At 52.4% G+C, this 57,671-nt stretch carries 52 protein-coding genes and 5 tRNA genes (2 of these 57 running past the window's edge); 39 read left to right on the forward strand and 18 right to left on the reverse strand.

The genetic code is table 11. The features are described 5' to 3' along the window. The 6 genes from COO92_RS02840 to COO92_RS02865 form a co-directional block, all read left to right on the forward strand. Positions 1-842 carry the 3' portion of a TAXI family TRAP transporter solute-binding subunit gene (locus COO92_RS02840; RefSeq protein ID WP_101299701.1) on the forward strand. The gene continues 136 nt to the left of window position 1, outside the view, so the window shows 842 of its 978 coding nt (coding positions 137-978); the start codon falls outside the window, past its left edge; it ends in the stop codon at positions 840-842. Between the two features lie 463 nt (positions 843-1,305). Beyond that, positions 1,306-3,909, forward strand: coding sequence for a TRAP transporter permease (locus tag COO92_RS02845; protein ID WP_101299703.1), 2,604 nt, complete (start codon positions 1,306-1,308; stop codon positions 3,907-3,909). Positions 3,910-3,923: 14 nt separating this feature from the next. Next, a complete protein-coding gene (locus COO92_RS02850; protein WP_101299705.1) occupies positions 3,924-4,352 on the forward strand; it encodes a universal stress protein in 429 nt (142 codons plus the stop codon). A 50-nt stretch (positions 4,353-4,402) separates the two neighbouring features. Further along, entirely contained in the window at positions 4,403-4,882 is a 480-nt protein-coding gene (locus COO92_RS22015; protein WP_165792263.1) for a hypothetical protein, read from the forward strand. Positions 4,883-5,108: 226 nt separating this feature from the next. Then, entirely contained in the window at positions 5,109-5,981 is an 873-nt protein-coding gene (locus tag COO92_RS02860; RefSeq protein WP_101299707.1) for a formylglycine-generating enzyme family protein, read from the forward strand. Between the two features lie 254 nt (positions 5,982-6,235). Then, positions 6,236-6,976, forward strand: a complete 741-nt coding sequence (locus tag COO92_RS02865; RefSeq protein WP_101299709.1) for a DUF6969 family protein — start codon at positions 6,236-6,238, stop codon at positions 6,974-6,976. Between the two features lie 93 nt (positions 6,977-7,069). Here COO92_RS02865 and COO92_RS02870 read toward each other — a convergent pair whose 3' ends face one another. Next, positions 7,070-7,468 carry a c-type cytochrome gene (locus COO92_RS02870; protein ID WP_101299711.1) on the reverse strand — a complete coding sequence of 133 codons (399 nt, stop codon included), beginning with the start codon at positions 7,466-7,468 and terminating at the stop codon, positions 7,070-7,072. Positions 7,469-7,917: 449 nt separating this feature from the next. Here COO92_RS02870 and spbR point away from each other — a divergent pair, with 449 nt between their 5' ends. Next, a complete protein-coding gene (spbR, locus tag COO92_RS02875) occupies positions 7,918-9,054 on the forward strand; it encodes a SpbR family protein (protein WP_101299712.1) in 1,137 nt (378 codons plus the stop codon). Between the two features lie 193 nt (positions 9,055-9,247). Here spbR and COO92_RS02880 read toward each other — a convergent pair whose 3' ends face one another. The 3 genes from COO92_RS02880 to COO92_RS02890 form a co-directional block, all read right to left on the reverse strand. Beyond that, complete coding sequence (locus tag COO92_RS02880) at positions 9,248-10,639, reverse strand: TRAP transporter large permease (protein WP_101299714.1); 1,392 nt, start codon at positions 10,637-10,639, stop codon at positions 9,248-9,250. Between the two features lie 20 nt (positions 10,640-10,659). Then, positions 10,660-11,244: a TRAP transporter small permease subunit gene (locus COO92_RS02885; protein ID WP_101299716.1), complete on the reverse strand. Its 585-nt coding sequence runs from the start codon at positions 11,242-11,244 to the stop codon at positions 10,660-10,662. 109 nt (positions 11,245-11,353) lie between these two features. Next, positions 11,354-12,415: a TRAP transporter substrate-binding protein gene (locus COO92_RS02890; protein ID WP_101299718.1), complete on the reverse strand. Its 1,062-nt coding sequence runs from the start codon at positions 12,413-12,415 to the stop codon at positions 11,354-11,356. Between the two features lie 27 nt (positions 12,416-12,442). Between COO92_RS02890 and COO92_RS21955 the strand changes: the two genes are divergently transcribed. Beyond that, entirely contained in the window at positions 12,443-12,928 is a 486-nt protein-coding gene (locus COO92_RS21955; RefSeq protein WP_133125037.1) for a hypothetical protein, read from the forward strand. 37 nt (positions 12,929-12,965) lie between these two features. Here the strand turns inward: COO92_RS21955 and COO92_RS02895 are convergent. The 3 genes from COO92_RS02895 to COO92_RS02905 form a co-directional block, all read right to left on the reverse strand. Beyond that, positions 12,966-13,042, reverse strand: a tRNA-Pro gene (locus COO92_RS02895). Positions 13,043-13,244: 202 nt separating this feature from the next. Further along, positions 13,245-13,321 (reverse strand) — tRNA-Pro (locus tag COO92_RS02900). 111 nt (positions 13,322-13,432) lie between these two features. Beyond that, the gene (locus COO92_RS02905; RefSeq protein ID WP_165792264.1) at positions 13,433-14,443 is read right to left on the reverse strand and encodes a polyprenyl synthetase family protein; all 1,011 of its coding nucleotides are present in this window, start codon (positions 14,441-14,443) and stop codon (positions 13,433-13,435) included. A 283-nt stretch (positions 14,444-14,726) separates the two neighbouring features. On the opposite strand from COO92_RS02905, the gene COO92_RS02910 reads away from it, so the two are divergent. The 6 genes from COO92_RS02910 to ppdK all read left to right on the forward strand — a co-directional run bounded on the left by COO92_RS02910 (position 14,727) and on the right by ppdK (position 22,172). After that, a complete protein-coding gene (locus COO92_RS02910; RefSeq protein ID WP_022732978.1) occupies positions 14,727-14,984 on the forward strand; it encodes a putative signal transducing protein in 258 nt (85 codons plus the stop codon). 97 nt (positions 14,985-15,081) lie between these two features. Then, complete coding sequence (locus COO92_RS02915; protein ID WP_101299720.1) at positions 15,082-15,867, forward strand: tRNA1(Val) (adenine(37)-N6)-methyltransferase; 786 nt, start codon at positions 15,082-15,084, stop codon at positions 15,865-15,867. A gap of 73 nt (positions 15,868-15,940) precedes the next feature. Beyond that, on the forward strand, positions 15,941-16,159 hold the full coding sequence (locus COO92_RS02920) for a hypothetical protein (RefSeq protein WP_022732981.1): 219 nt from the start codon (positions 15,941-15,943) through the stop codon (positions 16,157-16,159). Between the two features lie 305 nt (positions 16,160-16,464). Then, positions 16,465-17,355: a glycine--tRNA ligase subunit alpha gene (locus COO92_RS02925; RefSeq protein WP_022732982.1), complete on the forward strand. Its 891-nt coding sequence runs from the start codon at positions 16,465-16,467 to the stop codon at positions 17,353-17,355. Positions 17,356-17,358: 3 nt separating this feature from the next. Next, on the forward strand, positions 17,359-19,422 hold the full coding sequence (gene glyS, locus COO92_RS02930; RefSeq protein WP_101299722.1) for a glycine--tRNA ligase subunit beta: 2,064 nt from the start codon (positions 17,359-17,361) through the stop codon (positions 19,420-19,422). Positions 19,423-19,499: 77 nt separating this feature from the next. After that, a complete protein-coding gene (ppdK, locus tag COO92_RS02935; protein WP_101299724.1) occupies positions 19,500-22,172 on the forward strand; it encodes a pyruvate, phosphate dikinase in 2,673 nt (890 codons plus the stop codon). 73 nt (positions 22,173-22,245) lie between these two features. Here ppdK and ygfZ read toward each other — a convergent pair whose 3' ends face one another. Then, entirely contained in the window at positions 22,246-23,160 is a 915-nt protein-coding gene (ygfZ, locus tag COO92_RS02940; RefSeq protein WP_101299726.1) for a CAF17-like 4Fe-4S cluster assembly/insertion protein YgfZ, read from the reverse strand. A gap of 147 nt (positions 23,161-23,307) precedes the next feature. Between ygfZ and COO92_RS02945 the strand changes: the two genes are divergently transcribed. From COO92_RS02945 to COO92_RS02980, 8 genes are all read left to right on the forward strand, one after another. After that, the gene (locus COO92_RS02945) at positions 23,308-24,348 is read left to right on the forward strand and encodes a glycosyltransferase family protein (protein WP_101299728.1); all 1,041 of its coding nucleotides are present in this window, start codon (positions 23,308-23,310) and stop codon (positions 24,346-24,348) included. 120 nt (positions 24,349-24,468) lie between these two features. Continuing rightward, a complete protein-coding gene (locus COO92_RS02950; RefSeq protein ID WP_240626292.1) occupies positions 24,469-25,320 on the forward strand; it encodes a glycosyltransferase family 9 protein in 852 nt (283 codons plus the stop codon). Further along, the gene (locus tag COO92_RS02955) at positions 25,317-26,081 is read left to right on the forward strand and encodes a glycosyltransferase family 2 protein (RefSeq protein ID WP_101299732.1); all 765 of its coding nucleotides are present in this window, start codon (positions 25,317-25,319) and stop codon (positions 26,079-26,081) included. The genes COO92_RS02950 and COO92_RS02955 overlap by 4 nt, the downstream gene beginning before the upstream one ends. Before the next feature lie 113 nt (positions 26,082-26,194). Beyond that, positions 26,195-27,214, forward strand: coding sequence for a glycosyltransferase (locus tag COO92_RS02960; RefSeq protein ID WP_240626317.1), 1,020 nt, complete (start codon positions 26,195-26,197; stop codon positions 27,212-27,214). Then, positions 27,214-28,983, forward strand: a complete 1,770-nt coding sequence (asnB, locus tag COO92_RS02965; RefSeq protein WP_101299735.1) for an asparagine synthase (glutamine-hydrolyzing) — start codon at positions 27,214-27,216, stop codon at positions 28,981-28,983. The genes COO92_RS02960 and asnB overlap by 1 nt, the downstream gene beginning before the upstream one ends. A 152-nt stretch (positions 28,984-29,135) precedes the next feature. Beyond that, a complete protein-coding gene (locus tag COO92_RS02970) occupies positions 29,136-29,516 on the forward strand; it encodes a YkvA family protein (RefSeq protein ID WP_240626293.1) in 381 nt (126 codons plus the stop codon). Between the two features lie 95 nt (positions 29,517-29,611). Then, positions 29,612-30,610, forward strand: coding sequence for an acrylyl-CoA reductase (NADPH) (gene acuI, locus COO92_RS02975; protein ID WP_101299737.1), 999 nt, complete (start codon positions 29,612-29,614; stop codon positions 30,608-30,610). Between the two features lie 84 nt (positions 30,611-30,694). Next, positions 30,695-32,659, forward strand: coding sequence for a hybrid sensor histidine kinase/response regulator (locus tag COO92_RS02980; RefSeq protein WP_101300049.1), 1,965 nt, complete (start codon positions 30,695-30,697; stop codon positions 32,657-32,659). A gap of 103 nt (positions 32,660-32,762) precedes the next feature. Here COO92_RS02980 and COO92_RS02985 read toward each other — a convergent pair whose 3' ends face one another. Next, on the reverse strand, positions 32,763-33,416 hold the full coding sequence (locus tag COO92_RS02985; RefSeq protein ID WP_101299739.1) for a response regulator: 654 nt from the start codon (positions 33,414-33,416) through the stop codon (positions 32,763-32,765). Positions 33,417-33,703: 287 nt separating this feature from the next. Further along, entirely contained in the window at positions 33,704-34,447 is a 744-nt protein-coding gene (locus COO92_RS02990; RefSeq protein ID WP_101299740.1) for a putative metalloprotease CJM1_0395 family protein, read from the reverse strand. A 211-nt stretch (positions 34,448-34,658) separates the two neighbouring features. Here COO92_RS02990 and COO92_RS02995 point away from each other — a divergent pair, with 211 nt between their 5' ends. From COO92_RS02995 to COO92_RS03005, 3 genes are all read left to right on the forward strand, one after another. After that, entirely contained in the window at positions 34,659-35,690 is a 1,032-nt protein-coding gene (locus COO92_RS02995) for an NAD-dependent epimerase (RefSeq protein ID WP_101299742.1), read from the forward strand. 6 nt (positions 35,691-35,696) lie between these two features. Beyond that, entirely contained in the window at positions 35,697-36,980 is a 1,284-nt protein-coding gene (locus COO92_RS03000; protein WP_101299745.1) for an oligosaccharide flippase family protein, read from the forward strand. Positions 36,981-37,268: 288 nt separating this feature from the next. Further along, positions 37,269-38,843, forward strand: a complete 1,575-nt coding sequence (locus COO92_RS03005) for a hypothetical protein (RefSeq protein WP_101299748.1) — start codon at positions 37,269-37,271, stop codon at positions 38,841-38,843. A gap of 57 nt (positions 38,844-38,900) precedes the next feature. On the opposite strand, the gene COO92_RS03010 is transcribed toward COO92_RS03005, so the two are convergent. Together COO92_RS03010 and COO92_RS03015 are read right to left on the reverse strand one after the other, a co-directional pair. Beyond that, positions 38,901-38,975 (reverse strand) — tRNA-Thr (locus COO92_RS03010). 25 nt (positions 38,976-39,000) lie between these two features. Continuing rightward, positions 39,001-39,075 (reverse strand) — tRNA-Thr (locus tag COO92_RS03015). A 200-nt stretch (positions 39,076-39,275) separates the two neighbouring features. Here COO92_RS03015 and COO92_RS22020 point away from each other — a divergent pair. The 7 genes from COO92_RS22020 (at position 39,276) to COO92_RS03045 (ending at position 44,480) form a co-directional block, all read left to right on the forward strand. Continuing rightward, a complete protein-coding gene (locus tag COO92_RS22020) occupies positions 39,276-39,449 on the forward strand; it encodes a hypothetical protein (protein WP_165792265.1) in 174 nt (57 codons plus the stop codon). Between the two features lie 114 nt (positions 39,450-39,563). Further along, on the forward strand, positions 39,564-40,118 hold the full coding sequence (gene dcd, locus COO92_RS03020; protein ID WP_101300051.1) for a dCTP deaminase: 555 nt from the start codon (positions 39,564-39,566) through the stop codon (positions 40,116-40,118). Positions 40,119-40,200: 82 nt separating this feature from the next. Next, complete coding sequence (murA, locus tag COO92_RS03025) at positions 40,201-41,493, forward strand: UDP-N-acetylglucosamine 1-carboxyvinyltransferase (RefSeq protein WP_101299750.1); 1,293 nt, start codon at positions 40,201-40,203, stop codon at positions 41,491-41,493. A gap of 59 nt (positions 41,494-41,552) precedes the next feature. Beyond that, the gene (gene hisG, locus COO92_RS03030; RefSeq protein WP_022733003.1) at positions 41,553-42,212 is read left to right on the forward strand and encodes an ATP phosphoribosyltransferase; all 660 of its coding nucleotides are present in this window, start codon (positions 41,553-41,555) and stop codon (positions 42,210-42,212) included. Beyond that, positions 42,202-43,497, forward strand: coding sequence for a histidinol dehydrogenase (gene hisD / locus COO92_RS03035; RefSeq protein ID WP_101299754.1), 1,296 nt, complete (start codon positions 42,202-42,204; stop codon positions 43,495-43,497). The genes hisG and hisD overlap by 11 nt, the downstream gene beginning before the upstream one ends. A 53-nt stretch (positions 43,498-43,550) precedes the next feature. Next, positions 43,551-44,027 (forward strand): UPF0262 family protein, encoded by a 477-nt coding sequence (locus tag COO92_RS03040; protein ID WP_022733005.1) that lies wholly within the window; start codon positions 43,551-43,553, stop codon positions 44,025-44,027. Between the two features lie 6 nt (positions 44,028-44,033). Further along, a complete protein-coding gene (locus tag COO92_RS03045) occupies positions 44,034-44,480 on the forward strand; it encodes an arsenate reductase ArsC (RefSeq protein ID WP_101299756.1) in 447 nt (148 codons plus the stop codon). Here the strand turns inward: COO92_RS03045 and COO92_RS03050 are convergent, their stop codons facing one another. Continuing rightward, positions 44,481-44,987, reverse strand: a complete 507-nt coding sequence (locus tag COO92_RS03050; protein ID WP_101299758.1) for a GNAT family N-acetyltransferase — start codon at positions 44,985-44,987, stop codon at positions 44,481-44,483. Positions 44,988-45,266: 279 nt separating this feature from the next. Between COO92_RS03050 and infA the strand changes: the two genes are divergently transcribed. The 5 genes from infA (at position 45,267) to COO92_RS03075 (ending at position 48,009) form a co-directional block, all read left to right on the forward strand. Beyond that, positions 45,267-45,485, forward strand: a complete 219-nt coding sequence (gene infA, locus COO92_RS03055) for a translation initiation factor IF-1 (protein ID WP_007092059.1) — start codon at positions 45,267-45,269, stop codon at positions 45,483-45,485. A gap of 146 nt (positions 45,486-45,631) precedes the next feature. Next, complete coding sequence (locus COO92_RS03060; protein WP_101299760.1) at positions 45,632-46,213, forward strand: Maf family protein; 582 nt, start codon at positions 45,632-45,634, stop codon at positions 46,211-46,213. 2 nt (positions 46,214-46,215) lie between these two features. After that, the gene (locus COO92_RS03065; protein ID WP_101299762.1) at positions 46,216-47,631 is read left to right on the forward strand and encodes a ribonuclease E/G; all 1,416 of its coding nucleotides are present in this window, start codon (positions 46,216-46,218) and stop codon (positions 47,629-47,631) included. After that, on the forward strand, positions 47,628-47,828 hold the full coding sequence (locus tag COO92_RS03070; RefSeq protein WP_101299763.1) for a DNA gyrase inhibitor YacG: 201 nt from the start codon (positions 47,628-47,630) through the stop codon (positions 47,826-47,828). Before COO92_RS03065 ends, COO92_RS03070 begins: the two co-directional genes overlap by 4 nt. A 105-nt stretch (positions 47,829-47,933) precedes the next feature. Next, a tRNA-Phe gene (locus COO92_RS03075) sits at positions 47,934-48,009 on the forward strand. Positions 48,010-48,610: 601 nt separating this feature from the next. Here COO92_RS03075 and COO92_RS03085 read toward each other — a convergent pair. The 3 genes from COO92_RS03085 to COO92_RS03095 all read right to left on the reverse strand — a co-directional run bounded on the left by COO92_RS03085 (position 48,611) and on the right by COO92_RS03095 (position 52,023). Next, positions 48,611-49,708, reverse strand: coding sequence for a hypothetical protein (locus COO92_RS03085; protein WP_101299767.1), 1,098 nt, complete (start codon positions 49,706-49,708; stop codon positions 48,611-48,613). A gap of 86 nt (positions 49,709-49,794) precedes the next feature. Next, positions 49,795-50,802, reverse strand: coding sequence for a hypothetical protein (locus COO92_RS03090; RefSeq protein WP_101299769.1), 1,008 nt, complete (start codon positions 50,800-50,802; stop codon positions 49,795-49,797). A 252-nt stretch (positions 50,803-51,054) separates the two neighbouring features. Continuing rightward, positions 51,055-52,023 (reverse strand): hypothetical protein, encoded by a 969-nt coding sequence (locus tag COO92_RS03095; protein WP_133125039.1) that lies wholly within the window; start codon positions 52,021-52,023, stop codon positions 51,055-51,057. Between the two features lie 649 nt (positions 52,024-52,672). Here COO92_RS03095 and COO92_RS03100 point away from each other — a divergent pair. After that, entirely contained in the window at positions 52,673-54,220 is a 1,548-nt protein-coding gene (locus COO92_RS03100; protein ID WP_101299772.1) for a CYTH and CHAD domain-containing protein, read from the forward strand. A 34-nt stretch (positions 54,221-54,254) separates the two neighbouring features. Here the strand turns inward: COO92_RS03100 and COO92_RS03105 are convergent, their stop codons facing one another. Both COO92_RS03105 and pdxR read right to left on the reverse strand, forming a co-directional pair. Further along, positions 54,255-55,745: a cryptochrome/photolyase family protein gene (locus COO92_RS03105; RefSeq protein WP_101299773.1), complete on the reverse strand. Its 1,491-nt coding sequence runs from the start codon at positions 55,743-55,745 to the stop codon at positions 54,255-54,257. 109 nt (positions 55,746-55,854) lie between these two features. After that, complete coding sequence (gene pdxR / locus COO92_RS03110; RefSeq protein WP_101299775.1) at positions 55,855-57,375, reverse strand: MocR-like pyridoxine biosynthesis transcription factor PdxR; 1,521 nt, start codon at positions 57,373-57,375, stop codon at positions 55,855-55,857. 129 nt (positions 57,376-57,504) lie between these two features. Between pdxR and COO92_RS03115 the strand changes: the two genes are divergently transcribed. Further along, positions 57,505-57,671, forward strand: the 5' portion of a protein-coding gene (locus tag COO92_RS03115; RefSeq protein ID WP_101299776.1) for a pyridoxamine 5'-phosphate oxidase family protein. The gene runs 496 nt beyond the window's last position; 167 of the gene's 663 nt are visible here — the first part of the coding sequence; its start codon is at positions 57,505-57,507; the stop codon falls past the right edge of the window.

Raw genomic sequence — 57,671 nt, forward strand, 5'->3', positions numbered from 1 at the left:
CAGGTGGTGCGATCTGCCGTCTGGTGAACAAAGACCGTAAAGAGCACGGCATTCGCTGCTCGGTCGAGTCCACTGGTGGTTCGTCCTACAACATCAACACCATTCGCGCAGGCGAACTCGACCTTGGTGTTGCCCAGTCGGACATCCAGTACTATGCCCTGCATGGTGAAAAAGCCTTCAAAGACGTCGGCCCGTTTGAAGATCTTCGTGCCGTCTTCTCGATCCATCCGGAGCCGTTCACCGTTGTTGCCCGTGCAGATGCCGGCATCAAAACCTTTGACGACCTCAAAGGTAAGCGTGTGAACATTGGTAACCCGGGTTCGGGTCAGCGCGACACCATGGACATCGTGATGAACGCCAAAGGCTGGACCCTTGACGATTTCGCACTGGCGTCCGAGTTGAAACCGGCTGAACAGTCGCAGGCTCTGTGTGACAACAAGATCGATGCGATGATCTACACCGTTGGTCACCCGTCCGGTTCGATCCAGGAAGCCACCACGGCATGTGATTCGGTTCTGGTAGAAGTTGCCGGTCCGGAAATTGACAAACTGGTTGCGGATAACCCGTATTACCGTGTTGCCACCATTCCGGGCGGCATGTATCGCGGCAATCCTGATGACGTGAAAACCTTCGGTGTTGGCGCGACCTTCGTGTCTTCGACCAAAACCGATGCTGACGTTGTTTACCACGTTGTCAAAGCTGTGTTTGACAACTTTGACGATTTCAAAAAGCTGCATCCGGCTTTTGCGAACCTCGTCAAAGACGAAATGATCAAAGACGGCCTATCTGCACCGCTGCATGATGGCGCTGTAAAATATTACAAAGAAGCAGGCCTGATGTAATTCAGGTTGGAACGGAGGGCAGAATTCTGCCCTCCGTTTTTCTTTCTTTCGCCCAACGGGTACATCTAGGGTCTGAACCCAATTGAATATTTAAAATGGCATCAGAACAAGCAAGACATGCAAGGAAATCTCCGCCGCGCGGGGTATTGCCCCGGGCAAGGGGATTGACGCAGCAGGTCGCAGAGTGTCCTGATGTCCTTCGGATCGGAGGAATTTGCACCGGCTATTACGTCGCATCACCTTGCGAGGCAGCGAGCCTTGCTACGGTAATGCTCCTGATATCCGCACAAATTCCTCGCGACCATTTCAAGCATTCAATTGGGTTCAGACCCTGAAAACTTAAGAAAACCGGTGCTTTTATTGGCATCATTGTACTCCGTAGGTGACCGGGTGTGTGTCGACGGAGATTTTTTGATTCTGGACCACCAGTACAGGAATTCTTCGATCAGACCGGGAGTTTGTAATGACCGACGTTAATAATGCGAACCAACGCGCATCTGATAAGGATCTTCAGGATCTTATTGCGGAAAATGATACAGGTGCGCGCCAGCCAACAGGCATGACAGCACGCATTTTGCTGTGTGTTGCGGTGGCTTGGTCTTTGTTCCAGCTTTGGCTGGCATCGCCGCTTCCCTATATCGTTAGTTTTGGTGTTTTCAACTCGACCGAAGCGCGGTCGATCCATCTGGCCTTTGCCGTGTTTTTGGCCTTTATGGCCTATCCGGCGTTCAAAAGTTCACCGCGCTCCTATATCCCGGTGATTGACTGGGTTCTGGCGGCGGCTGCGGCGTTTTGTTCGCTTTATATCTATATCTTTTATCGCGATCTGGCCTCGCGTCCGGGCCTGCCGATTACGCAGGATCTGGCAGTTGCCGGTGTTGGCCTGGTCCTGTTGCTTGAAGCAACGCGGCGTGCCCTTGGCCCACCTTTGATGTGTGTGGCTGTGCTGTTTCTGGCTTATGTGTTCTTTGGGAATGCTGCTTGGGTGCCCGATGTCTTGCAATGGGCGGGGGCGAGTTTCTCCAAGGCGATGTCGCATCAGTGGATCACCACCGAGGGTGTGTTTGGCATTGCGCTTGGCGTTTCAACAAGCTTTGTGTTCCTGTTTGTGCTGTTTGGCTCGTTGCTTGATAAAGCCGGGGCGGGCAATTATTTCATCAAGGTCGCATTTGCCGCCCTTGGTCACATGCGTGGTGGCCCGGCGAAAGCAGCCGTTCTCTCATCGGCCATGACCGGTTTGATTTCAGGATCCTCGATTGCCAACGTGGTGACCACCGGGACCTTTACGATCCCGCTGATGAAGCGTGTTGGTTTCTCGGGTGAGAAGGCCGGTGCGGTTGAAGTCGCATCGTCGGTCAATGGACAGATCATGCCGCCGGTCATGGGGGCTGCGGCCTTCCTGATGGTCGAGTATGTCGGTATTTCCTATCCGGAAGTCATCAAGCATGCCTTCCTGCCGGCAACGATTTCCTATATCGCGCTGATTTACATCGTCCATCTTGAGGCGCTTAAGGCCAATATGAAAGGCCTGCCAAAGCTGCGTACCTCGACACTTGGTCAGACGATGATGCGCTCGTTGCTGTTCGTCTTGTCGCTGGTTGTTCTGTCCGGGGTGATTTATTACGCCATCACGTTGCAGAAACAGTTGTTTGGCGACGGGGTTGGCTGGATTGTCGCTATTGAATGTGCGGCGGTTTATTTTGCCGGTCTTTATTACGCGGCGAGATACCCTGACCTTGAGCTTGATGATCCCAATCAGCCGGTGGTCAAACTGCCGGAACTGGGCGAAACCGCAAAGGCCGGTTTGCATTATCTGCTGCCGGTTGTGGTTCTGGTGTGGTTCTTGATGATTGAACTTAAATCACCGGGACTTTCGGCCTTTTGGGCCACGGTTCTGATGATCTTCATCATGTTGACGCAACGCCCGGTAAAGGCGTTCTTCCGGAAGCAACCTGATTATATGAACGAGCTGCGTGCTGGTTTGATTGACGTTGTGGACGGTTTTGCGACCGGTGCCAGAAACATGATCGGCATTGGTGTTGCAACGGCGGCGGCCGGGATCATTGTGGGCACGGTATCGCTGACCGGGATTGGTCAGGTGATGGTTGAGTTCGTCGAACTGATTTCGGGCGGCAACTTGATGCTGATCCTGATCTTTACTGCGGTCATCAGTCTGATCCTTGGTATGGGGTTGCCGACCACGGCGAACTATATCGTGGTATCGAGCCTGATGGCGCCGGTGATTGTCGAACTTGGTGCTGAGAACGGACTGATTGTGCCGCTGATTGCGGTGCATTTGTTCGTGTTCTATTTCGGGATCATGGCCGATGTTACACCACCGGTGGGGCTGGCGTCCTTTGCCGCAGCGGCGATATCGGGTGCCGATCCGATGCGAACAGGCTTTGTGGCCTTCTTCTATTCGATGCGCACTGCGGTTTTGCCGTTCCTGTTCCTGTTCAACACGCAACTTTTGATGATTGGTCTTGATCACCCGCTCGATGTGGTGGTGGTGATCGTCATATCAATTATCGCCATGCTGATTTTTGCCGCAGCAACGCAAGGGTATTTCTTTGCCCGATCGAAACTGTGGGAAAGTGCGGCCCTTCTTCTGATTGCCTTCACCTTGTTCCGTCCGGGGTTCTGGCTTGATATGATTGAGCCGCCTTATGAAAACCTTCCGGCGACGGAAATTGTGCAAAAAGCAGCCGAAATGCCGGCCAATACCAGCATCCTTCTGGATGTCGAGGGCATCAATCTGGAAGGCGAGGAAATCGCCAAATCCGTGATGTTGCCTTTGGGGGCGGAAGCATCGGGTGAAGACCGTCTTTATAACGCAGGGTTTGCTGTGCGCGATGAAGATGGAAAGGTCTTTATCGACGATCTGGTGTTTGGCGGGCCAGCGGAGAAAGCGGGGCTTGATTTCGATTTTGAAATCACCGCGATCAAGGTGGAAGCCAGTCGCATGCCCAAAGAGGTGTTCTATATCCCTGCGTTCCTGTTGCTGGGTGGGATCATCGTTCTGCAACGCCGTCGTCGTCGCGCCGAATTGGCGCTTGAAGCGGCTTAAGGAGGGCCAAGTCCATGTATAAGGATATTCTGGTTACAGTGGATCTTGATCATGACTCGTCGTGGAAAAAGGCGGTTCCGGTTGCGATCAAGCAGGCGCAAAGTTTTGGCGCACGTCTTCACGTTCTGACCGTGGTCCCCACGGTGGGTATGTCGATGGTCGGGCAGTTCTTCCCGAAGGGCTACGAGACCAAGGTTCTTGATGCCTATAATGAGCGTCTGCATGAGTTCGTATCAGAGCATATTCCCAACGATATCAAGGTGCAGCACATCATCGGGCAGGGAACGGTTTACGAAGTGATCCTGAAAATGGCGAAAAAAACCAACTGCGATCTGATTGTGATTGGGGCGCATCGTCCGGAACTCAAAGATTACCTTCTGGGTCCGAATGCTGCGCGTGTTGTGCGTCATGCCGACTGTTCTGTGATGGTTGTGCGCGAATAGCCGCAGTCTGAACAGACCGTAAAAACGATATAGGAAAAGGGGCGATGCATATGCATCGCCCCTTTTTTTTATCAGGAGAATATCGGGATGGACGCGATTATTTCGCGGCACATGGATTAGCAGCGCACGGGTTTGCAGCACAGGGGTTAGCAGCCGCACAAGGGTTGGCTGCGCATGGGCTGCACGGATTAACAACCTTTTTCGCCGCACACGGGTTTGCGGCACAAGGGTTTGCAGCGCACGGATTTGCGGCACATGGGTTCGCAGCACATGGATTTGCCGTGCAGGTTGCGACTTCTGCGGTCGGGGTGGGTAGCGGTGCGGCCATTGCCATCGGGGCTGCCATTGCAAGGCTGGCGCCAACGGCCAGTGCCGGGATAAGTGCTGTTTGGGCGAAACGGTTTGTTTTCTTGGTCATTATTGCCTCTCTGAAGATGCTGTCATTAAATGTCGAAAGGAGCGTGATTGAGCTAACGTCCTCAAGTCACGTCGACTATGGCGCAAATCATCTGGAAGGCGGCGTCACATAGTTTCACTGTTCTGTGACAGCTGCGTGTGAGGTGGTGGTTCGGTGTTTATCTGCCAATCCCTGTGTCTTGGGCAAAGTCGCAAGCCCGACGGGGAATAATCTGGGCAAACATATTGAAAAAGCGGTCAAATTTCATCATGTTGATAATCACAGGGTAGGTTCGGCAATGCCGCTTGGCGGGTTGAATAATCCGTGAGAATGAGATCCGGGCAAAACGGGAATTACCGATGAAGAACAGTGTTAAAGCTGCAATTATTCAAAAGTTTTTCGCAGCGGCATGCCTTTTGGCGTTTTCAGATGGTGCTTTTGCGCAATCGGAGGCCATCACGGGACCGTCAACGGTCGAAATCCCCGCCGGTTGGTTTTGGCAAGGGTCTGACGGGATCGAACGTAAATATGCCTATGATATTGACGAGCAGGTCTATGGCCACGACATTAGCCGCCGCAACCGCTGGTATGATATCGAAGGCGATAAATGGCGCGTTCATCTTCTGCCCTACCATATTTCCAAGACCCCGGTGACCAACGATGATTACGCCAAGTTTATCAAGGATTCAGGACATGCCGCCCCGGACATCAGCAAGGATGAATGGGACAGGCAGGGGCTGATTTACAATTACGATACGATCGTGCCTTTCCTGTGGAAAAAGGGACGTCCCCCAAAAGGACGCGGCAATCATCCTGTGGTGCTGGTATCCTGGCAGGATGCGCAAGCCTATGTTGAGTGGCTGAGTGAAAAGACCGGGAAAAATTGGTCATTGCCCAGCGAACTTTATTGGGAAAAGGCCGTTCGCGGGGAAGAGGGGACTTTCTATCCGTGGGGCAATATCTATGACCCGGCCCTTTTAAACAGTGGTGATCGTGGCCCATTCGATACAACCCCGGTCGGGCAATATGATGCCGGGCCGTTTGGACTTTTGGATGGTGTCGGGCAGGTGTTCGAATGGACATCAACGTCCGGACAGGCGGGCTATCGCTTTGTCAAAGGTGGTTCTTGGGATGATCGCGGTTGTGGTGTCTGTCGCCCGGCTGCCCGCCATGCACGGCCTGAACATCTTAGACATATTCTGATCGGCTTTCGTGTGATGTATCGCGATTGAGGTCAGCCCGATTTCGCGTGCCACCCGATTTCGCGTGCCAGAGGGACAGCCTCATATGATTGATCACAGGGTTAATGTGCGTATTTCATAATGGAATAATCAGTATGAAACTGAATTCCATTGATTGATCATTGTTGCAAAGCACGTTGAAATCACTAACTCTTGAACGAGATTAACTGGTCGGAATGACCAGAATGCGGATATTTCTGCCTTTGCGGATATAGAAAGCGGATCGCAAAGACACTGGTGCTGATATGAGTGAAATAGCAATCGACTGGACATCCATTCCAACGGGCCGACTGAAAAGAATGTTGGCTGCGGGGCGTGATGTCATGGAATGTCATCGGGTTTTGACCGCCACCAGCGATAACATCGTCGGTGAGCTGATCAAAACGGGCGGGACATTTTATGAATGGACGCATTACCCCGAAGGGGATGTTTATGACCGTCAATCACATGCGCAGTTTTATTATCACGCCCACCCAAAGGAAGAACGGCGTGAATGGGATGAACATGGTCATTTCCACAGTTTCATGCGCCCGCGCGGCATGCCCGATGGCTGCAAACCAAAACAGATAGACGGTTTTGAGTATCCCGAAGGGCCAAACGATGCGCTTTCGCATCTGGTGGCATTTTCCATGGATGAGTTCGGGTTTTGCCAGAGACTGTTTACCACCAATCGCTGGGTCACCGGCGAGGTCTGGTATGATGGTGCCTACGTGACGGCGATGCTTGATAATTTCATCATCGACCATGCACAGCCGTCCTGGCCGGTTAATCGCTGGATTTCCGGTATGATGGTTCTGTATCGCCCACAAATCGAAGATTTGATCCGCCAGCGCGACGCCAAGATCACATTATGGCAGGAACAATATCCGGACCGTGATGTCTATGAGGATCGTGATCTTGAAGTAACTTCGACAGAAGATATCGCCGTTGCCGAACAGATGCGCGCCATCGGGGCCGAACTGGGGCGACGCTGTAAGGCCGCCTGACAAGTCCGGAAACGGTTAGGTGCCCTGACATGACAAAAGGCCGATGCATATATTATGCGTCGGCCTTTTGTTTTTGGGCATCGGGTTGCCGATTTATTTCGTTTTAAGAAACTCAATCATGTCTGCAACCTCTTCATCCTTCTTGAGTTTGAAGGCCATTTTCGAACGCTGTTTGGAACCGGCAATTTCACTGAGTTTTGCGGACGGGTCTTTGAGGTAATCGGTCAGGAAGGCTTCGTCGGTGACAAAGCCTTTTTCACAAGCGGCTTGGTATCCTTTGCCGTATTTGTACCCATCGACGGTACCGCAATCGCGACCGACAACGCCAGCCAGACTTGGGCCGACCTTGTTTACGCCAGCATCCACGCTGTGGCAGGCAGCGCAGCGTTTGAAAAGTTTCTCGCCATTTTCGGCATCACCGGCAACGGCCGGGACGGCGGCAAGGATGACAAGGGACGTGGCGGCGAATGCAATTTTGCGGGAAAGTAACATTATCGGGCCTCTCTTTGTTCATTCCCGTTGACCGGGATTACCTATCGATAGACTAGCATCCATCTGGGTGACCAGAAGGTCAACAGGGCGGCGTATTGTGCTTAAAAAATAAGGCCGTGCTGTTGAGATTCCAGAAATCATAACGACATCTAGCATATCTGAACCGTGCAGGATTTGAGTTTAGTCAATTTTCGACAGTTAATACGTAGGGATGTTGATGATGGATTGCGCGTCGATCCATGGCCTGAAATGATCTTTCACATGCACGGTTAATGATCCCGACATATGGTCATTTTGACTGTGAGGATGACACGATGAAAGAGCTAGGGTATTGAATATCGGGTATTTGTGCCGAATTTCGGGAAATTATGTTTGTCGAAACTCTGCCACAAGTATAGTGTAAAAAGGTTAGTTGGCAGCCATCCGGTAAGCGTGCCAGGAGATATCTATTGCCGCGTATCACCAAAGAAGATCTGAGTAAGCTGGTTCAAGACCCGTCCGGGGCAAACCGTGCGGATACTGCTGACAAGATCAGTCGCGAGTTTTCGACAGAAACTCTGTCTGACAGCGAACGCATTTTGGCCGAAGATATCTTTCGTTTGATGATCCGCGATGCCGAAGTCCGTGTGCGTAAAGCTTTGGCCAAGAACCTTCAGCAAACCCCGCTTGTGCCCCATGATGTCGTGGCAACATTGGCGCGTGACGTTGATGAAGTTGCCTTGCCGATTCTGAAGTTTTCCGAAGTTCTCAATGATGAGGACCTTGTCGATATCATTGGCGATAATACCGACAGTGTGGAAAAGCAGCGCGCCATTGCGTCGCGCGCCCATGTGTCGGAAGTCGTTTCAGCGACCCTTGTCGATATTGGCCATGAAGATGTGATGGTTGATCTGGTTTCGAACTCCGGTGCCGAAATCAGTGAAGTATCCTTGCAGAAAGTGGTCGAAGAGTTCGGTGAAAACGAACGCATCCAAAAGCCAATGATTGAACGCAATCATTTGCCAATCACAATTGCCGAACGTCTGGTAACGCTGGTGTCTGATCGGATGCGCGCAGAACTTATTTCACGCGGTCACATCCCCGAGGGCATTGTCAACGCCGTGATGACCCAGTCGCAGGAAAGTGCGACCATTGGGCTTCTGGGCGAGGGGGCGGAAGACCGCGATGTCGAACTGCTGGTCGAACATCTTTATTCCAACAACCGTCTGACAAGTGGGTTGATCCTGCGTGCACTTTGCATGGGGGATGTGTCGTTCTTTGAGGCGGCTCTAGCACGGCGTGCTGGTGTGTCGTTGATCAATACCCGCATTCTGATCCATGACAGCGGGCCTTTCGGGCTTGAGGCGATCTACAATAAGGCCGACCTGCCAGAACATTTCTTTCCTGGTGTCCGTGCCGCGATGGAAGTTGCCCGCGAAACCACCTTTGATGGTGGGGAGCAGGATAAGGAACGTTATTCACGGCGCATGATCGAACGGGTTTTGACCCAATACGGTGATCTGGGTGTCGAATTTGATTCCGATGATGTCGATTACCTGATGGGTAGGATGCTGCAATTGCCCAGTGAACGGGCGATGCATCAGTAACAACCGCGCAATCGGTCACCGTTGCCATCAATCATATGACCGTCACAGGAAACCGCCAGCTTAAGCAACATGCTTTCGGGCGGTTTTTTTTGTGTCTGGAGTTTAGGTCGTCAATTGACGGGGCGTTCGCAACATGAAAAAGGCGCCGTTCTTAAACGGCGCCTTTTTGGAAATTCAGTGGTTGTTCCGATGCCTACTCAAGCAGGGTATTTGGCATCCACAAGGCAATTTCGGGGAACGCCATCACCAGGATCAAGCCGATAACCTGCAACAGAACAAAGGGAATGATGCCTTTGTATATCTGCTGAATGGAGATCGATTTTGGTGCGACACCCTTAAGATAAAACAGGGCGAACCCGAACGGCGGCGTTAAGAAACTTGTTTGCAAGTTTACCGCCACAAGGACCGCAAACCAGGTCAGAACCTGCGTCTCGGTTGCGCCCAATCCACCAACATCAAGATGATGACCGAAATCAAGCTGTGCGATCACAGGTGCAAAGATCGGCAGAACAATCAGCGTAATCTCAACCCAGTCAAAGAAGAAGCCAAGGATAAACACGATCAGCATCAGCAACAGCAAGATGCCCCATGATCCCAAGCCTGCCTGTTCAACCAGATCAATGACAAGATCATCGCCACCAAGCGAACGGAACACGTATGAGAATACGGTCGCACCGGCAAACAGGAAGAACAGCATTGCCCCGGTCAGAGCCGAACGTTCGCAGACATCCTTAAGGACCGGCCATTTAAGCCGTCCTTTAACCAATGCAAGGAACGTCGCGCCAACCGCACCAACGCCAGCGGCCTCGGTCGGGGTGGCGAAGCCTGCAAAGATTGACCCAAGGACCAGAACAATCAGGAAGACCGGCGGAAGGAAGCTTCGCAGCATCATCATCGCAAGGTCTTTGCCGTGGACGGCTTCGCCTTCTGGAAGCGGCGGGGCCAGTGACGGGTTTATCTGACAGCGGATAAAGATATAAACCGTGTACAAACTTGCCAGAAGTAGGCCGGGAATGATCGATGCCAGAAACAGATTGCCGACTGAAATCGACAGAAGGTCTGACATCAGAACCAGCATGATGGACGGCGGGATCAGGATGCCAAGGGTACCAGAGGCGGCAATTGTCCCGGTTGCCAGCGACGGGTCATAATTGCGGCGCAACATGACCGGCAAGGCCAGAAGCGTCATCATCACCACAGATGCGCCGATAATGCCCGTGGTTGCGGCCATGATGGTGCCCATCAGAGTGACCGAAAGTGCCAAGCCGCCCGGAACCTTGCGCAGCAGCATGTTCAGGCATTCAAGCAGATCTTCGGCGACGCCACTTTTTTCAAGCATCGTTCCCATGAAAATGAACATGGGAACGGCAACCATCACCATATTTTCGGCGATGCCACCCCAGATGCGCGAAACGATGTTGAAGAATTCAATAAAGGAGAAAACGTCATAGGCCATGCCAAGGAAGCCAAAGGCAATCCCGATGCCTGAAATGACGAATGCAACCGGAAGACCCGTGAACACAAAGATGCCGATACAGGCAAACATGAACAGCGGAAACCAGTCTTCGATATAAAAGTTATCCATTTGGGTTATCCCTGTCCGGCTTAGTCTTTGAGCTTGGCGACGTCGCCAAGGTCTGCGTGGTGGGTCCCGACATAATAGCCCGCACGTTTATGCAGGTTGGTCGGTCCAAAGACAAAGACGAAGCATTTCATAAATATCGAAAGCCCCGCCATCGCGAGAAGCCCAAAGCCGATGGGGATTGTCGATTTGATGATCCAGCGATGGGTCAAGCCGGTTGTCGACGCCGAAACCTCGTGGTTTTCAAAGGAGCGGGCGACAAAATCAAAACCGAAATAAAGCACCAAGGCACAGAACGGCAGGACACAGATAAGGCCGCCGATCATTTCAACAATGGCGCGGGTGCGCGGACGCAAATTGTCACGGATCAGTTCGATACGGACATGAGAGTCGCGAATATAACCAAAACCAAAACACAGCATGAACAGAGCAGTGTGCAGGTGCCATTCGAGTTCCTGCAACTTGATCGATCCCTGACCGCCAAATTTACGCTGGATCACATCATAAATGATCGTCAGCATCAGCGGGATCGCCAGCAAGGATGCCCACTTCCCGATACGGGAAACGATGGCGTCAATGCAGTCACTAATTTTTAGTAGCGCTTCCATAGGAGACTCCCGGGTCTTCTCTTTCGCGGTCAAGGCCGGGGCACGCGGACCCGGCCTTGCCGTGACTTGTTTTTATAGACTGCGTAAGCAGCCTTTCAGACCGTTTGGATTAATCGAGATACCCGATGTCTTTCCAGATTTTGTAATCTGCACGGAAGGACTGCAGGCTTTCATAGGCATCCTTGAATGCGGCATCTTCACTCGAAAGTTCGCCAGCCACTTCTTCCCATGCACCACGCATCGCATCGAGCATTTCCGGCGACCATTTTTTGATGTTCACGCCTTTTTCCTGAAGTTCTTTCAGGGCTGCGAACTGGATCGCTTCGCCTTCGGCGAAACCATATGCAAGGTTGTCGTTACAAACCGTTTCGATCTGTGCCTGCTGGGTGTCGGAAAGTGCATCCCATTTTTCTTTGTTCATCATCAGATCAAAGAAGGTCGACTGCTGATGCCAGCCCGGGAAGTAGTAATATTTGGCAACCTGATGGAAGCCAAGTTTCAGATCGATCGCCGGCATGGAGAATTCGGTTGCATCAATCGTGCCGAGCTCAAGTGCCGGATAGATGTCGCCAGCCGAAAGAAGCTGGGTCGATACACCGAGTTTTTCCATGACTTTTGCGCCAAGGCCAAAGAAGCGCATCTTCAGGCCCTTAAGGTCATCAACCGAGTTGATTTCCTTGGAGAACCAGCCAGAAGCTTCCGGTGCGATCAGGCCGCAGAACAGCGACTTGATGCCATGTTCAGCATACAGCTTGTCAAAGATTTCCTGACCGCCGCCAAACTTAACCCATGCCAGATATTCACCTGCCTGCGGGCCGAACGGAACAGCACCGAACAGCTGAAGGGCAGGGACTTTACCTGCCCAATATCCCGGGGTTGAGAAAGCAGCATCAATTGAACCGGTTGAAACAGCATCAAAAACTTCGAGTGCAGGTACAAGTGCGCCCGGCTCATAGAATTTAATGTTGATGTTGCCACCGGAAACGGCGTCGATTTTTTCATCGACGCGCTTGCCCAGCGTCCCGAGCTGGGTCAGGCTGCCTGGATAGGTCGACCCCATTTTCCAGCGAACGCGTTCCTGAGCATTTGCATCAGATGGGGCAGCAGAAAATGCTGCTGCTGCGAGAACTGCGACACAAGTTGCCGACTTAAGCAGTTTAGAAAAGCTCATCCGTCTTCCTCCCTAAGAAGTCCGAAATTGGTAATACCACGTGAGGCGGGCAACCGCGTTTTGCTATTATTATTGGTGCGGGTTTCCGCCGATTTTCATGTTGCGAGGCCGAGCATAAGCGTAATTCGCAAGTATGGGCAAGTTTGTTTCGCTCTTTGCGCAAGAAAATATCTTTGCGGATGCGTGAAAAATAACTTGCATCCAGCTTCAAAAGCAGGATTTGCGCACGGGAATGCGTATTTTTACAGACGTTTAGGTTTTGGTGCGATCCTATCCTTAAAAGACACGTTATATTCGTCGCTTAGCAAAATTGCTCTGCGACGATTCGCCTTTTGTATGGGGTTGAGCGCTGAATGTATGGTGCGGGGTGTTTTGATTTATCGTGTGATGACGATTTTCATGGGCTGTGCGCAGGCATCTGGTTTTGCAGCTACAACATCATTCGGACTGCTGGCCCCCGATTTTGGAGATGGGGCAGTGCGACGTTGCCCGGGCATCATAGCCCCGAAATGAAAACGGGCGGTCCTTTAAAAAAAGACCGCCCGACTGATGGTCGGAGCGAGAGGATTCGAACCTCCGACCCCTGCCTCCCGAAGACAGTGCTCTACCAGGCTGAGCTACGCTCCGTCAGTGGCGGGAGGTTTAGCTCTTCTTTCGGCGCGGATCAAGCATAATCGGGCTGTTTTCAGCGAAATATTTGCATGATTGGAGGCGTTCAGCACCGAGTTGCCCAAGGATAAGTCAAGATCGATCCGGGGTTCTGATTTGACCAATTGGTTTGAACGCAAAAGGCCCCGAAACGGATCACCGTTTCAGGGCCTTTGAATAATGGTCGGAGCGAGAGGATTCGAACCTCCGACCCCTGCCTCCCGAAGACAGTGCTCTACCAGGCTGAGCTACGCTCCGTCATTCTGCGAAGCCGGGTGATAATGGTTTCTGGCAAGTGACGCAAGATATTTTTGTGACAGCGTTGCCCAACACCGCCAAGCAATATGGGGTGCTTGTCGATAGGTGGTATCAGTAGGGGCGGGAAATACAGAACTCGACCGCTTCGATCATCGAATCCTTGATCGGACCATCGTCAAAGCGGGTCAGCGTATCAATTGCCATCTGACCATAGTCGCGGGCCCGATCCATTGATGCCGTAAGTGCGTCATGTTTGCGGATCAGCGTTTGCGCACGGTCAAGATCGCCATCTTCAAAATTCTGATCTTCCATGCAACGACGCCAGAATGCCTTTTCATCGTCGTCGCCCTTGGCAAAGGAAATGATCACCGGAAGTGTGACCTTACCATCGCGGAAGTCATCGCCGACGGTTTTGCCAAGCGTGGCCTGATGGGCCGAATAATCGAGAACATCGTCAATCAGCTGGAATGCAGTACCCAGATAGATGCCATAAAGCCGAAGGGCTTCTTCTTCCTCGGCCGACCGTTTGGCAATGACCGCACCGATTTGCGATGCTGCGCCAAACAAGGCGGCGGTTTTGGCTGAGATGACTTCAAGATAGGCCTCTTCGCTTGTGCCCATGTCATTGGCGGTCGCAAGCTGTAAGACTTCGCCTTCGGCAATGACGGCGGATGCCTGTGCCAGAATATCAAGAACGCGCAGCGATCCGGTTTTGACCATCACGACAAAGGCGCGCGCAAACAGGAAATCACCGACCAGAACGCTTGCTTCGTTGCCAAAAAGGGCATTGGCTGATGCCTGACCGCGGCGTAGCTGACTTTCGTCAACCACATCATCATGCAGAAGAGTTGCAGTGTGGATAAACTCAACACAGGCGGCAAGGTCAACCGCATCGGGACCATCGCCGTAACCGCAAAGCCGGGCCGATGCCAGTGTCAGCATCGGACGCATGCGTTTGCCACCGGCCGCAACCAGATGTGATGCCAGTTGCGGGATCAGGGCGACTTCGCTGTGCATATTGTCGATGATGACCTGATTGACGCGCTTCATATCGGCGTCAACAAGGTTAACCAGTGAATCAAGGCTCGGCTGAGGCTTTGTCTGCGGTGCGGTATTGGTCACGCTGTATTCCGACTTTCCAATGGCATCTTCGCGGCCTGCATTTAGCGAAGATTGCAAATAACATCAGGCGGCCTCAACATAGATAGCCAAGGGCATACCGGTCAAGGGGACAAATGCTGTGGTGCACAGGGTCCTGAGCCTAGATAAATTGCGGAGTTAAGGGCGTTTTCTGAAAACGGCTGCACAGGCTCCCCACATTAATGTACGTATAATTTCAACACTGGATCTGAAACGATCCGGTCAAGGTGACACACCGAGCAAACGATTTAAGGGGAACCGCCATATGATCGAACTGTTTCGCAGCAACGATCCGATTGAGCTGAGCTGGGCGCAATCGGTGTTGGCGGATGAAGGAATTTCGAGCCACATCTTTGATTATCACGCCAGCATCATCGAAGGATCTATCGGGGCGCTGCAACGGCGCTTGATGGTTGACGGCGAACAGGAAAGTCGCGCGAAATACATTCTTGATATTGCCAGACGCGAGCTTGATGCGCATAACGCAGAACAAGACAAAAAGGACGAACTGACGTCCAAGTGATGCTGGCAAGTAATGCTGGGTCTCGGGACTTCACCAAAACCCATATTGCTGGGCAGGATGAGGTGCGTGACACTGGTGGCGCAAATAAAGGCGATTGATGACAAACGCAGGTGCGACATGTGATGTGCCCGACTTTCCCGAAGACCGGATCAGTCATGATTTTCTTCTGGGTGGGTCGGTAACGCTTAAACAACCGGTCGATGGCTATCGGGTGGCGGTCGATGCGGTGTTTCTGGCGGCTGCGGTCGCGATTAATTCCAGACGCGATCAAAAAATTCTTGATGTCGGGGCGGCGGTTGGTTCGGCCGGGTTGTGTGTCGCGCATCGACTGGAAAACGCGGTTGTGACCGGTATTGAACTGCAGGATGACCTCTATGCGCTTTATTGTCGCAACGTGGTTGAAAATAATCTGGTCGGGCGCGTGACCCCGGTTCATGGCGATATCAATGATCCAAGGTTACCTTTACAGGCCCACGGGTTTGATCAGGTAATTTCAAACCCGCCTTACTATCCTAGTGGTACGCGCCCGGCCAATGAAAGCCGGGCAACCGCCCATCAGGAAGGCCATACCAGTCTCAAAGACTGGATCGGGTTCTGTTTGAAAATGCTGCGTCCTAAAGGGCGGATTACATTGGTCCATCGTGCAGATCATTTGGATCGCATCATCGGTTTATTGCATGGTAAAGCCGGGGATGTGACGGTTTACCCGATCTGGAGCAAAGATAATTCCGAGGCACCACTACGCGTGATTGTTTCAGCCCGCAAAGGGGTGGCATCGCCGCTTACCCTGCGCCGCGGACTTGTTTTGCATGACGCCGCAGGGGCCTTTTTACCGCACGCGGAACAAATTTTGCGCAATCCTTTGCCATTGCCCGGTTTCTAAATCGATGAGAGTTTAATATAAGAACCGCTTGGTTGCGCTGTGGCGCAGGAATAAATGCGCTTTGGGAACGGATATGCTCAGCTTTTCGAAAATCATTTTTACCGCTCTGGTCATTGTCGTCGTCTGGCAGGGCTTTAAGCTGTTTAACCGTTTCAAGCAGGTTTCAGAAAACGAACAGCCAAAGCAGACCCGCCATAAGAAGAAAAGCCAGCCAAAGACAGTGGCGCAGGAAATGGAAAAATGCCCCGAGTGCGGTGTTTACCACGCCGAAGGCAATGCCCATCGCTGCTAGGGCTAAGCTGAGCATTATTCTTGGCCAAGGTTTCGCGCCCGGTTTGGGGCGGAAAGATATGCCAATGCAAGCGACAGAAATCCAACGGCCTGTCTTCGACTTTGTGTCAACACGGGCAGATTTCATTTGAAAACCGGCACCAGATCGCTGATCTATGATGTTGCGGTGCGGTATTTTGTGGCAAGCAGTGATGCAAGGGTTGCAAATTCGGTGCATCTCAGGGCTTTTGCCTTCTTGACCCCGGCGGGGCAGGGCGGTAGCTTGCCGCTCTAATTTATAGGCAACAGTAATAGTGAGTTTGCGCAATGGCGCTCGACGGGTCGCAACGTCCCCCTTCATTCCAGGAAATCATTCTTCGACTGCAAAGCTATTGGGCCGATAAGGGATGTGTCATCCTTCAGCCTTATGACTTGGAAGTCGGTGCCGGTACCTTCCACACCGCGACAACCTTGCGCGCGCTTGGACCGGAAAGCTGGAATGCGGCCTATGTGCAGCCATCGCGTCGTCCAACCGATGGTCGGTATGGGGAAAACCCGAACCGCTTGCAGCACTATTACCAGTTTCAGGTGATCATGAAGCCGTCGCCGGGCAATTCGCAGGAATTGTATCTTGGCTCGCTCAAGCATCTGGGCATTGACCCGATGGCCCATGACATCCGCTTTGTCGAGGATGACTGGGAAAGCCCGACCCTTGGTGCATGGGGCCTTGGCTGGGAAGTCTGGCTGGATGGCATGGAAGTCACCCAGTTTACCTATTTCCAGCAGGTCGGTGGGTTTGAATGCAACCCGGTCCCGGTTGAGCTGACCTATGGTCTGGAACGTCTGGCGATGTATATTCAGGGTGTCGAGAACGTCTATGACCTTGATTACAATGGTCAGGGCGTCAGCTATGGCGACGTGTTCCTGCAAAATGAAATCGAACAATCGACCTATAACTTTGAAGTTGCCAACACCGATATGTTGTTCCAGCACTTCAAGGACGCGCAGGCCGAGTGTGGCGTTAATATCGAACGCGGTCTGGCATTGCCGGCCTATGAGCAGGCAATGAAAGCCAGCCATATCTTTAACCTTCTTGATGCGCGCGGTGTGATTTCCGTGACCGAACGTGCGGCCTATATCGGCCGTGTTCGCGACATGTCGAAATCCTGCTGCGAGGCGTGGCTGCGATCACGCGGCCATCTGAAAGAGGAGGCATAAGTTATGGCCGAGTTGCTGCTTGAACTGTTTTCCGAAGAAATCCCGGCCCGTATGCAGGCCCGTGCGACTGCTGACCTTTCAAAGCTGGTCACCGATGGTCTTAAAGCCGCCGATCTTGCGTTTGAGACTGTCGAAACGCTGGTCACCCCGCGCCGCTTGACCCTGATCATTGATGGTTTGCCGGAAAAACAGCCGGACTTGCGCGAAGAACGCCGTGGTCCACGCGCCGATGCACCTGAAAAGGCGATTAACGGTTTCCTGACAGGGAACGGTGTGACCCTTGATCAGTGCGAAAAACGCGACATGCCCAAGGGGACCTTCCTGTTTGCGATTGTCGAACAGAAAGGCCGTGCCAGTGCCGAGGTCATCAAGGACATCGTCGAAGATGCCATGGCCAAATTGCCGTGGCCAAAATCGATGCGCTGGGCCGATCAGAAAGTCCGCTGGGTGCGTCAGCTCGACAGCATTCTGTGCCTGTTTGATGGCAAGGTGATCCCGGCGTCTTACGGTCCCGTCAACGCAGGTGATACGACCCGCGGCCACCGGTTCCTTGCCCCAGCAACCTTTAGCGTTGCCAATGCCACCGAATACAAAGAGAAACTGCGCACCGCCATGGTCATGCTTGACCGTGAAGAGCGCAAGCAGGTCATCCTTGACGGTGCCAAAAAGCTGGCGGCATCCGAGGGCTTTGACCTTTTGGACGATAACGGTCTTCTCGAAGAAGTCTGTGGCCTGGTTGAATGGCCGGTTCCGGTGATGGGCAAGGTCGATGACCTGTTTATGGATATCCCGCGTGAGGTTCTTGAAACCTCGATGCGTGAACATCAGAAGTATTTTGTTGTCGAAGATAAAAACGGCAAACTTGCCGCACGCTTTATCACCATTTCCAACATGGTGACGGCGGACAACAATGCCAAAATCATTGCCGGGAACGAACGCGTTTTGCGTGCACGCCTGCATGATGCCAAATTCTTCTGGGATCAGGATCGGAAAGTGACGCTGCAATCGCGTCTGCCGAAACTCGACAGCATCGTCTTCCATGCCAAGCTGGGATCGCTTTCCGAGCGTGTCTTGCGCCTGCGTGGGCTCGCACGCGAGCTGTCGGCCGATATTCCGGGCTGTGATGTCAAACTGGCCGACCGTGCCGCTGAAATCGGCAAGGCCGATCTGGTGTCGCAGATGGTGTTTGAATTTACCGAACTTCAGGGACTGATGGGGAAATATTACGCCGAAAATGACGGCGAAGCCCCGGAAGTTGCCAATGCCATTGCCGAACATTATGCCCCGGCTGGTCCGTCAGACATGTGTCCGACGGCCCCGGTTTCGGTTGCCTTTGCCTTGGCTGAGAAGCTTGATACCCTTGCCGGGTTCTTCACGGTTGATGAAAAGCCGACCGGGTCAAAAGATCCGTTTGCGCTTCGTCGTGCGGCATTGGGTGTCATTCGTCTGGTTTTGGAAAATGGTTTGCGTTTGCCGCTTCGGCGTGTGTTCGCCTTTGCCGTTTCCCAGTACCCGACGGCTATTCGTCGTGACGCGGCAGTGGATGACCTTTTGGCATTCTTTGCTGACCGTTTGAAAGTTCATCTGCGTGAACAGGGTGTCCGCCATGATTTGGTGTCTGCTGTGTTTGCACTGGATGGCGAGGACGATCTTGTCCGCCTGCTGGCCCGTGTTGAGGCGCTTTCCGATTTTGTATCGGGCGAAAGCGGCGTCAACCTTATGGCTGGCTACAAGCGTGCGTCCAACATCCTGCGCATCGAAGAGAAAAAGGACGATACGTCCTATGACGCGGATGTTTCCGCGGATCTTCTGAGCGTGGATGAAGAACGCAAGCTGTATGAGGCGCTCATCGATGTCCGGCATACCGCCTTGCCGCTTTTGCGTAACGAGGATTATGCCGCGGCAATGACCGAATTTGCGCGGTTGCGTGAACCGGTCGATGCATTCTTTGAACAGGTCACGGTAAATAGTGACAAGGCCGACGAACGTGCCAACCGGCTTAAGCTGCTGGCGCAAATTCGGACGGCCTTGCATGACATTGCAGACTTCTCAAAGATCGAAACATAAATAGGTCGGGGTTACGGGGCTTTCCCCATCCTGGGGAGGCCCGCCAAAGGGCCTTGACCAGATGAGGAAAAGGCAAGATGACCAAATGGGTCTACGGTTTCGGTGGCGGTAACGCCGAAGGCCGATCGGATATGCGTGAACTTCTGGGTGGCAAGGGTGCGAACCTTGCCGAGATGAGTAATCTTGGGCTTCCTGTCCCGCCTGGCTTTACCATTACAACCGAAGTCTGCACGGCGTTTTATGACAATGACCGTGCTTACCCGGATGGTCTGAATGCCGAAGTCGAAACGGCGCTGGCGGCAGTTGAAAAGCTGGTCGGGCGCAAGTTTGGCGACGCAAATGATCCCCTTTTGGTATCTGTTCGTTCCGGTGCGCGGGCATCCATGCCCGGCATGATGGATACGGTTTTGAACCTTGGTCTGAATGATCAAACGGTCGAAGCCTTGGCATCAGTGTCAGGTGATCGTCGTTTTGCCTATGACAGTTACCGCCGCTTTATTCAGATGTATGGCGATGTGGTGCTCGGCGTTGAGCATTACCATTTCGAAGAAATCCTTGAGATCCATAAGGAAGACAAGGGTTATTCCCTTGATACCGAAATGAGTGCCGATGATTGGGCCGAGGTCGTCCGCGATTTCAAGAAAAAGGTCGATAGCGAGCTTGGTCAGCCTTTCCCGCAAGACCCGCGTGAACAGCTTTGGGGCGCGATTGGTGCGGTGTTTGGCAGTTGGATGAATGCACGGGCCAATACATACCGTCGCTTACATAGTATCCCGGCAAGCTGGGGCACGGCAGTTAACGTGCAGGCCATGGTGTTTGGCAACATGGGCGATGATTGCGCAACTGGTGTGTGTTTCTCGCGCAATCCATCGACCGGCGAAGATCGTTTCTACGGAGAGTATCTGATCAACGCACAGGGCGAAGACGTGGTTGCGGGCATTCGGACACCAGCACCGCTGACCAAAATCGAACGCGAAGAATCCGGGTCGGATTTGACGTCGATGGAAGAAGCGCTTCCCAAGGTCTTTGCCGAACTGTGTGATATCCGCGATAAGCTGGAATCCCATTACCGCGATATGCAGGACATGGAGTTTACCGTTGAGACGGGCAAGCTTTATATGCTGCAAACCCGTGCCGGTAAACGCACCGCAAAGGCAGCCCTTCGCATTGCCGTTGAAATGTGCCGTGATGGCGTGATTAGCAAGGAAGACGCCCTGCGCCGTGTTGATCCCGCCCAGCTTGATCAACTTTTGCACCCGACCCTTGATCCGGAAGCCACACGTAAAGTAATTGGCATGGGCCTTCCGGCGTCCCCGGGGGCGGCATCCGGGCAGATCGTGTTTTCTTCTGAAATTGCTGAAGATTGGGCGCATAACAAGGGCCAGAAAGTCATTCTGGTGCGGATCGAAACCAGCCCGGAAGATATTGCGGGCATGCATGCCGCCGAAGGTATCCTGACATCCCGCGGTGGGATGACAAGCCACGCGGCCGTGGTGGCACGTGGCATGGGGACCCCCTGTGTCTGTGGTGCGGGTCAGATCAAGATCGATTATGCCAACAAAACCATGATTGCGGGCGGTGTGAACCTTAAGGAAGGGGATGTTATTACCCTTGACGGGGCAACCGGCGAAATCATGCTGGGCGAGGTCGCGACGCTCAAACCCGATCTTTCGGGTGATTTTTCCAAACTGATGGAATGGGCAGATGGTGTGCGCCGGCTTAAGGTCCGCACCAATGCCGAAACCCCCGATGACGCGCAAACCGCACGTGGTTTTGGCGCCGAGGGTATTGGTCTTTGCCGGACGGAACATATGTTCTTTGACCCGGCACGGATCATTTCCATGCGTGAAATGATCCTGGCCGAAACCGAACAGGGGCGCCGCACCGCCCTTGATAAGCTTCTGCCTTATCAGCGGCAGGACTTTATTGACCTGTTCCGCATCATGAAGGGGCTTCCGGTCACGATCCGGCTGCTTGACCCGCCTTTGCATGAATTCCTGCCGCATGGTGACGGGGAAATCGCCGAGGTTGCCAATGCGGCAGGCGTGTCCGAGGCGATTGTGCGCCGCCGGTTGCTTGACCTGACGGAAGCCAACCCGATGCTGGGCCATCGTGGGTGCCGGCTTGGCATTAGCTATCCTGAAATCTATGAAATGCAGGTGCGTGCGATCTTTGAAGCCGCGATTGAGGTTTCCAAGGATGGTGGTAATCCGGTGATCCCGGAAATCATGATCCCGCTGATCGTTGGTAAAAAGGAACTCGAAATCCTGAAAGCCGCGATCATCAAGGTTGCAGCCGAGGTCGAGGCCGAAAAATTGGCCAAGCTGACTTTCCTTGTCGGCACCATGATCGAATTGCCGCGTGCAGCCCTCAAAGCCGGCGAAATTGCCGAAGAAGCCGAGTTTTTCAGCTTTGGCACCAACGATTTGACCCAGACCACCTTTGGTCTGTCGCGCGATGACGCGTCGCGGTTCCTCGATACCTATATTTCCAAGGAAATCTTTGCCGGTGACCCGTTTGTGTCATTGGATCAGGAAGGGGTTGGTGAGTTGGTCAGCATTGCGGCCGACCGCGGGCGTGCGACGCGCCCCGACATCAAGCTTGGCATTTGTGGCGAGCATGGTGGGGATCCGTCCTCCATCGCGTTCTGCGAAGCACAGGGGCTAGATTACGTATCCTGTTCGCCCTATCGCGTGCCGATTGCGCGTTTGGCCGCCGCACAGGCAGCCCTTGATCGCAAGTCGTCCTAAATAACAACACTGGCGGCAAGATGACCTTGCCGCCGGTGTTTTGTCTTTGCTTGATTTGGCGTTTAAAACCGGGTTACGCCGCACTTTCTGGTAGCGACACCCAATCGGGAATATTGACCGTAATTTTTGCGCCGTCGGCCAGAAGTTCATCCCCCTTAGAAACACGTTCCAGACGGATCAGAGCAAGCCCGCCATCGCCATGGACGGAGCGGATGATGCCTGCTTCCTTGTCGCCATTCATGATGGCGGTTCCCGGTGCCGGGGCGGTGCCGGTGATTGTGATGGGCAGTAACCGTTTGCGCACCAGACCGCGGTATTTGGTCCGTGCGGTCAGTTCCTGCCCCATAAAGCAGCCCTTTTTGAAATCGACGCCATTTAGCTCTTCAAAACCGTTTTCAAGTAGAATGGCTTTGTCGATTTCAAGTTCTTCGCTGCCATTGGGCAGACCAAGTGACACGCGCAATTGGTGGTAAGCTTCCACATCGCTTTCGGTGGCACCGATTGCTGCCATTTCAGCCAAGCCATTTTTCGGCAGCAATACACGTGCGCCCATTGCGGTCAAACGCGGATCAACCGCCTTAATCCCGTTGGCAAAGCCTGCGGTGCTGCCCGGGGTGTCGGGCAATGAAAGTGATGAAAGCGCATTCTTGCCAAACACTGCAACCACGTCATAGCTGTCGGTGACATCGGTCAGTTCGACCTTGGCACGGAGTTTATACATGCGCAGTTTTTTGAAAAGATCTGCGGCCCGTGCACCGTCTTCGCCACGTTCGCATTCGATCAAAAGGCTATCTTCGTCCTGCTGATAGACAAAGAAATCAAACAGGAATTTCCCCTGCGGGGACAGTAAGGCTCCATAGCCGGATTTCTCGGCACTGATGGTTTCGATATTGTTTGATACCAGCCCTTGCAGAAAACTGACGCGGTCAGGACCACTGACCCGGATCACGGCCCGATCCGGCAGAAGGGCGTAAAAAGTCTCGGTCATATGTATGGGCTCCGGTTTGTCGGAATGGTTTGGCCGAAATGTGGGGCAATTGCACATAATTCGCAAGCCCTGTCTCGTGAACGAAAGCCAGAGTGTGATGTAAGAAAACCCTTCATAAAACGCTGCCGAGCAGATAGAACCAAAGTTATGAAAATCTTGATGCTTGATCATTCCATCGGCTTTGATCCCAAAGATCGTGAAGCCCGCCCGCTAGGGACCACGCAGCGCGCCTTTATTGCGCTCGCCGAGGCCCTTGTTGCCCGTGGCCATAAGGTCGAAGCGCGCCGAAATGGTGGCATCGACAAGGATATGCACGGTGTTGCATGGCGACAACTTGATGCCGAATTGCCGCCCTTTGGTGGCGATGCGGTTGACACGGTAATTGCCTGGCGCGATCCGGCATTGTTAAGTCACGCTTCGATTCCGGCGGATGCAAAAACAATCCTTTGGTTTGATGGTGATCCGACGAAATTGAACGCCGATGATCTGCGGTTGGTTCTGCATGACAAGGAAGTGCAGATCGTCTTTACCGATGACGCGCAGAAAAAAAGCTTTGAAACCGATCTGGTGAAAAAGCCGATTGTGGTCAAGCCGGGGGCCGTCACGGCCTTTACCATGGCCTCAAACATGCGTTGGGCGTTTGAATCGCGCGAAGAAGTGGCAGTTACGGTTGCCAATACGACAACGGGGATTGCCCAGATTGTGCGTATTTGGGAAGCCTACGTTGCGCCCAAGGCGCCCAAGGCAATTTTGGAAATCTATGCCTATGATCTTTTCATGGCGATGGCCGGTGAAAATGATCAGGTATCTGACGACATCGTTGATCTGGTGCGTTCGGCGATTGACAAGGGAGTTCGGGTTTTACATCCAAAACCCGAAGGCGATATGGCTGAAACGGTGGCCAATGCGCGGGCGTTTTTGCATCACGGAAAATACGGCACGGACTATGCCGGTCAATGGATTGTCGATGCACTTGGTGCGGCAACACCGGTTGTGTCTTATGGCGGGATTGCCAAAACCCGCGTTGAAGATGGCAAAACGGGGTATATCGTTCCCGATGAGGCGGCATATGGTAATATCACTTGGCAGCTTCTGACCGACCGGTCGTTCTTTTCCACTCAGTCCGAAGCCGCACGCAATGACCGCCGCGAATGGATTCATGTCGCCGGTGAGCTGGAGAAAATTTAAGCTGTGCGCCTGCTGTTTATCACGTCAAACCGTCTGGGCGACGCTGTCCTGTCGACATCGGTCTTACGCCATTATGTCGAAACCTATCCGGGCATAAAGGTTACGGTTGCCTGTGGCCCGGTGGCAGCCCCGATTTTCCAGGCCGTCCCCAATCTTGAATGCATTATCGAGATGCCCAAGCAAAAACGCGGCGGGCATTGGTGGAAGCTTTGGAAGTCGGTTGCGCTGACCTGGTGGGACGTGATCGTTGATTTACGCGGCAGTGCGACGGCGTATGTTTTGCCCGGGTGGAAACGGGTTGTGCTTAAGGGGAATGATGATGGCCTCCATCGTGTCGTGCAACTTGGTGGTCTAATCGGTCTCAACCCACCACCAATGCCAAAAGTATGGACCAGAAAAGAAGATGAGGATAGGGCTGCGCAACTTGTGCCTAATGATGGTGCGCCACTTCTAGTGGTTGGGCCATCAGCGAACTGGATTGGTAAAACTTGGCACGCGGAGCGGTTTGCAGAGACAATCAATAAGCTGACCGAGAAGGGCGCGGCCCTTGAAAACGCACATGTTTTATTGGTGGGGGCTCCTAATGAACGCAGTTCGGCTGAGCAGGTTATCCAGTCAGTACCAGAGGACAAGCGAACAGAAATCTTTGGCAACGAGCATCTGTTGACGGTCATGGCGTGCCTGAAAAAAGCGGATCTTTATCTTGGTAACGATTCTGGATTGATGCACATGGCTGCTGCATCGGGTCGACCGACGCTAGGTCTTTTTGGCCCATCGCGCGATGAGCATTATAGCCCTTTTGCTAAATGGGGACGGGCTGTTCGGACAGACTGGTCCTACGATAAAATTATTGCTAATCGAACAAGCTGGTTTTCCAAAGAAAACCTCATGGAAAGTTTGCCGGTCGAAAAAGTTGTGACAGCAGCTACAGAATTGGTTTCTGACTTTCGGGCAGAGGAAAAAGACAAATGACTGAGGCAAAGCCGCGTATTTCGGTTGTCATGTGCGCCCATAATGAGCAGGAGCGACTGCCGTCCTGTCTGGAAAAGGTGTCATTTGCGGATGAGATCATTGTCGTGTGCGACAAATGTACTGACCAGACAGAAGAAGTTGCTCAGAAATATGGTGCGAAAACCGTTGTTGGCAGCTGGGACATAGAAGGTGCACGGCGCAATCGCGCAATTGAAGAAGCCACAGGCGACTGGATTTTCGAACTTGATGCAGATGAACACGTCAGCGAAGAGCTCGCGATTTCTATTCGCGCGGCTGTGCGGTCTGACGCGTTTGATCTTTATGTGGTCCCTGTAGACAATTATGTCGGAAAGCGGCTTGTCAGATATGGTTGGGGGGCTTCATTCGGGACATCTGCGGTTTGGAGGCTGTTCCGAAAAGGTCATAAGAACTGGGGATCACAACGGGTGCATCCTTCGTTTGATATGCAGGGACGCAAGGGACCCAAGCTTAATGGCGCTCTTCTTCATTTTGTTGACCGCAATATCTCTGACATGATCTGTCGACTGGATAGCTATTCGACAGCTCGGGCTGCCGATTTGCGCGAAAGTGGCGACATTGGAACGTTTGCAAATAACTTCCGGCGTATTTTTTCACGCTTCTATCGCTGCTTTGTTGCGCGCAAGGGATACAAGGAAGGTGGAATGGGCTTTCTGATCGCGTTGTTTGGTGCGCTGTTCCCAATCCTTTCCTATCTTAAGGCCAGATACGAGGACTCCTGAACGGTGGGCGTGTGTTTTGTGACAAATAGTGTAGGCGAATATAGTCAGGGAATGCCCTCGATATCAGAAAATGCACTGCTATTTGAGTATTTGAGAGGGCTCATCCCGTGACCATGTTGCTGCAAACCATGGCTGGAAGTCCGTTTGGCGGGGCAGAGGAATTCTTTGTGCGTCTGGCTTGCGGGTTTGAACGTGTCGGGATTGAGCAGCATTGTGTCGTGCGTCCGAACGAAGGTCGCAACGCGGTGCTTGCTGCCAGTGGCGTGTCGTTTGACGAATTGCCCTTTGGCGGGCGGTTGGATGTACGAACGCCATGGAATTTGCGTAAACAGCTCAAACGTCACAAGCCGCGCATTGTCCTGAGCTGGATGAACCGTGCCAGCCGCATGACGCCATCAGGTGACTTTGTGAAAGTCGCGCGGCTTGGCGGATATTATAAACTCAAAAATTTCCGAGATTGTGATCACCTGATCGGCAATACGCGCAATATCTGCGATTATCTTATTGGCGAAGGATGGCCCGTTGATCGCACTCATTATCTGCCGAATTTTGTTGATGCAAAACCCGGTGCAGCGATCAGTCGGGCCGAATTTAATACCCCCGATGATGCGCCGCTAATCCTTGGTCTGGGGCGGCTGCATGACAACAAGGGGTTTGATACCCTGATCCGTGCGATGGCTGAAGTACCCGGTACTTATCTTTGGATTGCAGGGGCGGGTGATTTAAAAGACGATCTTCTGAAACTTGCCGGTGAATGCGGTGTTGCAGATCGCGTGCGACTGCTTGGCTGGCGGCGCGATGTTGCCAATCTTTTTGCGACCTGCGACGTGTTTTGCGCATCATCACGGCATGAACCGCTGGGCAACATGGTGATTGAGGCGTGGGCACATGGCAAACCGGTTGTCGCACAGGCAAGCCAGGGGCCGGTTCAATTGATCACGCCGGGTGAAAGTGGTTTGCTGTCGAAACTCGAAGATGTATCTGCCTTGGCGGCAGATTTGCGCGCGGTTCTTGACGACAGAGTGCTTTCAGACACATTGTCACGCAACGGTCGTGCCGCATTTGAGGCGGACTTCACCGAAGACGTTGTCGTCGCAAAATACAAAGCTTTCTTTGACGAGGTTGCGCTTTAATGTGCGGAATTGCCGGATTTATAGCCAAAGACAAGCAAACCATTGATCCCGAGATTCTGGATCGCTTGCGCAATGCGCTGGGACATCGTGGCCCGGATGGTGATGGCCGGTATGTAAAAGGTCCGGTTGGCTTTATCCAGACCCGGCTGGCGATCATTGATCTTGATACTGGCGATCAACCACTTTTCCATGAAAATGGCAGCGCACTTATCGCCAATGGCGAGATGTATAATTATGTCGAGCTGCGCCAGAACCTGTGCGAAGCAGGCTTTAAGACCCGTTCAGACAGTGAAACCGCCCTTCGCCTCTATGCCCGTGATGGTATAGATGGTTTCGATCAACTGCGCGGCATGTATGCCTTTGCCATTCATGATGTGGTAGAAAATCAGGTTGTGCTGTGTCGCGACCCGTTTGGCATCAAGCAGCTTTATTATGTCGAAACGCCAGAGTTCTTTGCTTTTGCGTCCGAGGCGCAGGCGCTTGTTGCGGCGGGACTGGTTGGCCGGACTGTGCGCGAAGATGCCCGTGCGGAGTTGCTTCAGGTCCAATTCACGACCGGCAGTGACATGATCCTTGATGGTATCAAGCGCTTGTTGCCAGGCGAGACGCTTGTTCTGAAAAACGGGCGTGTGGTTGAACGTCGGCGCCGCCAGGTTCTGGGGGACAAGGGTGTTGTTGGGGCGCGTCTTGATGGTGCCTTGACCCAATGGGATCGCGTGTTTGAAGAGTCTGTGCGACTTCATCAACGTTCTGACGTTGATTATGCGATGTTCCTGTCGGGCGGGGTGGATAGTGCATCGCTTCTGGGCATGATGCATCGTTTGAACGAACGTCCGGTGACGGCCTATACCGCCGCATTTGAGGCATCGAGCGTACATGATGAACGTGAATTGGCCCGAGAGGTCGCCAAGGCCTGCAATGCTGATCATGTCGAGGTTATGTTTTCCGAACGCGATTTCTGGACGCTTTTGCCCGAGGTTGCTGCCAAGATGGACGATCCGGTGGCTGACTATGCTATTCTGCCGACCTACAAGCTTGCAGCCGAGGCCGCACGGGATTTCAAGGTTGTTCTGTCCGGCGAAGGCGGCGATGAGTTGTTTGGCGGGTATGGCCGATATCGTTCGGTTATGCGGCCTTTACTCCTGGGCGGGCGGGTCATGCGATCCAAGGGCACCTTTGATAAGATCGATGTTCTGCACCCCAAAGTTCTTGAAGGCTGGCGCGATGGCATAGCGGCATCCGAAAGCCGCGAAAACCGTGGAAAACGTTCGCGCCTTGCGGTGGCACAGGCAGTGGACTGTTCGGACTGGTTGCCAAATGATTTGTTGATCAAGCTTGATCGCATGCTGATGGCGCATGGACTTGAAGGGCGGACACCGTTCCTTGATCCAATGGTGGCGGACTTTGCATATCATCTGCCAGACCGGCTTAAGGTGCGTAAAGGTGTGGGTAAATTCCTGTTGCGCAGCTGGCTGGAGCGGTGTTTGCCAATGGCGCAACCCTTTGCCAAAAAACGCGGATTTACCGTGCCGGTTGGGGAATGGATTGCCGGGCAGGGTAAGCGCCTTGGCCCGCTGGTTGCCCATCAGGCCGGTATTCTTGAAATTGCCGATCCTGTTCGGGTGGAAAAGCTGTTCACCACGCCCGGCAAGAAAGAAAGTGCAGCATGCTGGCATCTGTTGTTTTACGCCTTGTGGCATCAGACCAATATTCTTGGCCAGGCGCCGGCAGATGATGTTTTTGATACACTCGCTTCTTGGCCAGCTTGATATCTTGTGAATTTCGAATGCAAATATCGGTGATGATGGTCAAATTTGATCGCCGATGGATGGCCCGCCGTAAATAAGTGACACGTGATCAAGGGCATGACACGATCATGCGCGTGGAGCTGAGATTGATCGATTAGGACAGAAGGCTTTTCATGGCGAAAACATCAGCTTGGATGATTGTTCCCAATCTGCTGCGGACATTGATGCGCGGCGATGTGCCCCTGAAATCCAAACTTATTTTGCTGGCAGGACTTGTCTATTTGATCAGTCCGATTGATCTGTTGCCCGATGTTATTTTTGGCTTTGGGTGGCTTGATGATCTTGTGATTGTGCCGCTTTTGGGATGGCTTTCCTATCGCAGCTTACCGGCACCGGTCCAGCATGATGTCGTGCCTGAAGCTGATGCCGGTGAAAACACATCACGTCGAACCGTTTTATATATGGTTGTTCTTTTGGTGGCTGTTGTGCTTGTGATCTTGTTGGGCAGCGGTGAGGGGGATCTTGCGCCTGTTTCTCCGGTTCTGTCGCAATGACGAAGTGTTTACTGATCCGACCAAGGGCGCATTTGACAGCTGGCTTTGCGCACGAATACTCTTGATCCAAACACATCATGATCGGGAGAAGTTCCATGAGCGATGCATTCCGCGCACTTGTTTTGGATCAGAACGACAAGAAAGTCACAGCCGAATTCCGTAATTTGACAACTGATGACCTGCCGGATGGTGATGTCTTGGTTCGGGTCAAATGGTCGACGTTAAATTACAAGGATGGCATGATTTTAAATGGCCTTGGCCGATTGGTGCGCACCTATCCGCATGTGCCGGGTGTCGATTTTTCTGGTGAAGTCGTCTCGTCAAGTGAAGCACGGTACAAGCCCGGTGATGAGGTCGTCCTGACCGGCTGGCGCGTTGGTGAGGCCCATTGGGGCGGATATGGTCAAATGGCGCGGGTAAAGGCCGACTGGCTTGTCCCGTTGCCAGAAGGACTAGACGCGGCACAGGCAATGTCCATCGGGACGGCCGGGTTTACGTCAATGCTTGCGGTTATGGCGTTGGAAGAGCAAGGGATCAGCCCAAAACAGGATGGCGAAGTTCTTGTGACGGGTGCCGCTGGCGGGGTTGGCTCGGTTGCAGTATCGATTTTGTCGGCCTTGGGGTATCGGGTCGCGGCCTCAACCGGGCGCGCAGAAACCCACGCCTATCTCCGTGACTTGGGGGCGACGACAATTATTGATCGCAATGAGTTGACCGATACCAGCAAGCCTCTTTTGGCCGAACGCTGGATCGGGGCGATTGACAGTGTTGGCAGCACAACCCTTGCGCATGTTCTTTCAGAAATGAAGTATCACGGTGTTGTCGCTGCCTGTGGTCTCGCCGGAGGAGCCGACTTACCGGGGACTGTGATCCCGTTCCTGTTGCGCGGGGTGCGGTTGATCGGAATTGATTCGGTAATGTGTCCCTATGCAACCCGAATTCGGGCGTGGGAACGGCTTGCGAAAGAGCTTCCTATCGATCAGCTAAATGCCGCAACGACGAAGGTTGCGCTTCGTGATGTCATGCCATGGGGCGAGAAGATTTTGAAAGGTCAGATCAAAGGTCGTTTGCTGATTGACGTGCAGGATTGCTAGAAACCCCGGAACCATGCAAAATCAGATACTTTCCGATGTTCAGGCTTTGACGGAAAAATGATTTTAAACGTGGAAATTGCTGCGATGGCTGATCAACGGTTTCGAATTCTTTTGGTCGAAGATAACCCGGGGGATGCGTTCCTTGTCAGAACGCTGCTGGATGAAACTGGCGATCCGTTTGATATTGAACATTGCAGTGACCTTACCTCGGCCCTGACTATTTTAAATGGCGACGGGCCGGGCGCACGGTTCGATGTTGTGTTGCTTGACCTGACCTTACCAGACTCATCGGGTGTCGAGACAATTCGTCGCGTGCGCAGCTGTGCCAATAGCGCCCCGGTGGTTGTTTTAACCGGTCACAAGGACGAAGAACTTGCGTTTGAGGCCCTGCAACATGGTGCGGAAGACTATCTGACCAAGGAATTTCCAGACGGTCGGACAATTCGACGTTCCATCCGGTATGCCATTGAACGTTCGCGGGCCGAACGGGCACTCAAGGAAAGTGAAGAACGCTATCGCAAGCTGGTCGAACTTGCCCCTGAGCTTATTTCAATCCTGAGCGGTGAGGAGATTACTTATATCAATCAGCAGGGGCTCACGATCCTGGGTGCTGAGGATACGACCGAACTTGTTGGTCGCAGCTTTATGGAAATGGTTAATCCATCCAGCCGTGAAATCCTGTCAGAATATATAGAACGCTATCGCAACGGTTACAGCGGTCGGGCAGATTTTGTCATCATGTGTAACCGCCCAGATGGTGAGACAGTTGAACTGGAAGTATCTGCAATCGCCTTTACCCACGAAGGCGCACCGGCAATGTTGATGCTGGCCGAGGATGTGACGGAAAAACGCAAAGTCGAACGCCAGTTGGTCCAGACATCAAAACTTGCGACACTGGGTGAAATGGCAGCATCAGTGGCCCATGAAATGAACCAGCCGCTGAATGTTATTCGCATGGCGGCCGATACCTGTGCGCTTCAATATGATCTTGAGGCTGTAAAACCGGCCTTTCAACGAGAACGCCTGTCTTTGATCAGCGGTCAGACCGAACGCATGTCTGAAATCATCAAGCATCTGCAAATATATAGCCGACCTGATGATGATGACTTTGCCCCGTTTGATCCCATGAAGGCCGTGGGGCGTGCGGTGGACATGATTGAGCATGATTGCCGACTGTCGGGCATCATGATTGATGTGGTGCCACCTGCCCAGATGTGTCGGGTTAATGGCCGTCAGGTGCAACTCGAACAGGTTTTGGTCAATATGCTGACCAATGCGCGTGATGCAATCAATGAGAATGGCGATGATGCCAACAGCATTGGCGGATTAATCCGTGTCAGTGCGATGATTGATCAAGACGAAAAGTTCCTGAAACTCGCGGTGAATGACAATGGTGGTGGTGTGCCAGAGGCGGCCATTGATCTTCTGTTCCATCCATTCTTCACCACCAAAGACGTTGGTAAAGGAACAGGGCTTGGGCTGTCGGTCAGTTATGGCATCGTTGAGGCGATGGGGGGTAAGATTGATGTGCGTAACGAAGGGGATGGGGCCTGTTTTGAGGTAACTCTACCGGTCGCCCAAATCGGTAAGGAACTCGAAGCGGACAGTGACGAACCGGTGGCAAAAAGTGCGCGAATACATGGTGACTGCGTTGATCGTGCCGGGCGTCAAGCCGTCCGGGTGCTGGTCGTTGATGACGAAATTGATGCGATGGAAATCATTGCTGCTTATCTGGAAGCACAAGGATATTCGGTTTCAGCGGCAACGAACGGTGAGGACGCATTGGCGATCGCCGGGGTTATGCCGCCGACCATTCTGATCACCGATATTCGCATGCCACATATGGATGGCAACAGCCTGGTCAAAGCGCTGCGTGCCCGAAACCCCGCCATGCCAGTTATTGTTATGACCGGGCACCCCGGGGATGCTGAGCGACCAGTTGATGATGATGATGGTGCGGATGCACCTGTCATGGTGATGCCAAAACCCCTTGATCTTCAAGAGCTTCTTGGCATTCTTGATGAGCTTGCTGAAGTTTACGGTGAATAGAAATCCGTTGGGGCGTAAATAAGATGGCGAACTATAATAATAACAAAGCCCGGCAAAATTGCCGGGCTTTGTTGTGAGTGCTGTCGTTTGCGTTGCGCTCAGGTCAGGCTTCCCAGCCGAGCTGCATGGCAATTTTGACTGCCTGTGTACGGTTGGCCGCACCGAGCTTTTTGAAAATACCCGTCAGGTGAACTTTGACGGTGATTTCACGCACAGTAAGCTGCTTGGCTATTTCCTTGTTCGATAAGCCTTTGGTCAGCAGAGCAAGAACTTCGCGTTCGCGATTGGTCAACTGGCGCAAGGGATTGTCAGGTGACAGGCCATCCAGATCAATCTCGCCAGGACGCATTTTCGTGCCGTCATCTTCCAGCAAAGCTGATGGAATATATTTTTCGCCTGACATGATCAAACGCAATGCATTGATCAGTGATTTTCCCGACAAGGTTTTTGGCAAATAGCCAGAGGCACCATGTTCGAGCGCATTTAAAACGTCACTGCGCTTAACTGATCCAGACAAAATGACAACCGGAATTTCCGGGTGCTTTTGACGCATGACGGTCAAGCCTGAAAGGCCGTTCATCCCCGGCATGTTCAAATCAAGAATGGTCAGCTCGACTTGCGTTTCCCCATCGACAACTGAAAGTGCCTCGGCAAAATCTTTTGCTTGTGAGACCTCAACTTCCGGCGCCGCCGTTTTAAGGAAGGAAGTGATCCCGTCTCTGACGAGGTCGTGGTCGTCTGCTAGCAGGATGTTCATTTTTGTGCCGTACCCGTTTTTGTCCGAGCTTAGGACATGTGTCCGTCCGCGTCAGAAACGCGACCGCACCCAAGATACGGAATCGCGTAAATCTATAATGTTTAGTTCAAGCGTCCCCCCCGGACGCGCGCGCAGCATTCAACAAAATGGGGGGCCTGTCAAACGGCAGGATAGTTTCTGGTTTTCTGAACTATCCCATTGAATAGGGTATTATGTTCAAGGGTAGATATTCTGTCGCGCTTTGCATAGTATATGGGGAGCGGAAGCAGACTTCGCGAGGTCCAAAATCAAATAGAAATCGAGATGCCCTGTCTCGCGTCGTTCCCGTTTTCGTTGTTAGACGCAATGGATTCTATCGGTTTAGGCGATTCGTCACTGGCTTGTGCTGTTGCACGTTGCAAGCTTGCCTGACGGAAGGCCGCCATATCGGCACCGGACGGTGCATTAGGGGCAAGTGCTGCGTTCTGCAAGGTTGCCAGTGCGCGATCACGATCCGCCGCAGATCCGGTCATTGACACACTAACATCAACGTGCCCGCCGATTGCATATGCTTTGCCATCTGGCCCAATTTGATATTCATACTGTGGCGCAGACCCATAAGGACCCGCTGCTGCGGCATGGGCTTTTTCTTCTTGCTTGACCGCGGAATCACGCGATTGCAACTGTGCAACAATGGCCTTTTCCGCCGGATCAAGGTCTGTATTACCAGAAATGCTGCTGTTCGTGTTTTGACCGGCTTGTTCTTCACTGGTTTCACGCGCCTGGCGATACTCCGCACGGCTAACACCGCCTGCAACGGCTTGTGCTTCAGTCAGGGTAAGGGGATCAACGATGCGTGTCCGTGCCGCGTCACTGTCTTGGCCTGCAATTGCATAAGGTGATGAACGCTCTGTACCCGACGATGTAACTTCGACAGCTTCGTACTCGGCCAAAACGCGCCCGTCAGCGGTTCGTGCGATCTCCTGAACATTCAGGATTACGCCCATTCCGCCGCCATTCGGGTTGGCAATGGTTTGACCGGTTGCGATCATGTGAAACTGTAAACTCTAAGTTTAACGATGTGCAGTATACCTCAAAAGAATAGCAGATAATGATCTTTCTGTCTTGCGCATGATTTACGGGCCAGATTGAGGGCTTCTCCTGTCTTGCGAAAACGGGGCTCGGCTGCTATCAGAATGACCGAATTTAAAGCGCCGTGACGGTTATCGTTCATAAACACATTAGACAGGAATTCCGAGGAACATGCTCGACTTTGCCATTCCCGCCCATGAAAAGGTGCTGGTGACCGGTGCTGCCGGTTTTATTGGATCGCACCTTTGTCTGAAGCTGCTTGAGCAAGGGACGACTGTTGTGGGCCTTGATAACGTCAATGACTATTATGACGTGAACCTCAAGGAAGCCCGTCTAGCGCGGATTGACGGCAAACCGGGTTTCAAGTTTGTCCGCATGGACCTTGAAGATCGCGACGGTATTGCCGACCTGTTTGCAACGGAAAAGCCGACCTATGTTGTTAACCTAGCTGCTCAGGCTGGTGTGCGGTATTCGATTGAAAACCCGCATGCCTATATTGATGCCAACCTTGTCGGGTTTACCAACATCCTCGAAGGATGCCGCCATAACAGTGTGAGGCATCTTGTCTATGCGTCAAGCAGTTCGGTTTATGGCATGAATACTGAGATGCCGTTCTCGGTCCATCACAATGTCGATCACCCGATCAGCCTGTATGCCGCGTCGAAAAAGGCAAATGAACTGATGGCCCATACCTATAGCCATCTCTATAGCTTGCCAACGACGGGACTGCGGTTCTTTACCGTCTATGGCCCATGGGGGCGTCCGGATATGGCGCTTTTCTTGTTCACCAAGGCCATTCTCGAAGGCAAACCGATCAACGTGTTCAACCAGGGTAAAATGCGCCGGGACTTCACCTATGTCGATGACATTGTCGAAGGTGTCTATCGTTGCATCTCGACCGTGGCGGAACGAAATGCGAACTGGAATCCGGCAAAACCGGACCCGGCGACCAGCTCGGCTCCTTACCGCGTGTTTAACATCGGCAACAATAGCCCGGTTGAGCTGATGTATATGATCGAAACACTTGAGAAAGCGCTGGGCAAAACGGCAGACAAAAATATGCTGCCGATGCAGGATGGCGATGTTCCGGCCACCTACGCCGATGTGGATGCCCTGACTGATGCCGTTGGCTTTAAACCGGAAACCTCAATAGAGACCGGAATTGGCAATTTTGTTGCGTGGTACCGGTCCTTTTACGGATAAACGAAATTGAAATTTGCTGCCATTTTTGTGCTGTTCGCCAATGCGTTCTCGGCGGGCATGATGTTTCTGGCCAGCGTGTTTATTTCACGTTATGGCGGCAAGGAGCTGTTTGGTTTTTTTAGTGTGGTTCTTGGTGTTGTCGTCATTGGGGCAAAAGTTTCAACACTTGGCCTTGATGTTGCGATCGTAAGGTTTTTGCCAAAATATAGAACTGAGGGACGGGCGGATGCTGCAGGTGGTATAAAGCGTGTCGCAATAGGGCTAACATTGGTATTTTCGTTAGTTGGTGCATTGATCTTTGGAACTATGCTGTATTACATGCGGGCATTTCCGGGGGCGGTCTCATTTACTGTCGCGTTAGCATTGCCGATGGCTTCTTTGTTGGCTGTTTTTCAGAATATCATTCGTGCAGATGGAAATGTTTCAAGGGCAGTCATTGGTGAAGCTGTCGTGCGACCGGCAACGTTTATGGTGTTTCTGGTTGCTGTTCAGTTTCTTCTATATGACGGATTAGGGAACTTTACGGTTGGCCTAGGTTACACACTTGCCCTGACAGCTTCCTTAGTTACCGTAATTGTGCTTGTTGTCGTGGATAAAAAGGTTAATTGGGCTGGCGACTTCAGTTTAGCTTCGGATGATTTTCGGCAATGGTTATCTCATGGTGTTAACTTGTTGTTGTCTGAGTCTGCTACAGCTCTATTGAATCAATCCCCTATTGTTCTTGCCGGTATATTGCTCTCTGCGGCGGAAGCCGGTGAAATGAGTGCAGTCATTCGTTTGGCAATGCTGGTGATTTTTGCTCTGACGGCCGTGCAATCCATTATAACGCCGTTCCTGTCGCGTGCGATGTCCAATAACAATACCGACGAACTCCAGGCGCTTGTTGCCCGAGCGACTGGATTTACAATGGCCGTCGCATTGCCTGTGTGTGGAATCTTTTTTGCCTTTGCTCCAGAGCTTCTAGGCTTTTTTGGCGAAGGGTATGTTCAAGCCGTTCCGTTGCTTCGCATCATGCTCATGGCATATTTCCTCTACGCTGCTGCGGGGCCAGCCGTCTCCCTTATGACGATGACAGGTCAGCACAAAATTGCCCGAACCGTAATCTGTTGGGCGGCTGTAATCATGATGTTGGCAGGTGCTACTGCCATGAGTTTTGGTGGGTTGGCACCGGCGGTTTGGGTTTCAGGTGCAGTGGTCGCAATTTATCCCCATGTATTGGCTGTTTTATGTCGGTCCCGGTTGGGCGTTGATCCGACAGTGCTATCGCTTCGGTTTCTTTTAAAGCGCTAAACGACGAAACGTAGCGTTCGAACCACGTGCATCGCAGTTACAACGTTGCTGTCTGCGTTGTGCTATCTGTCAAATATTTGTCTTTGGACAATGGTGCAGCCGGAGAGATTTGAACTCTCGACCTATCTCTTGCAACGGGTTTGTCTAGGGCCACCTTAGGGCAATTTATCCCCATGTGTTGGTTGCGTGTTATCGATCAAGTCTGGGCTTGGGCCCGACTATCTTTTCGTTGTGATTTCCCGCGCGGTACTTGATTATCTTGGCAGCTTGAGATTGTAAGGGTCCGGGATGCGCGCGAGATACAATGTTAAAACGGTTGATAGCCACTCTTTCACCGAGACTAGTTTTTCTAAACTGGTGGGAAACTTCTTTGCCCTTCTTTCCCTTCTTTGGGTGGTTGGACGCGTTGTCGATGGTCTTGGTGTACTCTATGCGTTTGATATAAGTTGGGCTGATGACTTCCCGCTCAGTCTGCGCCTCGAGACGGTAACCATTTTCAGCTGCATGTTTTCGCTTGTGCTCGGGTTTTGGGTCAGTTCGGAAGTAACCAGTTTGCGGCAGCGTGGCATTCTGTTTGGTCTCGTCGGCCTTGTACTGTCTGCAGTGCTTGTTTATCGGCTTGGTCAAGGTATTCCGTCATATCGTCCAGATCAGTTTGATACTAATTGGGTGGCGCTTTCTGGCCTTGTTACGCTGTTTTTTGCGCTGCTCGTGAGGCGATTTTTTTCTGGCTGGTTGGTCTTTTCCACTGCCCTTGTTTTGTCTGCGTTCATTCTAGAAGATTTGTTGTTTGGGGCTGGAGATGTTCTCGACCACAGTATGGTATTCTGGCTCATAAAGTCAGGCGCGTGGAATACGTTCTCCAGCGTCATTATTATGGGAAGCCCTTTTTGTTTGCTGGCATTCAGGGCCGACCAGATTGCTCTTGGTTATCAAGTTAGACGACGGTCTTTTGTCTGGTTGGCACGTACCTGCTCTGTGCCTTATTCTGTTTTTCGGTTTGCGAATAGTGATGATCTTTTCTGGAGCAAACTATCGGTTGTTGCTCTCCCGATATTGATCTTTCCTTTTATGTGGCGTTTCGAATTTAGCCATTTTGTCCTACTGTGCACGCTGCTTTTTGGTGTGATTGTACCGCTGATACTTGGCCGATTTTTGGGAAGGTTTGCGGATAGTCGGTACTTTAAAAAACGCACGACGTTTTTTGTGGTTGCGAGTTTGATCGTAGCTGTTAGCTACCTATTTATTGCTGTCGCGAACATAAACGTTTTGATTTGTGCCGTTTTTGCCGTCGCATTGACGTCGTCATCGAGACGAGTTGCGTCTGCTGATGCTGGCCGCAAGACCAATGGGACGATAGTGCATGCTATCTCTGTTTTGTATGGTGGAATGTTTCTAACTTTGCTTGCGGTTTTAACTTTCGGGGCCGCCAGTTCGGTATCGTTGATTTGGGATTACGGCAACCTTACTAATCTACGTTATCCGTGGCATATCGCGGTGAGTGTTCTTGTGTCGATTGTTGTTGTTTCTTTGGCGGCCAAATTACGTGGGAATTTCAGTAAGGTATCCAAAGACGCCGTTATGGTGGGATTTACCATCTTTCTGTATTTTGCATTCGTTCAAGGCAAGTCGCCAGGCATGTCTGCTACACTGTCAGTCTTGGCGATGCTCGCAGGGACACTGTTTGGTGTGTTTGCGGGCGCAACTTTTGAAGAGCGGAAGGGGTTCCTTGCGGGGCTGTCTGAGGCTGCGTTAGAACTTTACCGCTGGGCTATCGGCTGTGTTTCCGTGCTCGTACCTGTGACGGTCATTGCAATAGTATCCGCAGCCGTTTGCAGTGTAATTTATTATCCCATTTACTAATGGGAGCAGATGCTCCGAGTTAGCATTTATGCGATACAATAAAAAATTCTTGGAAAATGGTGCTGCCGGAGAGATTTGAACTCTCGACCTCTCCCTTACCAAGGGAGTGCTCTACCCCTGAGCTACGGCAGCTTATGCGGGTCGCTTAACAGGCAAATGGTGCTGCTGGGGAGATTTGAACTCCCGGCCTCTCCCTTACCAAGGGAGTGCTCTACCCCTGAGCTACAGCAGCATTAAGCCCTTTGCGGTGCGGGCGGGTTATAGGCCACGGATCCGTATTTGGTCAAGCCCGAAATAGGCGAAGTTTTTCGAATGTTCAAACATCGCAGCTTTTTGCCCTGTTTTCGTCAAGATCGGCTGTAATTTTTCGCCTGTTGTTTTATAACGTCCCGACATATTCCCGATCATATCAACCGGAAACCGGATCACATTATGACTGCAAAGAAATCCGACATCCGCCCGGCGGTGAATGAGGAACGTCAAAAACGCGAAGCCGAAGCCCTGCGTGCCAATCTGGCCAAGCGTAAACAGCAGAAGCGCTCACGACAGGATGCCGGGGAGGCGACAGAAAAAGACCGTCCCCAATCGGATGATGAGAAGAATTAGGCATCAGCCACAGGCATCGTTTGGTTGATCTTCATGCTGTGTGGCGGGTAAAACGAATATCGCAGGATGGCGCAGTGTCGCGCAGGGACCTTCACAGCAAACAAGGGTGGCAAAATGTCGGTAAGACCTGATCACTGGATACGTCAGATGGCGCAGGAAAAAGGCATGATTGAGCCGTTTGTTGACGGTTTCAAGCGCGATGGTGTGATTTCCTATGGGGTCAGTTCCTATGGCTATGACGCCCGTGTTTCTGACGAGTTCAAAATTTTCACCAATGTCGACTCGGCGATTGTCGATCCCAAGGAATTTTCCGATGACGGTTTTGTCAACCGTCAGACCGATTGTTGCGTGATCCCCCCCAACAGTTTTGCGCTGGCCCGCACGGTGGAATATTTCCGGATTCCGCGCGATACGCTGGTAATCTGCCTTGGCAAGTCGACCTATGCGCGGTGCGGTATCATTGTCAATGTCACCCCGCTTGAGCCGGAATGGGAAGGGCATGTGACACTGGAATTTTCAAATACCACACCGCTTCCGGCCCGCATTTATGCCAACGAAGGAGCGTGTCAGTTCATTTTCCTGAAAGCCGAAAGCGAATGCGATACCTCCTATGCGGATCGCGCAGGAAAATATATGGGCCAAAAAGGTGTCACACTGCCGCGCCTGTGATAAAGGCATGACAACATATTCGGCGGTGATACGCCAAGACACGGTTTTGCTGCGCGCAAAGACGCAGCACAATGAGGATTGAATGGACAAGATCAAGATTTCCGGCGGTCGCCGGCTGCAGGGTAAAATCGCTATTGGCGGTGCCAAAAATGCGGCCCTGCCGTTGATGGCTGCAAGCCTTTTGACAGATGAGACGCTGACGCTCTCCAACCTGCCGCATCTGGCCGACATCACGTCGATGGCCAATTTGCTGGCCCAGCATGGTGTCGCACTGCATCTCAATGGTCATGCACCCAATGGCGGGCATACGGGTCGCGTTCTGGAAATGACCGCCAAGGAAATCATCTCCACGACCGCGCCTTATGATCTTGTGCGCAAGATGCGGGCATCGGTTCTGGTTCTGGGGCCGATTGTTGCGCGCTGCGGTGTTGCCCGCGTTTCGCTTCCCGGTGGTTGTGCAATTGGCAACCGTCCGGTTGACCTGCACCTTAAGGCGCTTGAGGCCATGGGGGCTGAAATCCACCTGACCGAAGGCTATATCGAAGCCCGCGCACCCGAGGGCCTTAAGGGCGGACATATTCTGTTCCCGCAGGTTTCCGTAGGTGCGACTGAAAATGCCTTGATGGCAGCATCCTTGGCCGACGGTGTTGTAACCATTGCCAATGCAGCGCGTGAACCCGAAGTTTCCGATCTGGCACACTGCCTGGTTGCGATGGGGGCCGAGATCGAAGGGATCGGGACCGATACGCTGAAAGTTACCGGTAAGCCACGCTTGCACGGTGCGGAATATTCCGTCGTGCCTGACCGTATCGAAACCGGCACCTATGCGATTGCTGCGGCAATCACGGGTGGCGAGATTGAAATTACCGGTACGCGGATTGAGCTGATCGAAAGCCTTGTCGATGCGATGCGCAAAGCAGGTGTCGAGATCGAAGAAACGCAAGACGGCATGAAGGTGAGCGGTAATCGCGCGACGCTTAAGGGTGTTGATGTGATGACAGAACCTTATCCCGGGTTCCCGACCGATATGCAGGCGCAATTCATGGCGCTGATGTCGGTGGCAAATGGCGCATCGATGATTACAGAAACGATTTTTGAAAACCGTTTCATGCATGTGCCGGAATTGAGCCGCATGGGGGCGGATGTCAATGTTCATGGCCGCTCAGCAATCGTGCGCGGCAGTGCGAAACTGTCGGGGGCCGAAGTGATGGCAACCGATCTGCGTGCGTCGGTGTCGATGGTGCTTGCGGGCTTGGCAGCCGAGGGGGAGACGGTTATTAACCGTGTCTACCATCTTGATCGCGGCTATGAGCGACTGGAAGAAAAGCTGAGTTCCTGCGGGGCGCAGATAGAACGTGTCCGGGTGCCGGTCTAAAGCCGGTTCGTGATTGGATTGCAATCCGGACAGTAAATAACGCGTAAGGCGACTGATTGATGAGTGACGAAAAGCTGGTGCTGGCCCTGCCAAAGGGGCGCATTCTTGACGAGGTAATGCCGCTGGTGCGATCCGCCGGGATCGAACCGGAAGCCGCATTTGATGATCCCAAATCCCGTGCGCTTCGGTTTGCCACCAATCATCCGCATATCGATATCATTCGCGTGCGCAGCTTTGACGTTGCAACTTTTGTTGCCTTTGGTGCCGCCCATATCGGGGTGTGCGGCAATGATGTTCTGATGGAATTTGACTATCCCGATATCTATGCGCCGCTTGATCTTAATATCGGGCATTGCCGTCTGGCTGTGGCCGAGCCCGAAGAAATGATCGACGGTGATGATCCATCGCGCTGGTCGCATGTGCGTGTTGCGACCAAATACCCCAATGTGACGCGCAATCATTTTTCCAAACGCGGTGTTCAGGCCGAATGCATTAAACTGAACGGCGCGATGGAGCTGGCACCGACCCTTGGTCTGTGCCGTCGCATTGTCGATCTGGTATCGACGGGCAATACGCTTAAGGCCAATGGCCTGCGCGAGATTGAACATATTGCCGATGTGACGTCACGCCTGATCGTCAACCGGGCTGCGCTTAAAACCCGTCCGACCGATGTTCAGCCATGGATTGACCGTTTCTCCGAGGTGCTCAATGCCGCTTAAGCTTTCTATTACCGATGCCGGGTTTGAGGAAGATTTCGTCAAACTTCTCGGCATGAAGCGTGAATCCGATGCCGATGTTGATGCGGCTGTTGCCAACATCATTGCCGATGTGCGCGCACGTGGTGACGAAGCGGTATGTGAATATACCAACCGCTTTGACCGTCTTAACATTGATGCCAGCGGTATGGCGGTGACGGCGGCCGAGGTTGATGCCGCGTTAAACGAAGTTGATGCCGATCTGCTCAAGTCGCTGGAACTGGCGGCAACGCGCATTCGCTCCTACCACGAAAAGCAGATGCCAACCGATGAACGCTACACCGATGAAACAGGTGTTGAGCTTGGCTGGCGGTGGCGGGCCGTGTCAGCCGCCGGTCTTTATGTCCCCGGTGGTTTGGCATCTTATCCATCATCGGTTTTGATGAATGCCATCCCGGCCAAGGTTGCCGGGGTTGAGCGTCTTGTCATGGTGGTACCCACCCCGGACAATAAAATGAACCCGCTGGTGCTGGCTGCGGCCCGCATTGCCGGGGTGGACGAGATTTACCGAATTGGCGGCGCGCAGGCGGTTGCGGCCCTTGCCTATGGCACGCAAACCATTAAGCCGGTTGATAAGATTGTTGGCCCGGGCAATGCCTTTGTCGCGGCGGCAAAACGCCGCGTATTCGGTCAGGTAGGCATTGATATGATTGCCGGTCCGTCGGAAATCCTTGTGGTGGCCGATGGTTCCAACGATCCAAGCTGGGTGGCGGCAGACCTTTTGTCGCAGGCCGAACATGATCCGGTTGCGCAATCGATCCTTATCACCGATGACGCCGGTTTTGCCAACCGTGTGCAAGTCGCGATTGACGCGCATCTGGAAAAATTGCCGCGTGCGGAAATCGCCGGGGCAAGCTGGCGCGACTTTGGTGCAATTGTCTTGGTGGAAAATCTGTCGCAGGCTCCGGCCCTTGTGGATCGGATCGCCCCGGAACATCTGGAATTGGCGGTGGATGACCCGGACGCACTGGCAGAAGACATTCATCATGCCGGTGCGATTTTCCTGGGTCGTTACACGCCAGAAGCCATTGGTGACTATGTTGCCGGGCCAAACCACGTGCTGCCAACCGCCCGTTCGGCACGGTTTTCTTCCGGTCTTGGTGTGCTTGATTTTGTTAAGCGGTCATCGCTGATCAAATGCACCCCGGAAAGCCTGGCCAAGATCGGACCAGCGGCAATTGCGCTTGCGGAAAGTGAAGGTTTGCAGGCACACGGACTTTCAGTGGCGATCCGGTCAAACCAGATGTAAGCTGTGTTATGCTGTTGCAGTGCAGCGTGTAAGGGGACCGCAGGGAGAGAGCCATGGCAAAGAACCAATGTATCGCTGGTATCTATCTTGACGAAAAGTACAAGGTGCGTCGCCGTCCCGAGGTCGAACACGAACAGGCTGTGGCGATTTATGACCTGCTCGAAGATAACCATTTTGAGCCTGCTGGCGGGTTCGAAGGGCCGTATTCGGTACATATGCGCATCGAAGAAAACCGCATCTATATGGATGTGCGCGGCGATGATGACAGTGAAAACCTGACCACCATTCCCGTGCCATTGTCGCCGTTTCGCCGCATCGTCAAAGATTACTTCATGATCTGCGAAAGCTATTATGACGCGATCAAAAAAGCCAGTGCATCCCAGATCGAAACCATTGATATGGCGCGCCGCGGATTGCACAACGAAGGGTCAGAGCAATTGCGCGAGCTTCTGGCCGAGAAGGTGACAGTTGATGAAAATACTGCACGTCGCCTGTTTACCCTGATTTGCGTCCTTCACATCCGGGGTTAAGGCACAGTGGCAGAAGAGCTTCCCGGATCGGTTCTCTTTGCCTGTAGTTTCAATGCCGTTCGTTCGGTGATGGCGGCAGCCATCATGCGCCATTATCACGGGACGCGTATTTATGTCGAAAGCTGCGGTCTGCGTGCTGGTGAAGTGGATGGTTTTGCCATTGCCGTGATGGATGAAATCGGTCTGGACATTTCCTCATACAAATCCAAAACGTTTGATCAGCTTGAAGACGGGTTCTTTGATTTGATCATCACCATGTCACCAGAAGCCCAGCACCGTGCGGTCGAAATGACCCGTACCATGGCCTGTGATGTGGAATTCTGGAACACCTTTGATGCCACCATTGTCGAAGGATCGCGTGAAACGCGGCTTGAGGCCTACCGTCAGGTGCGCGATCAGATCAAAAAGCGCATCCTCGATCGTTTCCCGGTTGGACCTTCGCCAAAAGTCTGATTATTTGTTTTGGGCAAGATCGGTGAACGTGTGACCATCAAGAACAAAGATCTTTTCATCATCGGCAGGACGCATGCCGAGTTTTTCATAGAACCGCTGACCAATGACGTTTTGGGCATCAACTGACAGCCTGATATAGGTTTTGCCTTGCGCATGCGCCTGTTTGGCAACAGCTTGAACCAGATTGCGCGCAAGACTGCCCCAAGGCTGTGCCCCGCGATGAGACGGGGCGACATAAAGATCCTGAATATAAAGCCCGGCCTGTCCACGGAACGTTGAATAGCTTGGGAAATATAGACACAGCGCAACCGGAGTGCTGTTTTCGGTCGCGATCATGGCTTCAAAGGCGGGGGCATTTCCAAACCCGTCCCGAACAAGATCGTCTGGACTGCTTTTAAATTTGTCCTCGCACCCGGTGGCAGCAGCAATCTGAAACAGCATTGCATGAAGGGCCAGGGCGTCATCCTTTTGTGCCAGACGGATGTCAGGTTGGTTCTTTGTCGACATGGCGGTTGGTTCCAAGGGGCTAAGGTCAGGACCTATTAAGGCGAAAGAATCCAGACAATAGAACCGATTAGGCACCCCAGCAAAGAGCCAAAACCACAGGCAACCATCATAAGCCGTCGCAACACGGGCCTATAAACGCGTAAACTACCGTTGCCATGCCGTGTGTGCAGTGCTGGAACGCCGAGGGGGTGGTGTGAAAGGACTTGACCTTTTGCCCGGTTCAGAGCAGTTTGCGCCCCACCGGTATTTTGATATTGCAATACGAAAGCTAGGAGTCACATGGCTAAAGAAGACGTTATCGAGTTTCAGGGCACTGTCGTTGAACTTCTGCCCAACGCGATGTTCCGCGTGAAGCTGGACAATGACCACGAAATCCTTGCTCATACCTCGGGCAAAATGCGTAAGAACCGTATTCGTGTTCTCGCAGGGGACCGTGTCAGCGTCGAAATGACCCCTTATGACCTGACCAAGGGTCGTATCACCTTCCGTTTCAAGTAATCTGAAACCTGCTTACAGCGTAAATTGACCTTGTCTGGCGTGCGGTTTACCTTTGCGCCCAAGGGCAATTGTTCTGTGTATGGAACGCGTGTGACAAGGTCACATCGCGAACCAAGGGTAAAGATCCGACATCCGGGAGCCGCGTCTTGTCGAAACTGATACTGGCCTCTGCATCGCCGCGCCGTCTTGAGCTGCTTGCGCAGATCGGAATTGTGCCAGATCAGGTTGCCCCGGCGGATATCGACGAAACGCCAGCGGCCGACGAAAGTCCGCGCCGACTTGCCTTGCGCCTTGCCGAAGAAAAAGCCCGTGCCGTTGCCAAAAGCAATGGCGGGGCTTTTGTCCTTGCCGCCGATACTGTTGTTGCCTGCGGAACCCGCGCGCTGGGCAAGGCATCCGATGAACGCGAAGCGCGTAAATTCCTGACCCTTCTTTCTGGTCGTCGCCATCGTGTTTACGGCGGTGTCTGCCTGATTGCGCCGGATGGCACTGAGCGGTCCCGTGTGATCGAAACACAGGTTAAATTCCGGACCCTCGGTACCGAAGACCTTAACCGTTATCTTTCGCATGACGAATGGAAAGGCAAGGCAGGTGCTTATGCCATTCAGGGCCATGCGGCGACTTTTATCAAGGCGATTTCCGGCTCCTATTCCAATGTCGTCGGGCTGTCGCTCTGTGAGGTGGACGGCCTCCTGCGTGGTCTTGGCTATCCCGTCAAAGAGGTCTGATCATGACAGCTGGCGTACCCCCAAAAGGCCGCCTGCTGATTGACGCTGTTGCGCTTGAACGGCGCATTGCCTTTATTGAACAGGGGCGCCTTTCGCGTCTTTGGATTGATCGTGGTGGGCCTGCACGTTTTGACCTTCATCTTGGCCGGGTGTCAAAGGTTCTGCCGGAAATGGCGGCGGCGATGGTGGCCCTTGAGGGGCTTGATGACGGTCTGTTGCCCTTTGACCGCTATACCGGGCCACTTCATGAAGGCCAATGGGTGCTGGTGCAGATTTCCCGGCTTGGCTTTGAAGACAAGGGTGTGAAGCTCACTGGGCGGATTGCCATCGAAGGGCTGGGTATGATCCTGCGCCCGCACGGCAAACAGATCGAACTTCCCCGGAAACTCAAGGACGAAGGCCGTCGTGCCGATTTGGCGCGTCATCTCAAGGCGCTTCAGGCCGATGAAGATGGCATCATGCTGCGCAGTCATGCCCTTGAGTGGGACGGGGCAGCTCTGTCGGGTGAATATCAACTGTTGCGCCGCCAATGGCAGGCCGCGACCGCAGCGCTGGCTGATCCCAAAAAACCACAACGGATATCGCCTGCCCAGTCTGAGGTCGATCAGATGATCGAACGCCACCTGATGGCAGGTGGTGAATGCATTGTCGATGGAACGAATGAGTTTGTGCGCCTGCGCGGCATTTTAAAGGCCCGTGGTGTGTTAGACGACAATCTTACCCGTCACACTGGGACACAACTTTTGTTTGGTGCCAGTGATCTTGAAATCGATCTTGAAGACGAGATTAACATGGCGTTGTCGTCACGGGTGAAACTTCCCGGTGGCGGATGGATCGCGATTGACCCGGCAACCGCCCTTTGTGCGATTGATGTGAACGCGGGTGGGGTCGATGCAGGCCGGGATAGTGAGGCCCGCGCGATTGAGCTCAATGCTCGTGCGGCCACAGAAATCGTTCATCAAATCCGCTTGCGCAATATTGGCGGATTGATTGTGATTGACCCGTTGCGGGTGAAATCGCGTGCCGGACGTGACAGGTTTGAAGCCGTGCTGCGCGAAACTTTCGGGGCCGAGCTTGATGGTTCGGTTCAAATTGGCGGGTTTACGCGTCTTGGTCTTTTTGAGTTTAGCCGCCAGCGGTCGGGCGAATCGCTTGGCGAGCGGATGCAGGTAAAGTCAGATACACGCAGACTTTCAAACCAAACGGCGCTTAATGCGGTTATTCGTCATGTGATTGGTGACTGTCGCAACGGTCTCGTCGGGGCGGTTAAGCTTTATGTGGCCCCGGTGATTGCTGAACGACTTGCATTGAATGAAGATGGCGCAGATATCTTGCGAAATGAATTGGGGGTTGCCCCTGAAATCACCGCAGATCCAATGCTAAGTGAAGATGCCTACCGGTTGGAGAAAAAGACATGACAGAAAAAAACACAGCAAAAACAGCAGGGTCTGGCTGCCCTGTTTGTGACAAGCCGGTTGAGGAACAATACAAGCCGTTCTGCTCGAAACGCTGTGCCGATCTTGACCTTGGGAAATGGTTGAATGAAAGCTACGCAATTCCCGCAGCCGAGCCGCCCGAGTATCTCGAAGACCTTGAAGATGAAGAAGAATTTTAACGGGAAAAAAAATGCGATTTGAGTCTGGACAAGCCCCAAAGGAGTTTGTATAACCCGGCTCGTTCCGCAGGGGACACTCTGGAAACAGAGATGAAAGATTAAGATGCCCAGATAGCTCAGTTGGTAGAGCAGTGGACTGAAAATCCGCGTGTCGGTGGTTCGAACCCGCCTCTGGGCACCATCTTTCATAAAACAAAAAAGACCCGGATTTTATAGCCGGGTCTTTTTGATTCTAGACGCAAAAAACGCTTCAATGACAACAATTAATGCGTTGGTGCCAGATCAAAGGTGACCCATTCGCCTTTTGTGTCAGCGCCTGTTGCAGAAATTCCACCCTGATCATTAATTTGGAAGTTTCCAGACGCAAAGCTATCGTCGGCGCAAATGATAACCCACCTGCCATTTGCGGGGTACATGCCGTCATCTCTTGCATATTGACCGTAACAGGTCTGATATCCGTAAAATTCGATCCTACCTTCGATAACATTGGACCGAATCCAAGCGTCGTAGCTTTCCTTCGGTCCGATGCGTGACCAAGAAACTTCTACGTGTTTAATTTTATTCGTTGTAAACGGAAAAGTCGGTGGTTCTTCATGGTCGAGCCAGTTTTGATACGTTAGAGCAGACCCTCCTGTACAACCGCTCAGGCCGGTTAATGCAATCTGAGCTACGGCGATCAGAATAATCCTGTGTAATGTCCTTATCGTCATATTCGCGTTATCGGTGCTTTGGAATTTCATACGAAACGGTAAGACAAGTTAATCTCTGCGGTATTGTTCATGTTACGTCTTACTTGTGGTGTCAGACAACTGAAGGTCCTTGCGATCAAGGACAAAGTTTTTAAAGCTAAAACGTGTAACTCTGCCGTTCGCATCATATCCTACGCCATTTATGATCCCTGCCTTAGTCGTAACAAACTGTCCAGTTGCAGAGCTGCCATCGTCGCAAACAACACTCCACTCTCCTTGCACTAAAGGAAAATCGGTGGGAGATTGATAGGAACCGCTACAAACTATCTTTTCGGTATTGTTAAACGTGAAAACGCCCTCACGTTTGTTTGAGTGAAACTCAACAATAATGTTTTCTAACGGGACAGTGCTTTTCCAAATTAGCGACATTTTTGCGAATGAACTCGTCTCAAGTGGACGAGAAAACTTAAAGTCTTTTGCAATTGAGGGGCATTGATCAGGCGTCCAAGTCTCGAGCCGCCGCGCGAGGTCTCTAGAATCGGAATACAGCTCTAGATCTGTTAGCAGCGTTTGGATATCGAGTTGGGGTTCGCCACAATAATCAATATCAACAACTGTATCTACAAAACCTGAGTCTCTCTCATCAATTCGGTTTTCACGTGTACGCATGATGGCGAGGCTATGCTGGCAATTAATGCCATTTTTATCCTGGTAATATGCGATGTGACCTGATGCCAAACGCTCAGTAATGTCGATCTTTTCAATTTTATAAGCGGCATTGGATCGCGGGAGACGTTTCTGGAAACGCTTCAGAAAAGCCTCTTCATCCCGAATATTACTGAAGTCACTTCGACTATAAGTTCGGAACGGAAGATGTTCTATAATTACATCGCCCGCATTACAGTTCAGCGTCCATTTTTCAACGTTTGGGCGGTCAATGTTGTTTTGGATACGTGGGATTAAGCTTCTACTGCCTGTGGATACGCTGCTTGCTGGGATGTTTGTTGCATCTTTTACGTTGAAATGTGCTAACTGCGCGTTAGATCTAAACCAGATATAGTTCGGGTCAGCTAACTCTGTTGTTTGGCAACCTGACAGTGTAGCTATAGCCAAAAGACTAATTATTGTTTTGTTTAGCAAATTCCCCCCTCCTTGTGATTGCTTTGTCTTCTGTGCAAGTACTCTCAGCATTCGGTCCTGATTAAAACCATAAGTTCGGATCTTAGATCTCTATGCACCATCTTTCATGGACGGGGCTTTTTGATTCCGGGTCGATGTCATGCTTTGTTGTCTGGAATCCAAAGTGTGAATTCAACACCCTCATCATCCTGATCGGTTCCTTCGCCAATCAGGTTGCGGTTGTCATCAAGCGTGAATGTACCCGACGCAAATGCCCCTTTGGTACAATCTGTAAACCATGTGCCTTCTGTCGGGGCGTCGTTTTTGGTTACGCTCAGTTGTGCTTTGCATTGCGAACTGTTTGGGCCGATAAACTCAAGTGTTCCGCCATAATCTTTGAGCGACACCTTGGTATCGAGATACCCATCGGTCAGCTTGCTTCCCCAGGTCATTGCGATGGTGCGATCATAGGTGCCCATTCTGGCGCTGGACCAGTTACCGCCTTGTGCACCCGAAGTCTTGGTTCTCGTCATCGCGCATGCTGGAGTAGGTAGCGCCATTACCCGTGCTGCATAGGCGTCACGGTCATCGACCAGACTGATGTTATGGGTCAATTTTGCGATGTCGAAATCAGCGTCCCCGCAGTAGACAACAGTGACGATTGAATCGATGCCGCCGCGATCATTATCGTAAATTTTGCGGCCATTTGTCGCACGGAAGCCGAATTTGGCGACTTTACATTGCGAACTTTCGCCAATTTTGGCGTCAGCATAATAACCCACTGCTTTTCCATTCACGTTTGACGTGATCGGATAGGTTTTCAAGACTGTCACATTTGACGTTTCGAATGTGTCTCGGAATTGCGCTTCGTCTGCAAGTTCCTGTTCGCTTTGTGGGGTGAACCAGACATCAAATGTATATGCATTTGTGATCAGACCCTGCCCGCAGACCAGTTCCCATCTTTCGTTCTGGACCTGACCATTGTTACGATCACTCTGTTCGAGCTTGGTCACCGGAATGTTCGAGGCCGTCGGCACGTTAAACCGTGACTTGCCAATCGGTACTTCTTTCCATTCGGAAAATGCATGATCTCTGGTGGTCTGGCACCCGGCCAGCAACAGTGTTGTCCCCAAAACGGCGAACCCGATAAGTTTCTTGGTGTTCATTGTTACCCTCTAGATTGTATGTCCCACGATGAGGATAGCCACTATTGGCAGGTTTGAGACCTGTTCGAAAGTGGTGGAAATGCGGTTTTCCAATATGTTTTTTAGGTATCTGGTCGCTCTTAAGTAAGCGTCAGTCTCATCATCCAGAAGTGGAGACTTGCAGCAAATGCCAAGTGTGGGGCCCACGCGAAGCAAAATTCTGCAAACCTCAATTCTCGGATGTTTGCAGCATTTTTTGGGGGGCTGTTGAGGTTAAAGTTCGATTTGAAGCAGTATATTTGAGCCTTTTTGGTCGGTGCCTTTACCATAAAGTAGCTTGTCATTTTCGGGATAGAAAAATCCCTTGGCACTTTGACCATTGTTACATTTCATAGACCAATCTGCATTCAGTGGTTTTTGTGGGTCTGAGGCTTTGAAGTGACCTTCACATGTTAATCCTTCATCAAATGATACATTGAACACACCATTGGTTGGCCCATGAGAAATTTCTATTGGACCCGACCCCTTGTAAGTACCGTCCCACACAACAGTGGCATTTGCTTTTTTTTGAGTGTCGAGTGTTTCGGTTAAATTTGGCTCGCTGTAAGCAGACGTGCAATCTTGTAACTGACCAGCGTTGACAGCGCCGTTTTTAGTCATATCAACGGTTTCGACAAACGTGCCCATATCAATACGCTCATCACCGCAATAGTGAAGTTCTATATATGTATCAACCTGTCCACGGTCATTGTCATACATGCGGGCATTTTTGCCGCGAATACCAAAAATTGCTGCCTGACAAATGTCTCCGTTGGATTTTTTAACATCTGCATAGTAACCAATACGGCGTCCTGTAGGGATCGTTACAGAAGTTGTGTTTTGAAGACTCACATTGGATCCAGCCCCCGCTATTACTTGGGCAGCAAAAATTTCCTCTGATTTAAGGTCACTAATTGTCGATGGGTTGAACCATGCACTCGAAACATGTTGAATTTGAACTTCACCTTTTCCGCAGGCAAGTACCCATTTCTCGTCAAGAACCTGACCATTGTTGCGGGATCGCTGTTGAACTGCACTTACCGGGACTGACAACGCCTGCATGATATTAAAACGTGCACTTGCAATAGGCGTTTCTTTCCATTCCGAAAAATGGTTTGAGCGTGTGGTCTGGCAGCCGCTCAATGCCATGCATCCAAGGATGGTTGTGAGGAGTACTGGATTCCAAAACTGATTTAATTTCATTGAAGCAAATTTCTTCCATAATTTATTATGTTGGCAGAAGTAACGCGTGGCGCATTCCAATCGGGACCACGAGTTCATTCCTCGGAAACAGGTACGAAACCCGAAATCTATTTCGGTGACATTGTCCAATATTATCAATGGTTAATTTGCGATGGATACTATCTATAAGAACGGGTTGACTGCTCTGTCCTATCCTATTGATTAGGGTTGGGGGTTGATAGACGATTTAATGTTTGAGTTTGTTCGAGGGCGATGAAAAAGTAACTATTTAACATGCTTTCACTTGATGATTCTTGCAGAGCCTCTTGGGTCCACATGCCGGTAAAGAATCGGTAAGAGATCGGATGCGCTGGATTAAGTAGGCACGCACTCTATCTTCTCAAAGTTTATGAATTTGTTGCTGTTGTGATCAAATGAACAGAAATATTCTGGTCTGGTTTCAAATGAAAGGTGCAGTTTGTGTAAGCTGTGAGATATGCGTTTAGTGCTTGATTTGATGGGGGTTTAGGGCTTTTGTTGCGGAAATTTGACAATCCGCTACCATCATTCCGGCATGTGATTTCAACCCGCTGAAACATAAAAACGTTTATGACGTTAGGATTGGTGAAATCCGCTTTGCCACAAGAACAATACGCCTAGGGGACCCAAAATGGCCGAGAAGCAGATCGAAATCGAACTGAAACTTCGGATCGATCCAAAGCACGTTTCGCGTTTGCGTCAGGCACCCGTCTTACGCGAGGTCAAAGAAGGCCGTCGCATTCAGACGACCCATCTGGTTTCCATCTATTATGATACGCCCAAGCTGTCGCTGGCGCGCAAGGGGCTTGCCATTCGGGTGCGCAAGATCGGAACCCAAGGGTGGGAGCAAACCGTTAAGGCCACCAATGGCCTGCGCGAAGCCTTGCCCGCACGTCATGAATGGACAGTACCGCTTGAAGACGGCGCACTTGACCTTGAGAAATTTACCGACAAGGACGTCAAAAAGCTTCTGAGCAAGTTTGGCAAGAAGAAAACCATCGACCGGATTTTTGAAAGCGATCTTAAACGCAGTGCCGTTGATCTGACTTACCGTGATGCGGTGATGGAAATGGCCATAGATCAGGGTGTTGTGCGCGCCGGTGAGGCCGAAGTGCCACTTTCCGAAGTCGAGTTTGAATTAAAAGATGGCCATCCCGCCGCTTTGTTTGACTTGGCACTAGAGCTGCAACGCACTGTTCCCTTGCTGTTGAGCATGCGGTCCAAAGCATCGCGCGGTCGGGATTTGTACCTTGGCACGGAGACACGCTTTTATAAGCCAGACGCGGTTGCCCTGACGGCTGATATGTCGGCCGAAACAGCCTTTCGAGCCGTCCTTGCGCAGGGGCTTCGGATGATCCTTGGCAATGAAATTTGTGTGCGTCAGGACCTTCATGTCGAAGGCTGCCATCAGATGCGGGTTGGCATGCGCAGGCTGCGGGTGGCGTTTAATCTGTTTAAAAAGAACCTGCCACATGGCGAGGCGGTTTTGCTGAGGCGGTTGTTAAAGACGTGTAGCAAGGGACTTGATGCCTTGCGTGATTGGGATGTGTTTCTTGGCGAAACCTTGCCCCTGATCGAAGAACGGTTTTCGCAAAATGCAGGCGTTGCCGAGTTGCGCAAAGCCGCCGAAATTGAACGTCAAAAGGCGTTGGTCGCAGCACATGATATGCTCGATAGCCCTGAATACGGGCAGCTTCTTTTGATCCTTGGCGCATGGGCCAGCTATTCGCGCTGGGCATCCGGGGCCAGTGCATCACAGATGAAAGCCATGGCTGCCCCGATTGGCAAGATGGCCGAGCCATTGCTCGAACGGGTTTATAAACGTGTTACCCGTCGCGGCGACAACATCACTGTGTTGACCACACCACAGCTTCATGCGCTGCGTCTTGATGTTAAACAGATGCGCTATGGCACCGATTTCTTTGGCGGTGTCTATGGCAGCAAGAAGGTCAAAAAGTTCCGCAACGGCCTTGTCGCCATGCAGGATATTCTTGGTGAGTTGCAGGATGCGGCCGTGGCTGAAAAACGGCTGATGTCACTGGCGCCAAAACTGTCAAAAGAAGGACTGGTGGCCATCGGGCTGGTATCTGGGTGGTATGCCGCACGTGTTGACCATGAACTGGACGGTCTTGGCATGGCCTGGAAAGAGTTCGCAGAACGCAAGTTGTTCTGGAGTTGACGGAGAAGGTATTGCGGGATGGAGGCTGCGGGGGTTACGCCGCAGCCTTTTTCATGTCCTGATAGGCCGTCAAAGCCCGCTCACGGCCTTCTTTCAAACCGATCAGGGGTTCCGGGTAGGACTTGCCCAGCGTGACGTCAGCAGCCTTGAGGATCAAGGGCGATGCTTCCCACGGTTTGTGGATGAACTGATCAGGCATGTCGTGCAGTTCCGGAACCCATTGGCGAACATATTCGCCTTTGGGGTCAAATTTTTCACCCTGAAGTACGGGGTTGAAAATGCGGAAATAGGGGGCGGCATCCGCGCCGCATCCGCCGATCCATTGCCATGAAAATGCATTGTTGGCCGGGCAGGCATCGACAAGTGTATCGTCAAACCATGCCAGCCCGTCGCGCCAATGGATCAACAGATGTTTGACCAGAATGGACCCGACAATCATCCGCACCCGGTTGTGCATGTATCCGGTATGCCAAAGTTCACGCATGCCGGCATCGACGATGGGAAAGCCGGTTTGACCGCGCTGCCAGGCTGCCAGATCGTCGGGGGCATCTGACCATGCAAAGCTGCTGAACTTGTCTTGCAACGGCTGGGTTCGAAGGTCTTTGGCGTGAAACAGGATATGATGGGCAAATTCCCGCCATCCCAGTTCGGATATAAACTTGGATGCGGTTTTGCCTTTGCCGGGATTGGCTTCGGCAAAATGGTTTGCAGTGTGCCAGACCTGAAACGGGCTGATTTCGCCAAAGCGTAAGTGGGGGGAGAGCTCCGACGTCACCCGGTGATCCGGGCGGTCGCGCAGATCGGCGTAGTCTTGTAAACGATCATCAATGAAATCAAACAACTGATCCATCGCGCCCTTTTCGCCGGGGGTAAAGCGTTCAGATAATCCCGCGGCCCAATCAAACGGCTTGGGCGACAGATCCAGTTTTCGAAGGTCAACCTGACCTTTGATGTCTTGATCGCAAAGCGTGATGGTTTCAGGTGCCTTGAAAGGCGCACGTGGTGGCGGGGCTTTCTGGCAGGCGCGCCAGAACGGGCTAAAGACCTTGAAATCAGTACCGCCACCGGTTTTGACTTCCCACGGTTCAAACAGAAGCTGCGCCTTGAAACTTTCGCACGTAAGGCCGCGGTCCATCATGGCGGCCTTGATTTCGGTGTCGCGCGTGATCGACGGCTTGTCATACAGCCGGTTCCAGAACAATGCCCCAACCGGCTGGCTTTCAATGATGGTATCAAGGATATCAGAAGACTTGCCAACGAATAGCCGCAAGGCGGGATTATCAGGCATGTTAGCGCTAACATCGGCCATATCCGCAATGGTCCGGTCAAGTACCAACAGGCTTTTTTCAAGCCACCACCGGGTTGCCCCGCCAAGCTGATCTGAAATCACCGGATCAAGAATGAATACCGGTAAAACAACCCCGTCATTTTCGCGCGCCCACTGGGTTGCTGCGCGTAAGGCCGGATTGTCGGCCAAACGCAAATCATTGCGAAACCACATGATGGCGATTGGACGGTCAGTCATTGGTATCCTTAAAGATCGTCTTGGAATTTCGACAGAAAGGTGAGAGAGCGTCTCGACTGTGACAGCGTATAGAGGGGGTGCCGAGCCGCTCTCTCTGGCTTGGGGTACATTAAGAGATACGTTCCATGATTGTGATCAGTTCACCAAAACTTTGCGTCAGGGCATTTTTGTTCCATCCGGCAAATCCAAGCACCAGCCCCTGCGGCAGATTAGGGCGATTTTCGGCCGATTTATCGTGGAAATAAGACGACAGCGCGCGGCAATCAAGCCCGGCCTTGACCATCTTTTCCTGCAAAACCATGTCGTCATGCCCGGCGATAAGTTTTGTGCAGAAATGCAATCCACCGTCTGAGGGCATGATAGAAAGTGCGCCTGACGCACGATCCGCAATCAGGTTTTGCAGATGTGTACGCCGTTCGCCGTACCGCAGGCGCATCTTGCGCACATGGCTGCAAAAATGGCCGTCGGCGAAAAACGCGGCAAGGGCGGCTTGCGCGGTTGGGGCGGGGACCCCGTCGGCAAAGCCGCGCATCCCGCGAAAGGCCGGGATCAAGGTGCGCGGCAAAACAAGATAGCCAAGCCGGATACCGGGAAACATGACCCGTGAAAACGTGCCGACATAAATCACCCGGTTGTGGGTATCAAGCCCCTGTAAGGATGACAGCGGTGGCCCGTCATAACGGTATTCGCTGTCGTAATCGTCTTCGACAATCCAGGCATCATTGGCCTCCGCCCATTGCAACATGGCCAGACGCCGCGCAAGCGAAAGGGTCGTTCCCAATGGGTAATTGCGCGATGGGGTTGTGACCACGATCCGTGCCGGGGATGATGTGTTTGAAAGCAGATCAACGCACAGCCCTTCGTGATCGACGGGGATGGCCTGAACATCGGCACCGCTGGCGGCAAGAACACCGCGAATGCCTTCATATCCCGGGTCTTCGGTGGCGATGACATCACCGGGATCGACGAGTGCACGGGCAATCAGATCAAGCGCCTGCTGTGCGCCAGATACAATCATCACCTGATCGGCATCGCAATTGACCCCGCGCGACTGGCGCAGCCATTTTGCGATTTCATGGCGCAATTGCGAAAGGCCAAGCGGATCATCGGGGATCGTCAGATCAATATCGGGCGACCGCCATGCACGGCGTAATAGCCGCGCCCAAAGGTCAAAGGGAAAGCCATCCAGATCGGGGGTGGCGGGGTTAAACGGGCGGGCGACCCGGAACCGTGGGAAGCGTCGCTGATATTCGAGCATGCGCGCGACACTTTGGCTGAGCCGCAAGGGGCGTTCTTTGGTCTTGGATGCATTTCGTTGATCGCCGGTTTGATGCGTTGCCGCCATATCGCGGTCGGGCAGGGTGCTGGCAACGAAGCTTCCGGCTCCGACACGGGTTTCGAGGTAGCCCTCGGACGTCAGCAGGTCAAAACTGGTGACCACGGTATTGCGCGATATGCCAAGTGTTCTGGCCAGATCTCGGCTAGCCGGAAGCCGTTCGCCCGGATGGAGCCGCCCATCGAGAATGGCGGCCCGTATGCCGTGATAAAGCCGCCGATAGGCGATGGGTTCTGCCCGGTCGCCGGTTTGGTCGGTGTGGCTGGGATATATCCAGCTGTAATCGCTGCGCATGCTGATCGGCCTGACGGTTTAAATTGGTTCTATGTATTTTATTATAATGGACCTTTTGAAAAGTCCAATAATCGCGATGATCAGGCGAAACACCCCGCGTGCCATCACCGACGAACAAAAGAGAACCCCATGTCTGACGTACTTGATTTGCCTGACCAATATGATGTTCACCCCGTAACCAAAATTGTGCGTGGTCCCAAGCGTGCATCCTATGACCGTAAGCTTGTTCACGGGATCATTGATGACGCCTTGATTTGCCATGTCGGAACGGTGGTCAATGGGCGTCCCACCATGAT

Origin of the sequence: Thalassospira lohafexi, assembly GCF_002844275.1 — a bacterium.
In the GTDB taxonomy this organism is placed as follows: Bacteria; Pseudomonadota; Alphaproteobacteria; order Rhodospirillales; family Thalassospiraceae; genus Thalassospira; species Thalassospira lohafexi.

Excerpts from the sequence above, each read along its gene's own strand:
- COO92_RS02845 (WP_101299703.1), top strand. The coding sequence starts at position 1,306 with ATGACCGACGTTAATAATGCGAACCAACGCGCATCTGATAAGGATCTT.
- COO92_RS02850 (WP_101299705.1), top strand. The coding sequence starts at position 3,924 with ATGTATAAGGATATTCTGGTTACAGTGGATCTTGATCATGACTCGTCG.
- COO92_RS22015 (WP_165792263.1), top strand. The coding sequence starts at position 4,403 with ATGCATCGCCCCTTTTTTTTATCAGGAGAATATCGGGATGGACGCGAT.
- COO92_RS02860 (WP_101299707.1), top strand. The coding sequence starts at position 5,109 with ATGAAGAACAGTGTTAAAGCTGCAATTATTCAAAAGTTTTTCGCAGCG.
- COO92_RS02865 (WP_101299709.1), top strand. The coding sequence starts at position 6,236 with ATGAGTGAAATAGCAATCGACTGGACATCCATTCCAACGGGCCGACTG.
- COO92_RS02870 (WP_101299711.1), bottom strand. The coding sequence starts at position 7,468 with ATGTTACTTTCCCGCAAAATTGCATTCGCCGCCACGTCCCTTGTCATC.
- COO92_RS02880 (WP_101299714.1), bottom strand. The coding sequence starts at position 10,639 with ATGGATAACTTTTATATCGAAGACTGGTTTCCGCTGTTCATGTTTGCC.
- COO92_RS02885 (WP_101299716.1), bottom strand. The coding sequence starts at position 11,244 with ATGGAAGCGCTACTAAAAATTAGTGACTGCATTGACGCCATCGTTTCC.
- COO92_RS02890 (WP_101299718.1), bottom strand. The coding sequence starts at position 12,415 with ATGAGCTTTTCTAAACTGCTTAAGTCGGCAACTTGTGTCGCAGTTCTC.
- COO92_RS02910 (WP_022732978.1), top strand. The coding sequence starts at position 14,727 with ATGATCGAACTGTTTCGCAGCAACGATCCGATTGAGCTGAGCTGGGCG.
- COO92_RS02915 (WP_101299720.1), top strand. The coding sequence starts at position 15,082 with ATGACAAACGCAGGTGCGACATGTGATGTGCCCGACTTTCCCGAAGAC.
- COO92_RS02920 (WP_022732981.1), top strand. The coding sequence starts at position 15,941 with ATGCTCAGCTTTTCGAAAATCATTTTTACCGCTCTGGTCATTGTCGTC.
- COO92_RS02925 (WP_022732982.1), top strand. The coding sequence starts at position 16,465 with ATGGCGCTCGACGGGTCGCAACGTCCCCCTTCATTCCAGGAAATCATT.
- glyS (WP_101299722.1), top strand. The coding sequence starts at position 17,359 with ATGGCCGAGTTGCTGCTTGAACTGTTTTCCGAAGAAATCCCGGCCCGT.
- ppdK (WP_101299724.1), top strand. The coding sequence starts at position 19,500 with ATGACCAAATGGGTCTACGGTTTCGGTGGCGGTAACGCCGAAGGCCGA.
- ygfZ (WP_101299726.1), bottom strand. The coding sequence starts at position 23,160 with ATGACCGAGACTTTTTACGCCCTTCTGCCGGATCGGGCCGTGATCCGG.
- COO92_RS02945 (WP_101299728.1), top strand. The coding sequence starts at position 23,308 with ATGAAAATCTTGATGCTTGATCATTCCATCGGCTTTGATCCCAAAGAT.
- COO92_RS02955 (WP_101299732.1), top strand. The coding sequence starts at position 25,317 with ATGACTGAGGCAAAGCCGCGTATTTCGGTTGTCATGTGCGCCCATAAT.
- COO92_RS02960 (WP_240626317.1), top strand. The coding sequence starts at position 26,195 with ATGTTGCTGCAAACCATGGCTGGAAGTCCGTTTGGCGGGGCAGAGGAA.
- asnB (WP_101299735.1), top strand. The coding sequence starts at position 27,214 with ATGTGCGGAATTGCCGGATTTATAGCCAAAGACAAGCAAACCATTGAT.
- COO92_RS02970 (WP_240626293.1), top strand. The coding sequence starts at position 29,136 with ATGGCGAAAACATCAGCTTGGATGATTGTTCCCAATCTGCTGCGGACA.
- acuI (WP_101299737.1), top strand. The coding sequence starts at position 29,612 with ATGAGCGATGCATTCCGCGCACTTGTTTTGGATCAGAACGACAAGAAA.
- COO92_RS02980 (WP_101300049.1), top strand. The coding sequence starts at position 30,695 with ATGGCTGATCAACGGTTTCGAATTCTTTTGGTCGAAGATAACCCGGGG.
- COO92_RS02985 (WP_101299739.1), bottom strand. The coding sequence starts at position 33,416 with ATGAACATCCTGCTAGCAGACGACCACGACCTCGTCAGAGACGGGATC.
- COO92_RS02990 (WP_101299740.1), bottom strand. The coding sequence starts at position 34,447 with ATGATCGCAACCGGTCAAACCATTGCCAACCCGAATGGCGGCGGAATG.
- COO92_RS02995 (WP_101299742.1), top strand. The coding sequence starts at position 34,659 with ATGCTCGACTTTGCCATTCCCGCCCATGAAAAGGTGCTGGTGACCGGT.
- COO92_RS03005 (WP_101299748.1), top strand. The coding sequence starts at position 37,269 with ATGCGCGCGAGATACAATGTTAAAACGGTTGATAGCCACTCTTTCACC.
- COO92_RS22020 (WP_165792265.1), top strand. The coding sequence starts at position 39,276 with ATGACTGCAAAGAAATCCGACATCCGCCCGGCGGTGAATGAGGAACGT.
- dcd (WP_101300051.1), top strand. The coding sequence starts at position 39,564 with ATGTCGGTAAGACCTGATCACTGGATACGTCAGATGGCGCAGGAAAAA.
- murA (WP_101299750.1), top strand. The coding sequence starts at position 40,201 with ATGGACAAGATCAAGATTTCCGGCGGTCGCCGGCTGCAGGGTAAAATC.
- hisG (WP_022733003.1), top strand. The coding sequence starts at position 41,553 with ATGAGTGACGAAAAGCTGGTGCTGGCCCTGCCAAAGGGGCGCATTCTT.
- hisD (WP_101299754.1), top strand. The coding sequence starts at position 42,202 with ATGCCGCTTAAGCTTTCTATTACCGATGCCGGGTTTGAGGAAGATTTC.
- COO92_RS03040 (WP_022733005.1), top strand. The coding sequence starts at position 43,551 with ATGGCAAAGAACCAATGTATCGCTGGTATCTATCTTGACGAAAAGTAC.
- COO92_RS03050 (WP_101299758.1), bottom strand. The coding sequence starts at position 44,987 with ATGTCGACAAAGAACCAACCTGACATCCGTCTGGCACAAAAGGATGAC.
- infA (WP_007092059.1), top strand. The coding sequence starts at position 45,267 with ATGGCTAAAGAAGACGTTATCGAGTTTCAGGGCACTGTCGTTGAACTT.
- COO92_RS03065 (WP_101299762.1), top strand. The coding sequence starts at position 46,216 with ATGACAGCTGGCGTACCCCCAAAAGGCCGCCTGCTGATTGACGCTGTT.
- COO92_RS03070 (WP_101299763.1), top strand. The coding sequence starts at position 47,628 with ATGACAGAAAAAAACACAGCAAAAACAGCAGGGTCTGGCTGCCCTGTT.
- COO92_RS03085 (WP_101299767.1), bottom strand. The coding sequence starts at position 49,708 with ATGCTGAGAGTACTTGCACAGAAGACAAAGCAATCACAAGGAGGGGGG.
- COO92_RS03090 (WP_101299769.1), bottom strand. The coding sequence starts at position 50,802 with ATGAACACCAAGAAACTTATCGGGTTCGCCGTTTTGGGGACAACACTG.
- COO92_RS03095 (WP_133125039.1), bottom strand. The coding sequence starts at position 52,023 with ATGAAATTAAATCAGTTTTGGAATCCAGTACTCCTCACAACCATCCTT.
- COO92_RS03100 (WP_101299772.1), top strand. The coding sequence starts at position 52,673 with ATGGCCGAGAAGCAGATCGAAATCGAACTGAAACTTCGGATCGATCCA.
- COO92_RS03105 (WP_101299773.1), bottom strand. The coding sequence starts at position 55,745 with ATGACTGACCGTCCAATCGCCATCATGTGGTTTCGCAATGATTTGCGT.
- pdxR (WP_101299775.1), bottom strand. The coding sequence starts at position 57,375 with ATGCGCAGCGATTACAGCTGGATATATCCCAGCCACACCGACCAAACC.